This is a genomic window from Pseudomonas sp. NFACC08-1 (genome assembly GCF_900106735.1).
In the GTDB taxonomy this organism is placed as follows: Bacteria; Pseudomonadota; Gammaproteobacteria; order Pseudomonadales; family Pseudomonadaceae; genus Aquipseudomonas; species Aquipseudomonas fluorescens_Q.
Map to the genome: position 1 here is coordinate 115,343 of NZ_FNNL01000002.1, position 57,671 is coordinate 173,013.

Sequence of the window (57,671 nt, forward strand, 5' to 3'; positions counted from 1 at the left end):
TTACGTGGGCATTCAGTTACAAGTATCAAGCATTGCTGTTGCGTCAGATTGTAAGCGGTACCAGGGCTTGTTCGACAGTCATCGTCGCTCTTGAAAACACGTCGCTTCTGCAGACCTTGGCTAACTGGCCGGGAAACGTCCAAGTTACTCTCGGCCCCAGGCAGTAACACATTGATTTCTGCGGAGTAACACCGGGGGCGAAAGTTTGCGCGAGACGCTAATGATCTTCGCCAAATTGACACTTTTCCGGTGAGTTGCTTCGGTCTGCGTCAGGTTTTGTTGTAGTGCGAAATGGAGAAACAAACCCTCGCCATCGATACTCGCCTCGGTGCATTTGCCATTGCTGATACCCGGCAATGCCCGATGAGTACCATCCATTGAAGTCTTCGAGCTGTATCGAGCGTGCTCGACTTTGATCGGTCTCATGCGTGGCACTCCGCCACGCGTCAATGAAGTTGGGCTTTGGTGCTCAGAATAACGGTGTTGAGGAAAAGCAATGTCTAGCGAACTGCATAGAGCTGCATATTCAGTACTGCTTCCAGCGTTCGGTGATTTGAGCCTGGACGACAATGTTCGGCGTCATCTGAGCCGAGGTGGTGTGTCTATTTTGCTGGGGGAAACCCGGGATGAGTATGTCGGTCGAGACATGAGCCCGGCACGAAAGAGCACCGAGTCCCAGGCTGATTTTGTCAATATCGCTCGAGAAGCGACGACATTGGCCGGTGCACCGGTGCTGATCGCAGTGGATCAGGAGCTCGGCGGTATCGAACGTCTCCACCAATTGGTCCCGACAGTCGCATCCAGGGAACAGCTCAAGGATCTGGGTACACAGGACATCGAACAGCGCTGCTTCGAGATGGCCTGCGTGGCGCGCGGCCTGGGCGTTAATCTGTTCCTGGCACCGATCGTCGATGTCGTCACCGGCGCCAACCCATGGCTGCACAACCGACATCTGGGCGCCGACCCCGTTGAAGTGAGCCGGGTGTCCTGCGCCTTTATCCGCGGGGTGCAGCGCGCGGGCGTCATCGCTACCGCCAAACACTTTCCCGGTCACTACGTCACCGAGGCTGATCCGGCCATCGCTGAAGCCACTGTGCCCGGGCCACTGGAATTGCTTCACGACAACCTTGATGTATTCAAGGATGTCATCGCCACCGGCGTGCTAGCGGTGATGCCAGGGCCTGCCGTTTTTCCGGCGATAGACCCTGATCATTGCGCATCGACCTCATCCAAGGTCATCGGAGTTTTGCGTGACACCCTCGGATTCGATGGCTTGATCATTTCAGATGACCTGGATGCGGTGTCCATCCTCAGGAGCAACTCGATCACGGACACCGCTGTGGCTTCGCTGGCGGCCGGCGCGCACCTGTTACTCGTGTCCAGTGAGTCGGGCCTCGATGCTATTGCTGAAGCCATTGTGGCGGCTGTCCACGACGGAGTGCTCGACCGCCAGGTTCTGCTCGACGCGGCCTCGAAGGTTCGTGAGCTGGCTGCGGCCCATAACACCCCTACAACTCAACGCGGGGTTGACCATGAGCTCGATTGAAAGCAAGGCCTACAGCGTCCTGTTTCCGGTCCTGCTCGATCTGGAAATGAACGACGACGTGCGCAAATTCCTGGGCAGCGGCGGGCGCAGCCTGCTGTTTGGCGAGACCGCGCAGGAATATGTCAGCGGAAAAATGAGCGCGAGCCGCCTGGCCTCGGAGACGCTGGAAAAATGGCAAGGGTTTACCGATGCGGCAATCGAGTTGGGTGGGCCGCTACTGTTGGCGGCAGATGCTGATATTTCTGCCGTCCACCGTCTACAGGGCATCGCGCCTGCGCTTCCCGAACCCGAACGGGCCAGGGCCATGGATGTGGCTGAGCTTGAAGAGGCCTGTTTCCACGTTGCAACGGCAGTCCGAAAGGCCGGTGTGAATTTGCTGCTGTCGCCGACCGCCGACGTGCTGGCTGGCACCAATGTGTGGCTACAGGGGCGAACGCTCTCCGATGACGTAGGCCGGGCCGCGGCCATGGTGGGCGCCTATGTGCGTGGTGTGCGGCGTGCCGGGATGGCCAGCACACTGAAGCACTTCCCCGGACATCCCGTGTTGCTGTGCCAACCGTCGATCGAGGAGGCGGTGGTGACCGAGTCGCTGGACCAGCTGCGCGGCTATTGGCCTGCGTTTCAAGCCGGGGTGAACGCAGGCGCGGACGCGGTGATGATGGGGCCGGCCATTTTCACGGCCTGCGAACCACCCGCTGCGGCCTCCGTTTCGCCTGGGTTGATCGGCCTGCTGCGACATGAGTTGGGGTTCAACGGGTTGGTCATGACCATCGATCTGGACCATCGCTCCACGATCGGCAACTCATCCCTGGGCGAGGTCACGGTGGCGGCGCTGAATGCCGGGGCGGATCTGTTGTTGCTTTCCGCGAAGGCGGTGCCCGAGATTCCGCAGATCGTTGGCGCGATTGTAGCTGCTGTAGCTGCGGGCACCTTGGCGCAGGAACGCCTGGATGCCGCTGCGCTGGCCGTCTCAGCATTGGCCAATCGCCTGGCAAGTTTTGGTTCGTAACGCCTGGAGCTCCCATGAATACTCAAAAAAACATCTTGGCCTTGCACTCCACAGTCGCAAAACACTCGACGTTGGCGATGGACATCGACATTGCGACAACGGTGGGTTTCGATGCATTGGAGATCTATGGCGGCAAACTGGAAGCGTATTTAGCGGCTGGTTATTCCGAGCTGGAACTCAAAGCGTTGCTCAAGGGTATGCCTGTCACAGGGATCGGTTACCTGAGGGACATCGAACGCCAGGGCGCCGAGCGCGATGATCTGCTGAAGGAAGCGGAACGGCTTTTCCAGTTGGCCAACTGGGTCGGAGCCAAAGGCGTTCAAGTGCTCACCGGGCCTATCAATGTCCAGGCGGTGATCGATTACCAGCAGCATGGCAGGAGCACTCACTACACCGGCCTATTGGGTTTGGACGAGGCCGAACAGTGTGCGTTGACCGCCAGAAATCTTGCAGTACTGGCTGATCTGGCCAAGCAGTATGGCGTGCTTCTTTATCTCGAAGCGTTGTCCTGGACGCCACTGAATACGCTGGACCATCAACTGCGGCTGATTGATCTCACCGAACGCGACAACGTCAAAATGGTGATCGATTACTGGCATTGCTTTACGTCCGACGTTAAGCCGCAAGACATCGCGCGTTTGAACAAAGACCTCATTTATGGCGTGCACGTATGCGACTCGCTGCCGTTCGAAGGGAGGATCCCCAACGAAGAAGTACTGCGGGATGTGCCGACGGGCAGCGGCATATTGAATCTGCTTGAGTGGACGTCCGCAGTGAGGGCTACCGGTTACGAAGGATGGTGGAGCTGTGAGCTGTTCTGCAAAAAACAGCAGCAGCAAAACAGTTATGAGGTCGCGAAAGATTTGAAGACGCTTCTGACCCGACTCGTTGGGCTGTAATGCGCTGCTCATTCGAATCCAAAACTCCTCTTTTTCAATGTGCACCCTCTTAAAGGTCTTAAGTCGTCATGGTGGATTTCATCGTAATCGGAGGTGGTTCGACAGGCTGCACAGTGGCATCGCGACTCAGTGAAGATGCCTGTGCGTCAGTGGTTCTTTTCGAAGAAGGGCCACGCGACCGCAACCCCTACATTCATATTCCCGGGGCCTACTACAAAACCGCGCAAGGTCCGCTGCTCAAGCGGTACGCGTGGGAGCCCACCGAAGAGCAACGCCGTGTCGAAACACCGACCATGGTCCAAGCCAGCGTGTTGGGAGGCGGGAGTTCGGTCAATGCGATGATTTACATACGCGGCGTCCCCGCCGATTACGACGGCTGGGTCGAGCAGGGGGCCGCAGGATGGTCTTATGAAGACGTATTGCCGTACTTCAAAAAAGCCGAGGATAACGAACGCTTTTGTAACGACGTCCATGGTGTCGGCGGACCACTGGGTGTTTCCGACCCCATCAACATCCACCCGCTGACCAAAGTGTGGCTGCGCGCTTGCCAGCAATACGGGCTGCCGTACAACGAGGATTTCAACTCCGGCAAACCAGAGGGCTGTGGACTTTATCAAATCACCGCCAAAAACGGTTTTCGAAGCAGTGCGGCAGTGGCCTATCTGGCCCCTGCCAAGTCACGCAAAAACCTGCAGGTGAAGACCGGTTGTCGCGTCATCCGGATTCTGACCGAGGGCAACAAAGCCATTGGCGTTGAATACATCGAGAATGACGTGAGCCACACCCTGCACGCCGAAAAAGAGATCGTGTTATCGGCTGGCGCCATCAACTCGCCCCGATTATTGATGTTGTCAGGTATCGGTCCTGCCGCGCAGCTTGGCAAACATGGCATCAAGGTCGTCAAAGATTTGCCCGGCGTGGGTCAGAACCTTCAGGACCATATCGAAGTGTCGCTCGTCTATGAACTGACAGGACCCCACAGCTACGACAAGTACAAAAAGTGGCATTGGAAAATGATGGCGGGCTTGCAGTACGCCCTGTTCAGGCAAGGCCCAGCGGCCTCCAACTTGATTGAAGGCGGCGCTTTCTGGTGGGCAGACAAAGCGGCAATCAACCCAGACATCCAATACTTCATGGTCGTCGGCGCGGGCATCGAAGAGGGGGTGGATTCTGTTCCAGGGGGCAATGGTTGTACCTTGAACCTGGGCCAGATCCGTCCCAGGTCCAGAGGGTACGTCGAACTGTTTTCAGCGGATCCACTGGCGCCCCCACGCATCGTGCCCAACTATTTTTCTGACCCCTATGACATTGACAGCCTGGTTGATGGTTGCCTGGTGGGTGAAGAGATCATGTCCCAAGCCGCTTTCAAGCCCTACCTTGCAAGGCGTCATGTTCCGGACGAGGCTGTGAAGTCTCGAGAAGCGATGAAGAAATTCTGCCAGGAAGAGGCCCATGCAGCGCTGCATCCTTCCGGGACCTGCCGCATGGGGGTGGATGAACAATCCGTTGTCGCTCCAGATCTCAAGGTGCATGGCATTGAAGGGCTGCGGGTAGCGGATGCGTCAATCATGCCCACATTGATCTCAGGGAACCCTAATTCGGTGTGCATCATGATTGGCGAAAGAGCGGCCGACATGATCAGGAACGGCCAATAGGTCGATACTCAATAGGACACTTCATCGAGGCGCGGCCGTGATAAGTGCATACTGTCATGGCCGTGCCTTTTTGGTTCATGCGTAGTTGCCGATCAACCACAACGTGCAACAAGTACTTAACGCCAATAGCAAAATTCCGCTGAGCATTTTTGCTTTGAGTCCAAGTGAAGGCTTCGTTTCAATGGGCTTGGCCCTGGGATCAAAAGGCTTCAAGCGGAGTCTCGTTAGCTGGCCTGTCGCATAAAACACGCTGTGCATGGCATGTACCCCTTGTGAGTCGTTTCTGCTCAAGTGGAGGCGGACCAGTGCCTCTTTTGGGATGGGAGCAATCTGCATGCCATCGTTGGAGCGGGCTCGTCGGAGTGGGGACATCCGCTACGCTGATCGGAGCTGAGCTTCGATCGCAGTCTTATCGATGACCGACCAGACCTCGCGGATCCTGCCGTCCTCGAACGCGTAGAAGACGTTTTCGGCGAAGGAGATGCGTGTCCCATTCACCGCCAGGCCCAGGAATTCCCCAATCGGCGTGCAATTGAACGCCAGGCGAGCCGCCAATTTAGGTGGGTCGATCACCAGAAATTCAATGGCGAAGCGCAAGTCGGGAATGGCCCGATAATCCGCTTCCAGCATGCTTCGATAGCCGTGCAACCCTAATGGTTTCGCGTTGTGAACCACATCCGGGTGCACAAGATGGCCCAGGTTTTCCCAGTCCTGTGCATTCAGGCAGGCGATGTAGTCGCTATAAAAATCGGCAAGGTTCGGGCTCATGGGGCTGATTCTCCTCATCATGTCTGTTCTTGCTTTTGCGATCCTAGGTCCTGTTGTCATGTCTCATCAAGGCAGTGAGCAGAACAGAAAGTCACCGGCGCAGGCATTGACAATGGTCATCACGTCGCTGAAGAGGCGCCGGTCGAGTTGGCTTGCGCACTGGAGGAGCCCCAAGGCGCACTGATTGTTCACCAATCGTGTTCCATGCCATCGCCTGAAGGCTATTGATGGGCTTTTCATTGAGAATATCCTTCGTGCATCCGTGACCCGGCACAACAGAGCGCATCGTAATGAACAGCCCTCGTACTCTCTACCAGAAACACATCGATAGTCACACCGTCGCTACTCTGGACGATCAGGGGCATGTATTGCTCTACATCGACCGCCAGGTGGCCAACGAATACACCAGTCCCCAAGCTTTCAGCGGGCTTCGCGAAGCGAAGCGGGGTGTCTGGCGTCCTCGCGCGACGCTGGCGGTCGTCGACCATGTCAACCCGACCAGTGCGAACCGTATTGCGGCCATGCCCGATGCCGATGGGGCCTTGCAGGTCTCGTACTTCGAAGAGAACTGCCGGGACTTCGGTATCGAGCTTTTGGATTTGCTGGACAAGCGTCAGGGGATCGAACATGTGGTCGCGCCGGAGCAGGGTTTCATCCTGCCGGGTATGGTGGTGGCCGCGGGCGACAGTCACACCACGACCTACGGGGCCCTGGGGGCGCTTGGTTTTGGTATTGGTACCTCCGAAATCGAGCATCTCCTGGCGACCCAGACGCTGGTCTACAAGCGTCTGAAAACCATGCGTGTCACGGTCACTGGCAAACTGGGCATGGGTGTTACCGCAAAGGACATCATCATGGCCTTGATCGAAAAGATCGGCGCGTCGGGAGCGACCGGCTACGCCATTGAATTCGCCGGTCCTGTCATCAACGCGTTGAGCGTTGAGGCGCGGATGACCATCTGCAACATGGCTGTGGAGGCCGGCGCACGGGGTGCATTCATGGCGCCCGATGAAAAAGTGTTTGCCTACGTCAAATCCAAACCCCGAGCCCCCCAAGGCGAATATTGGAAAGTTGCTGAAAGAAAGTGGCGCGAGCTGTTCACCGACGAAGGCGCGGTGTTCGACCGCGAAATCCTGTTGGATGTGGATGCTCTGGAACCTATGGTGACCTGGGGAACCAGCCCGGACCAGGCATCGTTTGTTGGTGGCAGTGTTCCAGATCCGACGTCCGTCGACGATCCGATCTTGCGCCAAAGCATGCAGCGCGCCTTGACCTACATGGGGCTGGAAGCCGGCATGGCGTTGAGCGACGTGCAGATCAGCCATGCCTTCATTGGTTCCTGCACCAACGCGCGCATCGAAGATTTGCGTGATGTCGCACGGGTGGTGAAAGGCAGGAAAGTCGCCTCGACGGTGCGGGCGATGATCGTCCCCGGATCAACGTTGGTGCGTGCCCAGGCGGAGGAGGAAGGCCTGGCCAGGATCTTCCTCGATGCCGGTTTTGAATGGCGCCAATCCGGATGCTCAATGTGCCTGGCCATGAACGATGACGTACTCGCCCCGGGTGATCGTTGCGCATCCAGCACCAATCGAAATTTTGAAGGTCGTCAGGGGGCGGGCGCACGGACCCACCTCATGAGCCCGGCGATGGTTGCCGCTGCGGCCATCCGTGGCCGCCTGACGGACGTACGCCTGTTGGCCGAGGAGGCTTGAACCATGGAACCTTTTGAGATCGTGACTGGGAAAGCCGCGCCATTGCTCGCGCCTAACATCGATACCGACCTCATCATGCCCAAGCAGTTTCTTAAGGGGATCGATCGGAGCGGTCTGGATAGAGGGGTGTTCTTCGACCTGCGTTTCCTTGAGTCTGGCGAGCCAAATCCCGACTTCATCCTCAATCAACCGGCATGGAGCGGGGCCAGTTTCCTGGTGACAGGGTCGAACTTTGGTTGTGGTTCCAGCCGTGAGCACGCGGTATGGGGACTCAAGCAATGGGGGATTCGTGCACTGATCGGAACCAGCTTTGCCGGCATTTTCTACGACAACTGTCAGCGCAACGGCGTGCTCGTCATACAGCTTTGCGAAGCGCAGCTACAGAGGTTGGTTCGCGTCGTGAACAATGGGGCCACCGCGACGATTAGCGTCGATCTGCCGAATCAGCGGATTTGGCTAAGTGAGGGTTCGATCATCGAGTTCACCCTCGACGCGCTGCGCAAGCAATCGTTGTTATCGGGGCTGGACGCTATCGGCGCCACCTTGCAGCGAGCCGCGCAGATTCGTGATTTTGAAGCGCGACACTACTCAGAAACCCCGTGGTTGAACTGAGTCCACAGAAGCGCTTGCCGACCGCGGCCATCGAGCGCTCAAGCGAGGGAGAGCATTTTGAAATGCGCCTCGAAGAACTCGATGCAGGCCCTTAGCTTGGCTGACTGGCTGACCCGCGTCGGGTAGATGGCCCAGACATCGGCGCTCTGGGCATAGTCAGGCAGCACGTGGACCAGATGTCCGCTTTCAAGCAGGGGCTTCACGTCCCACAAGGAGCGCAGGATGATGCCTACGCCACTCAGCGCCCAACGCAACACAATCTCGCCGTTGTTCGATGAAAGCGGACCACTGACGCGGATCGACTCTTCAATGCCGTCTTTCGTCAGATTCCAGATGCCAAACGCGTTGTTACGCTCCTTGAGCACCAGGCAATCATGCCGGGCCAGATCATCCAGGGACGTCGGGACGCCATGCTTTTCCAGGTACCCAGGGGTTGCACAGAGCACCCTGCGGTTACTCACGAGTTTCTTTCCCAAAAGGTGTTGGGGGAGGTCGTAGCCCACCCTGATTTCGAGATCGAAGCCTTCATTGACGATATCGACCATGCGATCAAACACGTCCAGGCGAATCTCCAGTCGAGGGTACCGCTGCGAAAGCGCGGCGACCGCGGGCGCGACATGGTTGCGGCCAAAACCGAAAGAGCTGCAAATATGCAGGCTTCCCTGCAATTGCTGGCGGGCGTCGGTCAGCTCGCTGATGAAGTCATCCATATCCCCCAGCAGTCGAGTCGCGAAGACGCGGACACGTTCGCCGTCGTCGGTCAATGCGACACGTCGGGTTGTGCGGTGCAACAGCTTCGCGCCCAACGCGGCCTCAAGGACGGAGATTCGCTTGCTGACATACGCTGGCGAAAATCCCAGCGCCTCGGCGGCATTACCAAAGCCGTTTTTGCGGATGACGGTGAGGAACACGCGCAGGTCCTCAGGCAGCAAGGATTGTTCTCGATGGGTAGGTTTGCGTCTCATGGCCTGGATTATTCCAATCATGTTATCGGAGTCAGTTTGCAATGATGCGCTAAAAGTTCATGCAACCCGTTGCCTGTAAATGCTTATCGAGCATATTCCGGAGACAAGCTTTTAGCACGCCCGCCTGGAAATGAAAATTAACGCCGGAGCCTTGGCACGATATTGATTGGATATGGCCTGGAATGGCCGATTTGTAGTGTCATTGGTTAAAGATATATGGATAAATTCTGTCCACTTGTCAGCGTAATTTGAGTCTTTATGATTGGCGCACTGAGTACTCTAGAAGAGGTTGTCATGGCGCAGTTATTTGAAGGTTGCGTAAAAGTGATCGTGCCCTGTGGTTCATTAGGGGCGGGTGTTCGAGAAGACGAAATCGCTTATGGGTTGGCGGCGGGTGCGCAAGTAATCGCCACGGATGCAGGTTCAACGGACAGCGGCGCGGCCTATCTTGCACTGGGCAAATCCAAGAACAACCGAGGCGCGGTAAAACGTGACCTGACGATATTGATGAAAGCGCAGTCACGATCCGGTGTGCCGATCATTGTGGGTACCGCAGGACAGGCGGGCGGTAATCTCAATCTGGAGTGGACGCGCGATATTGCCTTGGAAATCGCAAAAGAATTAGGGGTGACACCGAAGATTGCACTCATCTATTGCGAGCAAGACAAGGGCACCATCAAGAAGCTGAACGCAGAAGGTCGTATCACGCCGCTCCCGCCTCATGGCAAGCTGGAAGACGCGACGGTGGACAGTTGTGAACACATTGTCGCGGCTCTGGGAGTGGAACCCTTTATCGCCGCCCTGGACGGCGGTGCTGATATCATATTGGCCGGCCGGGCGACCGATACCGCCGTCATTGCCTGTTATCCCATCTGGAAAGGCGCACCGTGGGGCCCGTCCTGGCATGCCGGCAAGACGGGCGAATGCGGCGTGCAATGCGCCGTAAATCCCACGCTAGGATCGGGAATCTTGCTGAGTGTTGATGCGAACGGCTTCGAAGTCGAGCCGTTGAGCCAGGACAACCAGTGCACGCCCCATAGCGTCTCGGCCCATATGCTCTACGAAAACAGTGATCCATTCCGGTTGGTAGAGCCCGGCGGCATCCTGGATGTTGCCCAGGCGCGATATGCCGACTTGAATGGACGAGCCGTGCGGGTAGAGGGTTCGCGCTGGGAAACAATGCCCTACACGATGAAGTTGGAAGGGGCCTCCGCCGGTTTATATCAAACGATCATGTTGGTGGGCATTCAGGACCCGGATGTACTCAATGATATCGATGGGTTTCACGATCGTTTGCTGGAAGCGCTTTACGCAAGAACCCGCCAGTCTATTCCTGCCGAAGAGTTGGGCGAGTTTCATATTTCCCTGCGTATGTATGGGTGGAATGGCGTCACCGGTGTAACGCCGCCTGCTGGAACATTACCGCCGCCTGAAATAGGTATGTTGTTTGTAGCGACTGCCGCCACTCAGGACATGGCCAATACAATTGCTCACGCCTGTAATCCCTACTTCTTTCATTATCCCAGTGTCATGGGCAAGGAATTACCTTCGTACGGATTCGCATTTACACCTGCGGATATACCCAGAGGACAGATTTATGAGTTCAAATTGAATCACGTGGTGCAACTTGAGAATCCCATGGAGTTGGTCCGTCTTGAATGGATTGAGCTGTCGGACAGGTCGATAGCGATGAAGGAGCTTGCACAATGACTAAGTTGCGTGATGTTTGCCGGCATGTTCGATCCAAACAAGCGGGGCCGTTCTGGATTACGTTCGATGTGTTTTTCAACGGGCGCGAGAATTTCGAGCGTTATTGTGATTGTGCGGCATTGTCCCCGGCGCAATTTGCCAGGCTCTACGGCACCGACCCCGAACGGGTCAAGTGCATTACGGTGCCGAACCTGGAAATGGTCAAGATTTCCTATCCCCGTGCGACGCCACAAGGCGGCATGGTCGAGCGTGACATGCACGCCGGCCAGCAATACGTCCGCTTGCTTGATGTAGTCATCGACTGAGACGGTGGGCGCCACGTCGCGCCTTGACCTGTTCGCCTCATGGACGAGGACTGACCCACCTGTTCAACCCGAGGTAGTTATGACGGACTCGACCGTTGCGATGCGGCTTGCACGCTATGCCCACGCATTCAGAAAACAGCACTTGCCTGAAGCGATCATCCACCTCGTACGCCAGCGCTTCATCGACAGCCTGGCGTGCGTGCTGGGTGCCTATGAGGCTGATCCGGTAAAGGCCGCCGTGCGTTATGCCGCCGCCAATACCGCGAAATCATCCAGCGTATTTGGTACCAACCTGCAAACAACGCCGGAAATCGCGGCCTTCACCAATGGCCTGATGGTTCGTTTCCTGGACTATAACGACGGCTATATGGGCCTGGAGCCGGGTCATCCCAGTGACAACATTCCAGCTTGCCTCGCCGTGGCGCAAGCCGAAAACGCAACCGGCGTCGAACTGATTTCGGCCATCGTCCTGGCCTATGAAATCCAGATGCGTCTGCAGGATGCGGCAAGCTTGAACAAGCGTGGCTGGGACCACGTCAATTACATCAACGTCGCGATGGCAGCTGCGGCCTCCAACCTGATGAAACTGAACGTGGCGCAGACGGAGCAAGCGATCAACATCGCCGTGAGTGGTCACTTGGCCATGCGTCAGGTGCGCAGTGGGGCGTTGTCCGACTGGAAGGGCTGCTCTGCCGCCAACGCGGCGCGTAATGCCATCTTCGCCGCCCAGTTGGCGCGCCATGGCATGACAGGGCCATCGCCGGTCTTTGAAGGTGAGATGGGCTTCTTCAAGCTGGTTTCGGGACCGTTCGAACTGGATACGAATCATTTTGGTACACCCGCCACAGGTGATTACGCCATACGACGCTCCCTGACCAAGACGTTCCCCACCAATGGCGAGTTGCACACTGCTGTCTGGGCGGCGCTGGACATCCGCAAGCGGATCGAGGGGGTACAGGATATCGCCGCCATTACGATCGAAACGTCCGAATTCAACCGTCGGGTGCTGGCCGATAGCCCCGAGAAATGGTTGCCGAGCACCAGGGAAACAGCAGATCACAGCCTGCCTTATAACGTGGTCCGGGCTTTGCTCGATGGCGATATCACGGTGGGCTCCTATCGCCCTGAGAAGATTGCCGACCCTGCGGCGATTGCCTTGATGAACAAGGTCAGTGTCGTCGAGGACCCGGCGTTGACCGCTCTGTTCCCACGGCACCTGGCCAATCGTGTCAGCGTGACCTTGGTTTCCGGCGAGCGCATCGTGAGCGAGAGGATCACCGGGCCCGGGTCAGTCGAAACGCCGATGACCGATCACGATTTCGAACGTAAATTCCGGCGCATGGCGATGCCGCATATCGACGCATCGGCACAGGCCGAAGTGTTGGAGTTCGTGGCTGGCCTTGAAAGGCAAACCGAGTTCCAGCCGCTGTTTTCGGCGATGGCTGTCTCGTAGCCGGTCTGTCGCTTCAAAGCGTACCCGCCAAAGGCGCGACCGAGCGGGGGCTTAACGGCGGGCAGTCTCGGTGGCCCTAGGCAAAGTCCCTACATAATGGGCGCGAGCGCGGGAATCATGGTGCTGGTTGTATTGCTCGCTGGCATGGGCTATCCAACCGATCATGCGACCGACGCCCGCCAATGAGATTTCCTGTCCATGCAGCCCCAACTTTTGGCCGATGAAGCTCACCAGAAGGATGAATTCCGGTGGGTATGCTACGAGTTCCGAGGCCACCGAAAATGCTTTCTGCAGTTTTGCGAAGTCGCTGTCGCCCTCGAACGTCGCCGTCAACGCCGCCATGAGATTGCTGGCTCGCGGGTCGTTGATGGCATGGACGTGGGGGCCGAAGCCGACAATGTGTCCGTCTTGGCTGTAGCGCTGCAAGATAGGTCGCGCAGGGTCAGCGGCCGAGCAGATTTCCTCGATCATCCGGCTGGCGGCTTCATTTCTGCCATAGGCGATTTTGTGACCCCGGGCTGCGGCAAGTCCGGCAATGACCGCGTAGTAGGGGGTGGCCCCGGTCGTGGCGGCGACACGGACGCTGTGGGTGGTGTGATCCAACTCGTGGTCGATACTGAGGATCAGCAGGCGCCGGATCAGGTCGGCGTACTCCGGTGGAGCGCCGCAGGCCTGGGCGATGAACTCGTGCAAGGGTTGCGCACTCGGCTCGGTCGCTCCCACCACCAAGGCGGCAAACCATCTCACGACATCTGCGCCCGTGCGCGCGTAGCTGTCCGTGGAAAGGTCGAAGGCCTTGGGATTTTCTCTTTGCACCAGTGGGAAAAGCGCGATGGCTTTTTCCGGAGCGGACATGTGTTCGTAGATCTTCAGCAGCTTGATGCTGTCTCTCGGTACACGGGGCAGCGACGCGCCGAACGCCGACGGCACTTGCCAGATCAATTCGGCGACTTCTTCAACCGTTGCGCGGTCAGCAAGCTCGACGACGTCATGGCCCCGATAAAATAGGCCATCATCGGTGATCAGCGTAATCGCGCTATCCGACGGTGACGAGCGCCTGGACACCTGCTTCTCTCCCGCCGGGCGCTTGACCAGGCGCTGGATGTCTTCGGCCCAATAGCGGCGCTTGGGCGAACCCGGGATCTTGAGGGAACGGATATTTTTGCGGCTGACGTAGGCATACAGCGTCGGCAGGCTGATCCCGAGCATGGCTGCCGCCTCTTCTGCCGAAAGATAGAGGTCTTCTTGTTCTGGCATGGTGGGTCCGGTCAGGTTGATTGAAAGACGTACATGTTTATTAGATATAGCGTCATTTCGTCAATGTCTGCAAGAGGGCGGTTTTCGTTCAACCCTGTCCTGCGTCGTTTCTCCAAAATAGTACGATTGACGGCGGATATTGACGAAAAAAATCAAGATTTACAGGCTTTCACCCCCTATATAGATTTCGGGTGAGCAGAAGTTGTTCACATTGATTTTCGATGACTCGATAACAATAAAAACGAGAAGGTGAAACGCATGGCTTGGTTAGGTTTCGCAATGGTCGCCACGTTTATGGCATTGATCATAAGCAAGCGACTTTCTGCAGTGACGGCACTCATCCTCATTCCGGTTGCTTTCGGGCTGGCCAGTGGGGTGGGGCCGGAGCTGGGTGGGATGGTGATGAGCGGCGTCAAGCAAGTGGCGCCCACGGCACTGATGTTGATGTTTGCAATCCTGTATTTCGCGATCATGTTCGACGCTGGACTCTTTGAGCCCGCCGTGCGGCGGATTTTGCGGTATGTCGGCAATGATCCGCTTCGAGTTGTGCTGGGCACGGCCTTGTTGGCTGCCGTTATTTCGTTCGATGGGGACGGCGCGACGACGGTCTTGATTGTCACCACCGCTTTCCTGCCGCTGTACCTGCGTCTGGGGATGAATCCGCTCATCCTGGCGTTGATGCTCCTTTTGACCAATACCGTGGTGAACCTGATTCCCTGGGGGGGGCCAGTCGCCCGCGCCGCCAGTGCCCTTCACCTTGATGTGGCGCCAATGTTCCTGGGATTGGTACCGGCCATGTTCGCGGGTCTTGCCTACGCATTCGCCGTGGCGTTCTGGATCGGCCACAAGGAGCGGCGCCGCTTGGGTTGGACGCCCGGCACCCAGGACGTTGCCCCGCGGGAGGTCGCCTTGCCGACCGTGCAATCCGACACACAGCGGCCGAAGCTTTTCTGGGTAAATCTGGCGCTCACCGCAGGGCTCATGTACGCCATGGCGACTGGGTTGGCACCTCTGCCGATGTTGATGATGGTGGGGTTTTCCCTGGCCTTGCTGATCAACTACCCGCGTTTGTCGGAACAGAAGGCGCGGGTCGCGGCCCATTCTGAAAGTGTCCTGATGGTCATCGCCCTGATCTTCGCTTCAGGTGCGTTTACCGGGATCTTGTCAGGCACCGGAATGATCGATGGCATGTCGGCGAAAATCGTCCAACTGATTCCCGACGGCGGCGGACAGTACTTCGGCATCATTACCGCACTGGTCGCCTTGCCGCTGAATTTCCTGTTGTCCAACGACGCGTTTTTCTTCGGGATCTTGCCAGTACTGGGAGCGGCAGGTGCCGAGTACGGTATCGACCCGATGCACATAGGCCGCGCGGCGGTACTGGGGCAACCTGTCCATGCACTCAGTCCGTTGGTAGCCGCGGTTTATCTCATCAGCGGGATCATCAAGCGCGACATGGGGGACATGCAACGCTACTGCCTGCTCTGGGCCATCGGCAGCAGTCTTGTGCTGATTGTGACAGCTGTTATTACACGGGCAATTATCTGATCCATTAGTTCGCTGCGCCGAGTTTGAATGACGCCCAGTCGCGTCTGCTCACGTCAAAATAAAAATAATAGATGAGGTGGTCGATGAAATCGATTAACGCCGTCGCTATGACGTTGCTGTCGACATTGTTTGTGTCTGAAGTTTGTCTTTCGGCAACGATCAGTAATCCGGACAGGTTCCAGCATGAAGGGAAGTTGAACGCCTATCTTCGATCCATGTATATCAATACACGAATATCCAACGACTTGATCGAGGATCGGTTTGGTGGTTTTCCGGATGGTGCCGAATTGGGCGGGACAGGGGTTGGCGCGATCCTGGACTATAACTCCAGCTATTGGGCCGGCGTTGCAGGGTTTGATGCCTCTTTGTATGGCGTGGCGATGATTGATTCGAAAGATAATGGACGGGATTTGTTTGATGATACCGATGGCACTAACGGTGGCTTCGCCAAAGTTGGCCAGAGCTATTTAAAGTTGCGTTACGAGGGCGACGGCTGGAATACCGATTCGCAAATAGGCCGGGGTCGGTTCGATGCAGGGACGCTGGTCACGCTCGACACTCGGATCGTTCCAGGCTCTTATCAAGGAGGCCGCGCCCACCTGAATTTTACCGAGATGGGCATTGGTCCGCTGCCCGGTACGTTGGGGTTTGAAACCGCCTACATCAACCGCACGTCTCCTCGCGACCGGGAGCACTTCGAACACCTGTTGAGCCAGTCGGGCGAGGAAATAAAAGACCTGTACACCTATGGCGTCAAATACGATTTGAAGGCCATCGAGCTGGAGTACGACCATGGTGTGTCGCGGGACTTCAATGAAAACACCCGTTATGGACTGACGCTGAAAGCACCTCTTGGCGATAAAGCCGGCATTGTATTCGATACTCAATACTATGAGTTTCAAAAAGCCGGGCGCATCTGGGAGCGAGATTGGCAGGCCGGCGAGGCCGCTTATGATGATGACGCGACGTGGCTGAATATGAACTTGGGTTTGTTGCTCGATAAACTTCGCCTGGGCCTTTCATATTCCGAGACAAAAGCCGAGCTGAGCAATGGGCAACTCGGCTATGCCTATTTTGATCACGCTGACAATGTCGACGGCAAGATGGACGCCTGGACACGTTCCGGTAACGACTTCAATAATCACGGTGAACGTACCTGGCAAATAGGCGCTGAATATGACTTGAGCGGGCATACGTTGTTAGGGACTTCGCTGGATGGCTTTAAAGTCATGACCATTTACAAACAAGGCAAATTCGACGCCACCGATCCTTTCAACGGCCGGCGTACTGACGTACACGAACGACAGAATGAATATCGTCTCTATTATCGCTTCGACGAAAAGGATTACGCCGGACTTTCAGTGGGTTTGATTTATATCGATTACCGAATCGACCAGGACTTTGTTGCCCTTGTGTCCGCTCAACCCGACAACGTGGTGAGCGGTTCGGAAGCTCGGGTGTATGTGGACTACGCATTTTGATTGCCGGGCACAGTTATCGGGAGGCCAGTGATGTCTAAACCTCGCCATACCATAGTGGTTACACAGCGCTTCTTCGATTCAGAAACCGTGCACTTCCTGCAGAGCCATGGCTGTGATGTTGTTGTCGCGCAACTGGCTCAGGGGCAAGGGGATGGTGACCTGAGCGAACGCCAGTTGATCGATCTCCTGGAAGACGCCGATGGCTGGATCGTTGGGCACGCGAACGTCACATCGAGCCTGTTGGGAGCGCTCCCGCGCCTGCAAGTCATTGCCCGTCGTGGCGTGGGCTACGAGCGGGTCGATACAGCCGCGGTAGAGGCGGCGGGGAAGGTGGCGACCATCGCCGTCGGCGGCAACGACGCCAGCGTCGCTGACCACACCGTCGCGTTGATGCTCGCCGTGTGTCGTCAGCTCAAGCGATGCCAGTCGGGGTTGTCTGCCAGTGACTGGTCGATTCCCCTTGGGGGCGATTTGTACCGCAAGACCGTCGGCATCGTCGGCTTGGGCCGTATTGGTCGAGGCGTGCTGCAGCGCTTGTCCGGGTTTGAAGTCACGCCGCTGATCCACACCCCTCATTCGGACGGCGCACAGGCCGACGGAATCCCCCGACGTTGCTTTGTCGACCTGGAAACGCTGCTCGAGGAAAGCGATTTTATCTCCCTGCATGCGCCGCTCAACCCGCATACCCACGGCCTGATCGATAGCCGTGCGCTGAAACGGATGAAACCGTCCGCGATGCTGATCAATACCGCGAGGGGTGGGCTGGTACGTGATGCGGACCTGCTATGGGCTCTGCGGGAAAACCGGTTGGCCGGGGCAGGGCTCGACGTCTTCGAAAGCGAGTCGGATCCGCTGCTTTCGGCCGTGACCGAACAACTCATCCAGCTCCCCAACGTGATCGTGACGCCTCATGTTGGCGCTTCCACGGTCGAGGGGCTCAATCGTACGAATCTGATTGCCGCGCAATGTGCGGTGGCCGTCCTGGAGGGGGGTAATCCGCCGAGCCATTGCGTCATCGCTGACGGACGTCGTTCTACAGGCTTGAAGGAGAATCCATGAATATTTCGATCAAAGTACTGACGCCCACGGGCGCCATTGGCACCGGTTTTCCACGGGCGGCGTTTGATCAGGCGTTGCTGGAACGACCGGACGTGATTGCAATGGACGCGGGGTCCACCGACTCCGGTCCGCATTACCTGGGCACCGGCACGACCAAAGCTTCGGCCACGATACTGCGGGCCGAGTTGCGCGTGTTCATGCAGGCGCGGGCAGCGCTGGGCATCCCGCTGATCATCGGCAGCTGCGGCACCTGTGGTTCCGACGCAGGGGTCGATCTGATGCGGGGCCTGTGCGAGGAAATCGCCGCCGAACTCGGTCAGGTCGTACGCATCGCGAGCCTCTACAGCGAGCAACCGGCAAGCGTCGTGAAACAAGCGCTGGTGCAGGGGCGCATCAGGCCCTTGCAACTGGATCATATCGACGATGCACTGGTCGAGCGCTGCTCGCGTATTGTCGCGCTGATGGGCGTGGAGCCCTTCATTCGTGCGCTTGAAGCCGGTGCGGATATCGTCTTGGCAGGACGCTCCACGGACACGGCGGTGATGGCTTCGCTGCCCATCCTGCGCGGGGCCCATCAGGGCGCGGCGTGGCATGCCGGAAAGATTCTGGAGTGCGGCGCATCATGCACGACGACGCCCGCCAACGCAGTGGTGATGGCAACGATCGACGACACAGGATTCACCATCAAGGCCATCGGCGAGGGCGCACGGCTCACGCCACGATCGGTCATGGCCCACATGCTGTATGAAAACAGCAACCCTTATGTACTCGTCGAGCCCGGTGGCGTACTGCACGTGGAAGGGGCGGTCTACACCGCGTTGGACGAACAGACCGTGCGAGTCGAGGGCTCGGTCTGGAAGCCCAGCGAAGACTACACCGTCAAGTTGGAAGGGGCAGCACCGTGCGGCTTCCAATCGGTGGTCATGAGCATTGTCCGTGATCCGGAATACGTCGAGCGCTTTGATGAGTGGCTTGCCTACCTGGATTCGGTCATGCGTCAGCGAATTGAAAAACACCTGGGCATCGGCGCCGATGACTATGACTTGCAGTTCCGCGCCATCGGCAAGAACTCAGCCTTGGGAGCGCTTGAGTCACGGACGGGGACACCTGTGGAGATCGGCGTCATGGCGATCGCCACGTCGGCGACCGCTGAGCGCACCCAAGATATGGTCGCGTTGCTCAACCCTTACCTGCTGCACTTTCCGTTGCCCGGCGACAAAGACCTGCCCACCCATGCGTTCCCTTTCTCACCGGCCTCGATGGATCGGGGCGTGGTGCATGATTTCGTGCTCAGTCACGTGATGGTCGTGGCGGACCCGTTGGCACCTTTCCGGTTTGCGTTCAAAACAGTCGAGGGCGCGTGAGATGAATACTCTGCAAGCATTGGGTTATGAAATCCGTTCCAAGAACGCCGGGCCGTTCTCCCTGACTATCGATGTGTTCTGCAAAGACTCGGTCACCTTCGCGCAACTGGCCGTGGAGCCAAAGCTGCAAGAACCGGCTATCGCAGAGCTTTTCCGCAGGCCCACGGAGTCGATCAGCGTTTTCCCCATCGAGGCGTTGAACGTGATCAAGATAAGCTTGCCGCGACCGGTGGTGCAGGGCGCTTTGCAAGATCGGGACATGCACGGGGCTCAATGGGCGTTCATCCTCTTGGACGCGCTTGAAGCCGATGAGGACGATCGGCCATGAGTCGCGTTGAAAGCTTGTCGGCGGACTCACCTGCAGTTCACCCTGAGCTGGTGGCCGTAGCCACGACGCTGGGTGAACAAGGGTTACTGCCGGTTGTTCACGGAGACCTGCGAAGTGTCCGGGCGCAACTGGAACAGATCAATGCCTGGGCAGCACAGTGTAGCGTGCCGCTGTCTTATGAGCGCACCTTGGGGTTTGCCGTCGATGGCCGAACGGTGCCCTGCAAGCTCTATTGGCCGGAGGGCGATGAGACACCTTGCTTGATGTTCTACTGTCATGGCGGAGGGTTTCGCCACGGTTCGCTCGCTGGCTGGGACGCGCCGCTGCGCCAGCTGGTGCGTGACAGTGGCTTGGCGGTGTTGTCCATCGACTATGCGTTGTCACCGGAATATCGCTTTCCGACGGCGTTTAACGAAGTGGTGTCGATCGTAAGCCGGGTCATCAAGCTCGGGGCTATCACGGATTGCCCCGTACGGGGTTATGCCTTGGGTGGCGACTCGGCAGGCGCCAACCTGGCCCTGGGAGCTGCGATTGCGCTACGCGATGCGGGATTCGATGGGCTGCGGCAGTTGTTGCTGTTCTACGGCAGCTACTCGCGCGACATGAGCTCCGATTCATGGCAACGGCTGGGTGGATACGGGGGGCAGAATCTGTCGATTGAGACCATGAGCGCCTACTGGGCCAGCTACCTGCCCAATGACGAGGAGGATTGGCGGGTGCAGCCGATTATCGCTGATTTGGCCGGGCTGCCACCGATGCAATTGGTGGTTGGCGAACTGGATCCGTTGCTGGATGAAAATCGTGAGCTGGCTCAACGCTTGGAAAGCGCGGGCGTGGCGACACACCTGCAAGTGCTCGCGAACATGCCCCACGGATTTGTCCGATTCAATGAAGTGGCACCGGTTGTGCGCGATGTCATTGCTGCGCAGGGCGGTGCTTTGCGCAAGGCACTTTGCGCTCAGGCGAACCGCCCATGAGCCTGTTCCGTATCATGGGCTTTGCACGAATCTGTGTCGGCCCGTTCATCCTCATGGCGGCCAACGCCCTGGCGGCTGGCACGCTTCCCGTTGGGCCTGAGGCTGGAGACAGGGCGCCGTCGGCGTTTTACCGCTGGCCTGAGGCAATGCCCGAGCTGCCCGGTGTGCTGCTGCGAAGCGAGGCGTTTCCGGTGCAGCCGCAGATGGCCGCGGCCGGGCAGGCTTTGCGCTTGCTCTACAGCTCTGTCGACGAGCGCTGGCGTTCCGGGCTCGTTCCGGTCAGCGGGGCGTTGTACCTGCCGGTTGGAAATCCACCCCCGCACGGCTGGCCGCTGTTGGCCTGGGCCCACGGGACGCTGGGGATTGCCGATGCCTGCGCACCGTCCTGGACCGGCTTGCGAGACCGTGATGCGTCGTACATCAATCGCTGGCTGACCCGTGGCTTTGCTGTTGTCGCCACTGATTATCAAGGCTTGGGAGGGCCAGGCCCGCATCCCTATACCTTCTGGCAGGCCGAGGGGCGCTCTGTCCTGGACTCGATTCGCGCCGCCCGTTCGATCAGGCCAGGCCTGATTGGCAATCACACGATCCTGGCCGGGCAATCCCAGGGTGGAGGGGCTGCGTTGGGCGCGGCGATTCTTGCCGGTGGCTACGCGCCGGAGGTGACTATCCAGGGCGCGGTGCTCACGGCTCCGAACAGCACGTTTCCCCATGGCCCCATGGCGCTGGCGCCGCGCCAGTCCAATATGGTGTTCCTGGCACTGGCGTCCGGTGGCTTGCGCGAGGACGGCCCACGGATAGAAGACATCCTGACAGCCAAAGGTCTTGAACTACTGAGTGTTGCCCGGCAGGGCTGTACCCGTGACATTGCGCTCAAATCCAAAGCGTTGCAGATCGGTTCGTTTGCCGAGCTTTTGACCATCACCCCCGATGCGTTGAACGCTATACGTATCCCAACGACCGACATGCCCCAGGCATCGATCGCCTTTCCGTTATTCATTGCCACCGGCCTGGCTGATCAAACGATCACGCCCGTGCGCCAATATGCGGTCGCTGCGGCGTTGTGTGCTGCTGGCAATCTAGTTACTTGGCGGGCTTATGAAGGCCTGGGGCATGACGGGGTGATGCATGGTTCATTGGACGATGTATTTGCCTTCGCCGCGGACCAGATCCACGGACTGGGTTCTGGCTCGAATTGCTCCGCCTTGACAACGCCCGGTCCGCCGGGTGAACGGGATGCGGGAGCGCCATTCAACGACGACTGACATGCGCCTGTGGGAGCCTGCTCGCCAGGGCTGTTGCGTCCAGGCGACCAGGGCAGTCCGATGCAATGATTACTTTCGCCGCTGAGCCAGGAGCTGAAGGTCCGTGGGCCGAAGCGGCCCGTAACGCTGATTGACCTCGACCGGCTCGATCACAACATCAATTTGGTCATGCAATCGGTCAAAGCGTGCCGGTAGACACTTGTGCCTGGTGGAGACGTTCCTGCCCACGGGGGGCGTCGGTCACTATGACGACGGCCCCCTGTCGGGCCTTCTATGAGCGGACGGCCGATCCCGTTTCTCCCTCAACGGCCACTTGTTACCGGGAATCCTTTCACGCTAAAACTTTTGCAATAAAGCGTCGTAGATCCTCCAGCATCAAACTCGGCTGCTCCCAGGCAGCAAAGTGGCCACCACTCGGCATTTCAGTCCAATGCACGATGTTGAAGGTTTTCTCGGCAAATGACCGCGGCGGCGGTATGAATACAGGATCGCGAAAGGCTGCGAAGCCGGTCGGCACCTGAATCCGGGTTCCTGCGGGAAATTTGCCGGAGCGTTCCAAGCGCTTGCCGTGGTACATCCAGGTCGCCGTGACGAACGACGATGTCGCCACATAGAGCATGATGTTGGTCAGCAACTGCTCTTCATTAAACGTACTCCAGATATCGGGATCACTGTCGGCATTGCGCGGCAAGTCGGCCCACCGTCCAAATTTCTCCAATATCCACGCCGCGGCACCCACCGGACTATCGGCCATGGCCACGCCTAGTGTCTGGGGACGGGTTTCCTGCTCATGGTTGTAGCCCGTTTCCCAGTCCAGGAGCACGTCGCGCTTGGCAACAAACTCCAGTTCTTCCGGTGTGTTTGCCGGGGTGCCTTCGGCGAGCAAGTCGGCCATGTTGAGGTGAATACCATACAACGACTCAGCAAAATCGTGAGCCAGCCAGCCGGCGATACCCGAACCCCAGTCTGCGCCCTGAACGATGTAACGCGATTGTTCAAACAACCGCTCCATCAAGGTCTTCATCAGTTGAGCCGCTCGGCGTGGTCCGATGACCCCGGTGATGGGCGTCGAAAATGCAAATCCCGGTAACGAGGGCACGATTACATCGTGCCCATCTGCACTCAACGGTTGGAGCAGATGTTCGAATTCGATAAACGATCCAGGCCACCCATGCAGTAGCAGGACAGGGGGCTTGGAACCGTCGCCTCGAACATGGAGGAAATGAATGCATTCACCTTCAATATGCGTGGTGAAATGCGGAAGCTGATTAAGCAGTCGCTCTACCTTGCGCCAGTCGTAGACTTGCTCCCAATAACGAGTGAGTCGCTTGAGGTCATCGATTCCCACCCCAGACTTCCAACCGCCGGTATCAGGCATTTGGCTCCAGTCATAGGCACTGACCTTCGTCCTGATGGCATTCAGGCGTTCTTGTGAAATGTGGATCGTGTAAGGCGCAACCATGGGTCTATCCTCCCGAGCCTCATGTGTGGCTACTTTTTAACGATGGGCCGTTCGCGTGAATTTCACATTGCCCTGTTATACGCAATGCTAGACTTCTCACGCACCGCCGATAAGCCCAACAGTCAGCGAAATACCTATGCGCCCTGCGCAAAAGTGAGAGTCCATGGACATCATTGGCGACCTTGAAGTCTTCACGCTTGTAGCCGACACACGCAGCTTTTCGGCCGCTGGTCGATCGCTCAACCTGGCCCCCTCGTCTGTGTCGCGCGTCGTTGATCGCCTTGAGGCACGCCTCAATGTCCGGCTGCTACTGCGAACCACTCGAGCGCTGACTCTTACGGCCGAGGGAGCGACCTACCTGTCTTCGGCACGACGAATTCTTGCTGACCTTAAAGAGACCGAACAACTGATCGCTGATCGAAGCTCGCCGCGTGGGCGCCTGCGGATCAGCGCATCGATCTTGTATGGCAAAACATTCCTGCTGCCGCTGCTAAAGGAGTTTACTCATCGGTATCCGGACATTCTGGTCGATATAAATTTGACGGACACTGTCGTCGACATCAGCGCAGGCCAGGCCGATGTCGCCTTGCGGCTCGGCCCTCTGGCTGATGCTCCCTTGGTTGCACGAAGACTGTGGAAAACCCGCAAGGTGATCGTCGCGTCACGCGATTATTTGGCTGCGCGGGGAACCCCTCAGGTACCTGAAGACCTGCATGATCACGATTGCATCGACTTCAACTTCAAGCGCGCCGCTCCAGGCTGGCCTTTTATCAAAGATGGCAATGAATACGCCCTTAAGATCAAAGGCAGCATAGAAACCAACAATGGCGATACTCAGGGCCAACTGGCGCTTGAGGGCCTGGGCATAGCCCGCGTGTGTGCCGAGACCGTTCAGCAGGCTATTGAGGCGGGGCAATTGGTGCCACTTCTGGAGGCGTTCAATCCAGGTGATGGCGAGGAGGTACACGTAGTGTTCATGGGCGGCCCGCACCTGCCGGCCCGCGTGCGCTGCTTCGTTGACTACCTAGTGAAGTCCCTTGGCGAAGGGCTTTTGCGGGTGTAGTGAATCAGTTAAGAAGCCTACTCGGGCAGTCTCCTTTCTCGCTTTCGCCGCAACGCAAAAGCCCGATTAAGTCGGAGCTTTCTAATTTCTAATAGAGGCAAACCCTCGCTCGCGCGTCTCGAGTCAAGCTGCATGGGCAAACATTTCTGACGCTATGAACATTGATGTTCTAGGTTCGGCAAATGTATTTCGCTGGTATACGGAAGCCTAGACAAGCTGTCGGCGAAACCGCACCCTTGGCAATCGGTCTCTTTACTGTTGAAACGTCCCAGTAACAAGTCCATAACCGAGTCTTTTCCTGCTCCGACAAGAAAACAAAACCCTTAGATTTCAAGGAGTCGGACGCCAGATACGAGTCTCGTTTCCCGCTCCAAGATTCAAAAAAAAGCCACTCAGATGAGTGGCTTTTTTTTGCCTGAAATTTGATGTTCTTGCGGTGAGGTGTAGTTAGTGGCCTCTTGGAAATGGCTGGGACAGTGGTCTTTTAGCTTTTTCGGATAGGGCTCTTACCCTTGAGTTCCTTTTCCCTTCCAGTCCTTACCCGCCGTTTTTCCGCGTGTCCCTTTGTGTGGCAATCGGAATATCGATCTATCCTAGTGCCGTTTTGTTGGGTGCGTATGCTGGTACGAAAAAGGAAAGTGTCGGTACACTGCGGTGCGAATTTTAGATCGGGTCTCGCCATGAACCTCACAGATGCCACGCTCGTACTGCTGCTCGCGGCACGTATTCATGGAACAGACGAAGCCGTCAGGGCTTCGGCGAAGAGCGTGGTCAAGAAGTTACCGCGCAGCAAACGTGATCTGATCTACAAGGTGATTGACAGCCGGAGCCCGCTCCATCTCGTGGGTTTTCTGGCAGAGAATCTCGATGATTGATGGATGTTCAGCGATAAAATTCTTTCTGGTTTAACTGACCCTTTTGCGCAGCCTATTGCCGGTCAGCTTGGTGAGGTGAGAGCGAGTGTCTAGAGAGCACGCAAATGGTGATATTCATCATGGATGGCCGGTTTTTATTGCGAAGGGGGTCTCCATTTGGCAATAATCTCGCCCCCGTATTCTTCTGTCAGCCCTCCATCCCTCTCATTCGGGGGCTGCGTTTTGGAGAAGTGGGTAACCCGGCCTTCGTGCCGGGTTTTTTGTTTATTGGGAGCGGGGCTTTTTCTTCTCAATCGACTTCGAGCGACGATCAGAGGTAAGCGTCTGCCTAACAGCTCTTGCTTCCTGATCAGCCTCTCTGAATAGAATGGGTCCACCTCGTAGAGACTCCGCGCCGCCCGGATGATCACTGGGCGTGTGGCCGGTCTCAGGCCGCTCGAAACATTCTCGGCAGTTATGCGGCGAGCTCGATATAGCTAGACTCCCCACCCCCGGTCGCCCCCGACAACCAACCCCATACAAAGGTAAGAGTGGTACGCCCCTCGTGATCAGCACCTACCGTGCCACGAGACCAGCCAGCAAGAATTTCGCCTTCTGTAGTTAGGCAATGAAACAGAAGCTCAATGGTATCGGGCCCCGTCACGCGCCCAACCTGATGACCGATGCGAATCCGGCCACCTTGGTATGTACTCGAAATGGACTCTCCCTCGATGTGGTAGTGAAACACTGTGCCCGCACCGGATACCCCGTGGGAGTTGTCCGCTACGGTAAATCGGCGATTATTCAAACGCTCACTGATTTGGGAAAAGGGGACTTCCATATTAACTCACGTCCTTAGTTGAGATTTTCATTTCCAGCCTTCGGCGATCCTAGGCCTTTTTGTCGCGCCTCATCAAGGCAGTGCCTTGGCTATCAGGGGAGCGCGAGTCCCAGCGATACGGGCAGATGGGTTCACTGGCCGTTTACTTTCCTCCCAAGCGAGTCTTTTGAATCTACCAAATGATAAGGCTCAGAGTTACAGAAGATATGCTAGGATTAGATAACCTAAATAACCCTGTAGGGTGATTTCCATGAGCGTCGTTTTAGACCAATCGGGCGTTTCCACTTTGGTCGGCACGCCCAAAGAGGTACGGGCCCGCCTGAGCCGCTCGCATGCGGATCGAGTGCTGGTCGTGTCTTTCGATCACATCAAACCCAACGTTTTCGAAGCATTGGCTGAGAATTTCGCAAATGTGGCGTCCTCGATGTACGAGGTTTTGCAGGAGCGCCAAGACTTGAATTCCCTGGAGCGATTGGCCGAAGTCTTTGTTACGCGTAAGCCGCCTTCGCCCCGTTTGCTCAAGGAGGCGGCGATGCTGGTCCAAGCTCGCAAGGCGGTCTTGGAGAGTGGCGACTGGCTAACCGCAGCCGACATCGCACAAGTGGCGCAGTTAAGTACCCGAAACCCCAGCGCCCAGCCCAACAAGTGGAAAAAGCAAGGTCAGATCTTCGCTATCAATCATGGTGGGGTCGACTATTTCCCCGGTTACGGTCTGGACCCGGATGCAAGCTACCGGCCGTCGAAGGCGCTGGCCAAAGTCATTGAGGTTTTCGAGGGGCACAAGGACAGCTGGGGTATGGCTTACTGGTTCCGTTCAGACAACAGTTTTTTGGGCGGCAAAAAGCCCCAAGACCTATTGGCATCGGCGCCTGACCGAGTGATCGACGCGGCACTGGATGAGATTCAAGGCATCGCCCATGGCTAAGCGCAGTGCTAAGGGCAGTGAACGTGAGGCTCCGCCGTCGGATGATTCGGCGGCATCCGCGACTCCGGCGCCTGAGGCTACGCTGCACGTCACGTTCACTGAAATGGCTAAAGGCGAGGTGCTCCATCGCGTGCACCACGACAAATACCAGCCAGATCAATTCAATCCAGGCGTGCAGGGCAATGCACGCTTCAGCCCGATCCAGAATGATCAAGGGCAGGCGATTCCAACGTTATATGGTGGTACGACAATAGAGTGTGCCTTGATGGAGACCGTCTTTAACGATGTTCCCCATACGCCAGGCTTCAAGAGTTTCGATAAAGGAAAGCTAGCTGGACAGGTGCACTCCGCTGTCCAGATCGATCAACCGTTGCAATTGGTCGATCTGTCCAGCGTTCCCCTGCGCAAATTGGGCATCACCCGTAGGCAGTTGATCGACACTGAGAAGGATCAGTACCCGGCGACGCGCAAATGGGCCGAAGCGATCCATCGCCAATGCCCGGATGCGCAAGGCTTGTATTGGGTATCCAGGCAAGACGATTCTGCACGAGCTGTGGTTCTTTTTGGTGACCGTATTCCCGGAGGTTCGCTTCGTCCACAGGGTGTTTCGCGCAGCCTGGTAGACGATCCTATTGTCTACGACGCAGTGCTCGATCTGGCAGATCGGATTGGTGTCGCCGTCATTGCAGGGAAAAACTGAACGAATGCTCGAACAGTGTCCCGTGATTCGTTTCTCTGAGATCGAAGCGGCCGTGCCTACGGCCCCTGGTCTTTATGAGATCGTCACTGACCAGGGCGAGATTCTAAAGGTGGGCATCAGCGTTAATCTTCGTAAAAGGCTTATACAGCACCGACAGTCGAGGCAGTCTCGCTTGAAGCTCAAGGATGGAGGTGAATGGAGTAACCCCTCTGACGTTGTAAGCAAGCAGTCGATCCTCGCCAAGCATCTTTTCTTCTCAGGGCAGGTCTCGGGTTATGACTTGCAGACCGAGGCTGGCCGGCAATGCTATCTGGAAGAGAAGTGTCATATTCTCATAACGCCTACCACGACCCGGGACGAGGCACGGGCAATTGAAAGGGTGAAAGAAAAAAGCGGCGCCTATCGATTCGGAGGCAAAGTCAGGCTTTCATGCTGAGACGCTCCAGTACAAGAAGAGTGGGTACACTGCGGTGCATCATTTTTGGGTCTAGCAATGAACCTTACTGACGCTACGCTCGTGCTGCTCCTGGCAGCGCGTATCCATGGAACAGACGAGGCCGTCAGGGCTTCAGCGAAGAGCGTGGTCAAGAAGTTGCCGCGCAGCAAACGCGACCTGATCTACAAGGTAATCGACAGCCGAAGTCCTCTTGATCTGGTTGGATTTCTGGCAGAGAACCTGGATAACTGAAAATCAACCGTCTGTGGCGCGTGCAGCTTTCGAGATAGCTCTCGGAAGCGAGCCGTAAAGTTATTCACGAAAAGCGTGGGTATATCTGTGGATAAAGCTCTACGCGCCCCGGAGTAGCTTGATTTCCACGGTGTGATTACTAACTGATCAGCAGTGTTCCAGCTGGTTGATGGCGTGCGATTTCGACATCGCTAGAATGTCCTTCAGGGGCATGCGGCCTCATTGTTGCCTTGTTGCCTTGTTGCCTTGTTGCCTTGTTGCCGGTTGGCAGATAGGCCCATTTTCATCGAGCCATGAAGCCCTGAATCGGTGAGTTTTAACTAGTGAAGGCTGCCCACCTTCTCAGGCCGATACTGTTGCTTAAGGATTCTCCGATCAAGTCAGCACAGCTCATCTGACCTGTACTGACTTGATCGGAGAATCCTTAGGCGAGTGGTTGTATCTGAGTTCAGAGCGCTGAAAATCTGACTTTTTCAACAGAGTTGACTCAAAGCGGACATCGGAGCACCAAGGGTGTTATATCCGCACAGAGGGTGTTGCCAGCTACAAACAGAAAAATCTAGTTGAGAAATTCGCTAGGCTATCCGACAACCTCTGAGAGCGCGGCGTATCTAAATACCGCGCTCAGTAATGAATACTGGAAATAAATATTTATCGAAGGGAAATAGGGTAATTTATGATAATGCGATTTTCATCAAATTCATTGGTATTAAAATCCCTCCGAACGCTTGCGTTCCGCCATCGAATATTAAGATTTTTCAGCGTGCCGGACTGCACCACGTAAATTAATTCCGATTCTCGAACCCATTCTTTTCCGTCCACTACCAATCCGCTACGTACATTATCTCCGCTGATATATCGATTCATCAGAGTCAGCCCCGGAATCCCTAACACAGCAAAGTCGAAATTGTGTCGCACCTGCCATGAGCGCTCTTGTGCGTTATCAAAACTACCGTTGAAGGTATCATTGGCCACGGTTCCGCCATTGGTTCCATTCACACGCAGCCATGGACTGTCGCCGGTTAGTTTCTGAAGGCCCAGGTAGAAAGTGTTGCCACCGTACTTGGCAGATAGCAGAGCGAAAGCGGTCTTGTTGTCTAGACTGCCGGCCAGTGCTTTTCCGTCTTCCTTGCCGTTAAAAAAACCTACGTTCGCCCCAAGTATCCAGTCGCCTGCCGGCTGGCTATGAGTGAGGTTGACGAACTGCTGGTGGTAGATGTCACTCAGCTCTGCGTACCACAAGCCTATCTGCGTACGCTTGTCATTAAAACTATATTCGGCTCCGCCGAAGTTAAAACGATCCGAAGTGGACGCGGGTTTACTGTTTATGTACATATCTTCCATGCTTGCGTCGTTGCGCGGGCTGTTACCTCGGAACTGGCCACCGTAAAGTGTGAGGCCGGCCATCTCCCTGGAGGTCACTTGGCCGCCGCGAAAGGTTTGCGGCAAGGATCGGCCATCATCAGAGCGTAGTATCGGCAGCAAGGGCATCCACTCACCTACCTTCACTTCAGTTTGTGATACTTTCGCTTTCAGCGCGCCCCCCAGGCGGCCAAAGTCATCTGCTGGACGGCCGTCGTCATGGATCGGCAAAAGTTGAGTGCCTCCGGTGCCCTTGCCACCGTCAAGCTTCTGAGAATAAAGCCCCAATAAATCAACCCCAAATCCAACCGGACCTGGCGTATACCCAGAGCGGGCATCAAGGATGAAGCTCTGAGTCCATTCCTCTGCCTTGTTCTGTGGATTGGCTTTGCTAGGGTAGGAAGGATTGGTAAAGTTTCGATTAATGTATGCGTTTCGCAAATTGATAGTTGCGGAAGAACTCTCCAAAAAACCGACGTTCTCAGCGGCTTGACCATCGAACGGGGAGCCCACGCAAACCAGCAAGACTGAGCGGTTCAGAAATCGACGTGCGAAGACGCCAAGCATACTTATAGAGTGTCGCATTCTATGTTCTCACAATGATTGTTATTGTTCTTGCGATATTGAGTGCGTATAAATTCAAGCTTTATTGTTTTTTTCGGTATTTCTGTGTTTGATTGCCGGTGTATGTATGTTGGTCTGAATCTATCCCTCGTGTTCTCGAAGATTTTTAGAGGACCCCACGCATGCGCAGGCATGAGCTGTCTCTAACGGGAGGCCGTTTGCAAAAAAATCTCCGAATCAATCTTTCATAACATCATGATAAGCAAAATCAGCGATCCAGGCGGAGGACGTGATGAGGTCTTTTCCGCAATTTCGATTACCCCTCAACTAAAGTTGGACCTTCAATTCGGCGATGAGCAGAGCAGAATAAAAAATCTGCTTATGTCCCGTTGAAATGGGTGCTAAAGCCATCAATAGAATGAGCTTCTGCATTATTCGTTATTGATCCCGGGGAATACATATTCATGCCCTTATGCTGCAGGCCATCGGGGCTGGCGCCATTAAATATAACGACCTGCATCAACCTATGAATAAAGGCTTCTTGTTTTGGATTCTAACGGGTGCCCCAATCAAAACCGTATTCCTATGCTAAGGCCTTCATTGGAATTCAATCGGCTTGAGAACGAGTCATTTGCTTCTGCCTCTTAACCGCAATGACGATCAAAACCGCTGCTGCTCCCATCCAGAACACGCCAAGCCAACCGGTAGCCACGTAGCTCCCAGTTGCCTGCCGCAGTATGCCATTTATCGTGGGACTGATGACCGAGCCTAGAATCCCGCAACTCGTCATTACGCCTATTCCCAAGGGCCTAGCCAAGCGCGAAAGCATAGTCGGGGGAACTGTCCAAAGTAACGCCATTGCCGAAAAACCACCCGCTGTCGCAGCAATTAAGCCAACCAACTGGAGCCCAGGGTTACCCGTTTGGGTGCTGGCGAACCACCCCAGTGCTGAGAGGGTTGCGGCAAACGCGAAATGACCTGCGCGCTCTTGTTTGCGATCAGAAGATGCACAAAGTAGTGGCATCATAATGATTGCTGCTAATCCTGGAAACGCAGCCGCAAGTCCGACATTCAAAACACTGGAGCCATTGTAAATATCCTTGATAATTAAGGGCGACCAAGTTCCTAGAGTGCTCAAACTTGCGACCATAAAAAGGTTGGCAACGCAAACTGTGACGAAAGGGAAGTTAACAAATGATTTAAATGAGACCTTACTTTTTTCCACTTGCCCGGTAACTTTCTCAGACGCCAGCTCGGCTACAAGAGCGTCGCTTTGAGACTGTGTAAGCCAGCGTGCCTTCTTAGGTCCGTCCGGCAAATATTTGAGAACAATAAGTCCAAGGACAACGGTTGGAAGAGCTTCAATGATGAACATCCACTGCCAACCATGCATTCCCAGATATCCGTCCATCGAAGCCAGTATCAATCCTGACAGAGGTGAACCTAGCATGATTGCAGCTGGCTGAGCGGTCATAAATAGCGCATTTGCCCGGCCCCGCTTGGATGCTGGAATCCAGAAAGTAAGGTAAAGCAGGACTCCTGGTAAGAAACCCGCCTCGGCGATACCCAGTACCACCCGCGCAATATAGAGTCCCCAAGGGCCTGTCGCAAGACAGGTGGCCATGGACGCCACACCCCACGAGATCATGATTCGGGCAATCCAACGCCGAGCCCCAAAGCGAACAAGCAATAGATTACTTGGAACTTCGAAGAAAAAATACGCTGCGTAAAACAGCGTGCCAGCCAGCCCAAATTGCGTGAGCGTTACGCCCAGGTCGCTATTCATTGTAATGGCGGCAAAACCGAAATTTATTCGATCGATGTAGGCCATTACATAACAGGCAAAGAGCAACGGCAGGAGGTGTCGAAAGGCTTTTTTTACCGCTTCGTCTAGGTCGGCACGATTTACTGCAGGCGCAAGATGTTCTTGTGCATAAGTTGCACTGTCCATTGTGTAGTCTCCGCTTGTGATTTCTTGTTTTTGTCGAATTAACAGCACGAGGCTCTGACGAAAATGCTGGCATGGAATGGTCACTGCCATTCCAGCCTGCCTCTACCGGATAATTTGCGGTCAATACACGCTCAATTTACCGCCTTCAATGATCTGATTCAGACATCATTTTTAAGCCCTCCGCCCGACCATTGCGGATCGGTGCGCTGAATGAAATGGGTTTCTGAGATTCTTTCCCACAAAATTGGGGGATTGAATCAAATTCCGATTAATGCAGTTTTCATGTTCTGTAAAATGACACAGTCAGTAACCTTGTGACCTGTCAATTTCGCCTGTCAAAGGCTCGCCGGTTGTCAAGCGTCTTAGGTTGTCTATGAATTGCTCTACAGCAGACATCACCGAAGGCTGGGCCGCAATATGAGGAGTAACCAACACTTCCTCGCGCCGCCAAAACGCGCTAGTCGGATGTAAAGGTTCGGTTTCAAACACATCGAGGGCGGCGCCGCTTAGGTGACCGTCGTCGATCAATTTCAACAGGTCAGACTCAACTACAATGCCTCCACGCGCTACGTTGATCACATAGCTTTCCTTCGGCAGCTTCGACAACAGTGAGTGATCAATCAGGCCTGCGGTCTCTGTCGTGAATGGAAGTAGACATACCAGGTAATCACACTGTTCAAGAAACGGCTGGATGTTACGTTTGCCAGTGAATACCGGCACGTTCACTGCGCGCGTATCAGAGCGTGTCCATCCAATTACTCTGAAACCCAACTCTCCGACCACTCTAGCTACCACAGCGCCAATGCTACCCAAGCCCATGATGCCGACCGTCACCTTACTGGCGTCAGGCACTGGGATCCTTCTCCACTCGCCGGCCAAGTGCTGGGTTTGCAGTTTGGACAATGACCGAAATCGAGCCAAGATCTGCAGAGCCACATATTGCGCCATGCTTAGCCCTAGACCTGGGTCCATCACGCGTGTAACTCGAACATTCTCCGGAAGATCCTGCGCCGCAAGTATGCCATCTGCACCAGCCCCAACAGAGGCCGCCAGGCGCAGGTTCGGCAAGCGCGGCGCGATACCAGATGGCAACTTAAATGAGAACAATGCGGTTACGTCTGGATCAGGTTCCGTGCCCAGCTCAGTGATAATCTGCAGCATGGGCGCCCGAGCTCTTAATTCTTCGTATCGACTTTTGACGAAGTCCGAAGTGAGCAGCATCAAAACCTTTTGATTTCCCGCTTCAAAGGAAGTCATACAAGGTTTCTGTTGAAGCTGAATTCGGGGTTATGACGCCTAACTTGGCGTACGAGGAGTTTCCATCGCAGATCTACGACATCTGGGCGCTGCAAAAATGCCTTGGCCTGCCGTGCTTCCTCCGGCGGAAGCTGCTTTGCTGTGCCAACAGCCATGGCTTGCAATTGCACGCGGGCTGCAAACTCAAGGACGGTGGCTGCGATGGTGGTTTCTGGTATGGAATCCCCAACCACCACAGAGCCATGGTTCCGCAGCAGAATGGCCCGATTGCTGCCCAGATGCGTAGCAATGCTTGCGCCTTCTTTTTTGTCCAGCACGATACCGTCGAATTCGTCGAATAGTACGATATCCTCGTAGAACAAGGCACCGCTCTGCGTGACAGGTTCAAGATTGCTACCTACAACGCCCAGCGCCAGGGCAGCCTCGGAATGTGTATGCAGAATGCAGCAGACCTCTGGTCGAGCCTCATAGATTTCGGTGTGAATGTTCAGCGTCGGATTGCAGGGTAGGGTTCCCGTGACAGTCCGCAGATCGAAATCTGATTCAATGAGGTCGTCCGCCGTAGCCTCTTCAAAACCGAAGCCGTAGGGAATGCTCCAAAAGGTTTTCGCACCAGGCAAGCGGGCGGTCAGATGACCCGAGATCCCGCTTCCTTGCCCGTCCATTGCGAGGATTTGAAAGGCATGCACCAGATCATGAATTAATTCCGGCAAATTATTATTGTTCATTTATTAACTCCCTAAATGGAATCAGCTCTCAACTGGGGTACTTGATTCATTCGTTACATCGACAGCAGTGGCGTCGTAGCTAAACAGCCACTCATAACGCTGTCTTACGCTTTCTTCGTTCCACTCAGCAGAGACATAACGGCTCGCCTCGGCAGCATCGGCCAAAAGCGAATTGTGAAACCGCTCGCCATTGGCTGCCGATCCGCGAACAATGCGCGAGGTACGCTCCAGTCGCAGCGCCTGATATCGCAACAGACCTGTCGCTGGATCATTGCGATGCGCCGCGAGACAACGAGCTAGTACTACGCCGTCCTCCAACGCCATAACGGCACCTTGGGCCAAGAAAGGGAGCGTCGGATGACATGCATCCCCAAGAAGAGTTGCGCGACCCAAGGTCCAGTTTTCCATTGGCTGGCGACTTAGCAGCGCCCATTTGTAAGGTTGATCAATACCTTTTATGAGACGCTGGACATCGTCGTGCCAGTTTCTGAAGTCGTTTAAGCATTCCTCAACACTACCTTTCTCAGTCCATGACTCAACTTGCCAGTCACTGCGCTCGATGATGCCTACAAAGTTTACGAGCTTACCTTCGCGCAGAGGGTAATGTATGACGTGAGCACCGGGCCCGACCCAATTAGTACCCAGATTGGCATTCAAATGTGGCGGCAGATTTTCGCGCGGTACTAGGCCACGCCAGGCTACACAACCGGTGAACTGCGCACTGCTTTCGCCAAACATTGCACGTCGGATACGAGAATGGACACCATCGGCGCCAATGAGGATGTCGCCACGGATGGTCTCGCCATTTTCGACCTCGACGTTGACGCCCTCTGCGCCTTGGGTGAAACCGATAACTTTGGTGCCTAGCCGAATCGCGTCCGGCTGGCGTTGACGCACATGACGAACCATCAGTGCATGCAAGTCTGGCCTGTACATCAGGTAGTAAGGAAAGCCGTATTTCTCTACCGATTCAGCACCCAGGTCAAAAAGCTTCCAGGTCTGGCCAGTATTCCAGAGCCTGATTTGCTTGCCTTCCGCCTGGGTGGCCAACTGCTTTACTTCTTCGCCCAGGCCGATATCGGCAAGGCAGCGGGACCCGTTGGCACTGACTTGGAATCCAGCTCCAACTTCACCAAGTTCGCGAGCTTGCTCCAGGACTGTGACGCGAATGCCGCGTCGCTGCAGTGCGAGTGCACAGCATAAGCCTCCTATGCCGGCACCAGCGATTACCACGTGCAGAGGTTGAGCGGTCATGAGCTCTATCCTTTCTTATTGTTCGGCCCGATTGGCCTCCCTAGAATTGAGCCTCACCTGCATCTATATTTGAAGTTAAACTATCAAATCAATTAATAAGCGCTGCTAATGAACGTTAATACCCGCCAGCTCCAAGCCTTTCTCGCTATCGCCCGATTGGGCAGTTTCACTCGTGCGGCTGAAGAGATCTTCGTAACTCAAGCGGGCCTGAGTCTCATGCTCAAAGATTTCGAGGCGCAAGTTGGCGCTCGTTTGTTTGATCGCACCACTCGTTCAGTGAGTCTTACCCCGGCCGGGCAGGCATTGCTTCCGACGGTCCGAGGTATGTTGGCGGACTGGGAGAGCGCCATGTTCAACATCGACCAATTCTCTGCGGTGGCCGGGCAACGGTTGGAGTTGGCAGCGACACCATTGATTGCGTCCAGTGTGCTCCCGGATTGGTTACACGAATTCAGGCGAGTCCAGCCTAGCGTCCAGGTCAATGTCTGCGATCTCGATCGACGACAGATTCTGCAAGGCATCGAGTCCGGCGAGATCGATTTGGGACTGGGGGCTTTTTTTAAACCTGCTGCAGGTATCGAGCGGCGTTTACTAGCTACTTTTCAGATGGTACGCATCTGTTCCAGGGCGGGTTATGAGACGACTTCCCGTCAGCGCGGACGGCGCTCGGGTCTGGGGCAACAAGCGAGATGGGCTGATTTTTCGGGCGAGCGCTTGCTGACATTACCCGCCGATAACCCGATCCAAAAGCTGGTTAATGATCAATTAAGCGGTGTTCACGCCGCGCCCGTTCTAGGGGGAGGCCTGCAAAATATCCAGACCATCATCGGAATGGTTGAAGCTGGCCACGGTGTGGCAGCGTTGCCGGGGTTTGTCGTCTCGGCATGCGAGCGTTACAACGTCATGATTGAACCTTTGATCGACCCAGTCGTTCCGATTGAATATTTTGCTGTGACTAAAAAGGGTCGGCAAAAGACTGAATTAGCCACGCACACCATGGACAGTATCGAGACATATTTTCAGAGGTTGAGCCAGATCAGCGTCCATTGAAAATAGACGTCTATCGCCGATGGCGACACCTGTGCGCAGTTGACCCTCCATCAACACTGAAGACACCGTAAGGTAAATTGGTCAGCGGAAAATCGCCGTGACTATTTGCAGAAGATACCCAACTGTTCATTTTCTGCTCGCTCATTCAAGAATTTGGTGTGTGTACTTTGAGATCAAGCCTTGCCAACATGCATCGTAATTGCTCTGTAAGGCGGGGTTGTTCAGGGCAAATTTCGTAGGTCGCAGAACCTGCGAGGTTTCAAACATAAAGGCCATGGTGCCGCTGAGTTTCTGAGGCTGGAGAGAAGCAGTGATCGCCTGTTCACAGGTATGCGCATCCGGGCCATGGGCACTCATGCAAGCGTGGAGCGAAGCGCCACCTGGACTGAAGCCATCCGCTTTTGCGTCGTACTCGCCTTCGATCAACCCCATGTATTCATTCATGAGGTTGCGGTGGAACCAAGGTGGACGGAACGTATTTTCAGCTACCAACCAACGCGGCGGGAAGATCACAAAATCCAGATTTGCAAGGCCCGGCACGCTGGTGGGTGAAGTCAATACGGTGAAGATGGAAGGATCAGGATGGTCGTAACTGATTGATCCGATCGCATTGAAATGTCTTAAGTCGTATTTGTAGGGAACATTGTTGCCATGCCAGGCGACAACGTCGAACGGAGAGTGATCGAGCTCTGTTTCCCAGAAACTGCCTTGAAACTTCTGTACCAATCGAGTCAGCCCTTCACGTTGTTCGAACCACGCTTCAGGCGTGAGAAAGTCACGGGCATTGGCCAAACCGTTGCTGCCAATTGGGCCGAGATCTGGAAGACGCAGCGGCGCAGCATGATTTTCCGCGACATAACCCTGGGCTTCTGGATCAAGGAGCTCAACTTTCAATTTCAGCCCTCGAGGAAGCACTGCGATTTCTAAGGGGCTGAGTTCAATCCGACCTAACTCCGTTACCAACATGAGACGACCGCTCTGGGGAACGATCAGCATCTCCCCATCGGCGTTGTAGAAAACACGTTCCATAGAACGGTTCGCAACATAGTGATAAACCGTCACTCCGCTCGGATGGACAAGGCTCGAATTGGCAACCATGGCGCGCAAACCGTCCAGGAAGTCGGTCGGTGCAGTCGGCACAGCAAGAGGGTCCCAACGCATCCGGTTTGGATTCGCAGGAGCCAGCTCCGGCTCGGGGATTGGAGAAAGCATGGGCTTGAACGATGGATGTGCAGCAGATGGTCGAATTCTATACATCCATGTCCTCCGGCTTTCGTGCCTTGGCATCGTGAAGGCAGTACCGGAGAAGAGTTCAGCGTAAAGCCCGTGCGGCACGCGCTGCGGAGAGTTCTGGCCTTCCGGCAGTGCTCCTTTCACTGCCTCACTGGAGAAATGGTTACCGAATCCTGACTGGTAGGTGAGCTGGTGTGATGGCTGGTTCATTTTTACCTCCTGCAAACTCAAAAGTTATGCTTAGCGTAAAACGATTACACATAGCGTAATTACGGGGTTGCGTGCGGTCAAGATATTGCCGTTCAAATCTGCGCAGACAGACCTAACGAAACCACCGTAGAGAAACCGAGAGCCTGAAGAAATCCCTAGAGGCGGTTGGTCTCCGTTTTCCTCATTCGACGAGAGAAGGCCGTGACGAGACCGCCAAGCAGGGCAAAATGATTAATTTCGCATCGGGGGAATTTCGGTAGGACAATGGCTGGCGGAGCAAGCTGCACGGGCGCTGTTCAGAGAGATCTTCAGGGTGGTCATCCAGCGCATAGGGAAATTCTGGTGGCTGGATTAACTGCAACCAATCCGGGGCAGCTTCGGCGGCGGCGGTGATGACATGTCATGTCTTTGGGTTGGAGACGCTGATGTAGTTTCTGCGGCAACTGTTTCGGTTGTCGAATCAGCCAGCGTTGAGGATGTCAGAAACTTTTACTCGGTCGGCGTGTGTATGGGCGGTGTGAGATTGTTTGCCGTCCGATCTGGCTGTGGGTCGAACCAAATTGCGTAGCCCGAAGCACCCTCCTGTTTGGCCCTTGATACCCTCCAAAAACAAGTCCAGAATTAAGTCTTTCCCTGCTTCGGCAAGAAAAGAAACCCCTTAAATTTCAATGAGTCGGACACCAGATGCGAGTCTCGTTTCCCGCTCCAATTATTGTTCTACAGGCTTCTATTGAAGTTTGCAGAAACTGAAAAAAGAGGCTTCGGCCTCTTTTTTTCGTTCCAGTAAGTTCTTCTCGGAAGCAGACTTCGCGTAGACGCTCTTCGGCACCGACTGTGCTTTGGGCTGTCGCTTCATCGTTCCGTGCGGCTTTCGTGCGCTCGTGCAGGCGCCATGCCGACAGTACCAAGCTTGCTACCGGACGACCGGCGTCCTACGCATGGGCATCGCCCAGGGTTTCGGCGGCCAGTTGTGAGCGAGGCAGTCCGTTTTCGGGCAGTCGGCGGAGCACGCGGTCAACTGCTCTCAGCAACTGGCGTTGTCGACTGGCTCACCGCAATCGCGAGCAAGCTTTGCTCCCACGGGTTTGAGGCTTAATTGATCGGCATTAGGCTTCGGCCTCTTTTTTTCGTTCCAGTAAGTTCCACTCGAAAACACTACCATCCAAGTTTTCTTAATGCATTTTGTAATACATTAATCCAGCGCTCGGTAGATCAATTTTTCATCGGACTCGCCTCTCGGGAAATCGTACAAATCTCCTCTATTCAAACGAGGCGGATATTGTACGTGGCCACTTGCTGAAAACTTACGCCATTTCGAGAATCTTGGGATGAAGCGTTAACGAACAAGTCTGTTCTTTTGCTAGTGAGCGTTTTTCCGTTGCAAGATCGTCCTATAGCAGACGTATCACATCGATCGTCAACCCCGTTAGTTTTTATGCTCTTGCAATAGACATCTGTGAGAAACGCTCAGTTAAAGGAGAGGCGTAACGCATTCTCCATGCTGGCCAGCTTGATTTGAGTTTCCTCATACTCATCTTCCGGTCGAGACCCATCGACGATCCCACACCCCGCAAACAAGTGACAATGCTCAGGCGTAATCAGTGCCGAACGCAGGGCCACCAGAAAATCTCCATTGCCTCTTGAGTCTAGCCAGCCCACCGGCGCCGCGTACCAGCCCCGATCAAAGCCTTCGTGATGCCGAATGAAGCTCATTGCTGTCGCGCCTGGCAAACCTCCGACCGCTGGGGTGGGGTGTAAGGCCTGGATGCCGTCCAGCAAGGTGTACCGCTCTTTGAGCTGCGCCCTGATCGGGGTGCTCAGATGCTGCACCGTGGCCAGCTTCAGGAGTTCGGGTTGGGGGGCAGCGTGCAGTTGGCTGACGATGCTGCTCAATCCCTGCTGGATGGTCTGCACCACCAATTGGTGTTCGTGCAACTCCTTGAGGTCCGCTAATAAGGCTGAGCCCACGTCCTGATCCTCCTTGGGAGTCACGGCGCGGCGAGCGCTACCCGCGAGGGCATGGGTGCTTAGATTGCCTTGCTGGCAACTGAGCAGCCGTTCCGGGGTTGCACCCATGAAACAGCTGTCTCCACGGTGGAGGGCGAAGAGGTGGGCTTGGCTGCGTCGCTCGTGCAGTCGGCGCATGACGGCACCGCTGTCAAGGGTGGCGTCCAGCTGATATTCGATGTGGCGGGCGAGCACCACTTTGCTCAGGTCGCCGCTGTCGATGGCCTGCAAGGCGTTGGCGACTTTGGCCTGCCACTGCGGCGCTGGTAATGCGTTGCGTTCGATAACCTGGGGGGGCGATGCCGGGGCGTGTGGGGAGGCGAATAGCTCTGCGTACGCCGCCAGACTGGCATGCGCCAGCACGGCTGGATCGCTGTCGGGTTCTACCACGCACTGGCATCGCAGCCAGCGGCCATCGTTGTCTTCGCTGAGAAGCCAATGGGCAAGGTGAAAACTGGCATCGGCAAACGGTGCCCAATGTTGCGCGCAAGGCTGCTGCGCGTCGAAACGCATGCCCCCCAGCAGCAGGGGTAGAAGGGGGCCGTCGAGCACCGCGTCGGCGCACAGCGCGAGCCATTGACGGTTCACGTCGGCCAATCGCTGGGCCCCCGCCGCTTCGATCTGCCAGGCGCAGCCCAGGCCGAACAGCGTTAGGGCTGGCGAATGAGCGCACCAGAAGAAGCCCTGCCGGTGCGTTTCGTAGAGCACCAGGGGATCCAGAGTTGGCGCGGGGTGTGAGCTCACGGCGACGACGGGGCGCTGATACTTCAGCGCGCACTGGTGAGCAGCTTCAAACGCGTTTAACAAGGCGGCTTTGTTCATACGGCCGTGCTCTTTTTCTGCAGCCAGAACGCCGTCTGTTCCGCGATGTACCAGTGGATGATCTGATTGAACAGGCCCTCGATGAATTCGCCGTCCAGACCGGCTTCCTGTGCCCATTGCCGGCGCTGCGGCAACATCGCCGCGACGCGGTCCGGTGCGGCGATACTGGCCTGGTCGGGCTTGAACGACGAGGCCGCCTTGACGTATTGCATGCGCAGCCCCAGGGCATCGATGATCTGCCGGTCGAGGGTGTCGATGGCGTGACGAATGTCCGGCAGGCCGGTGCAGTGTTTCGGGGTTTTCATACCGAGTCTCCTTGAAGATAGGCAGCGCGTTGCAGCAGGTGATGGATAACGGGGCGCGGCTGTTGCTTGAGGTAAAAATGGTCGCCGTCGAATAGGCGGATATCCGGGGTGTGCTTGCTCAGGTCCGCCCACGCCCGGGCCTGGTCCAGGCTGACGTCGGTGTCGGCCCGGGCCAGCAATACGTCGATTGGCGCCGTCAGCCGATCAAGCCGCGCCGGTCGCCAGGTCTCGATGGCCTGGTAGTCGCTGCGCAGGGTTGGCAGGAACAGTGCGCGCAGTTGCGGGTTGTCCCACAAGCCTGTGGCCTCGGCGTCCTGGCGCAGAATGTCGGCAATCAGCGCGGCGTCGTCCTGGCGGTGCAGGTCGCTGCACGGTTGCCGGTGCGGTGGCGGGTGGGCCGAGACAAACACATGTTCGGTGCCGAAACCTGCCGCCTCCAGACGCACACCGACGGCGTAGGCCAGCGCCGCGCCCATGCTGTGGCCAAACAGCCACAGCGGGCGGATGGGCAGGCTCAACAGGGCTTGGCTGATGTGCTCGGCCAGAGTGGCCAGGCACGCAATACGCGTCTCGTTGAACCGTTCTTCACGTCCGGGATACTGCACGGCCAGCAAGTCGATATCTCCCGGCAGGTGCGCCAGCCACGGGCGGAAGAAGCTCGCACTGCCGCCGGCGTGCGGCAGGCACACCAGGCGGGCGCGGGGGTGGTCGCCCTCACGCAATACACGCAACCACGCGGACAATTCGCCGTTCATAAGGCCTGCACCTGTTCCGCCAGCGCCTTGCGGTTGACCTTGCCCAGCCGTGTCAACGGGAACTCGCGCAGCACCTGCAAGCGATCCGGCAATTTGTAGGCGGCCAATCCTCGCTCGCGCAGCCAGGCGTTGATCGGTCCCAGCTCGACGTGTTCCGCGTGGGCCAGCACACAGGCGCAACTGCGCTCGCCCAGCAGCTCATCGGCCAAGGCCACCAGCGCGACATCGCGAATCAACGGATGGCCCAGCAGCAGATTCTCGATCTCTTCCACCGGGATTTTCTCGCCGCCGCGGTTGATCACATCCTTGGTCCGCCCCTCGACAATCAAATGGCCTTCGGGCAAGCGTCGCACCAGGTCGCCGCTGCGGTAGAAACCATCGGCAGTGAAAGCGCGCAGATTCTGCTCGTCGGCGTTGTAGTAGCCACGGATGGTGTAGGGGCCGCGCACCAGCAGTTCGCCCACGGCACCTGGCGCGACAGGAACGTCATCGGCGTCGACAATGCGAATCTCGTCATCGGCGGTCAGTGGCAGGCCCTGGGTTTCGAAGATGCGCGCTTGCGGGTCATCCAGCGGCGTAAAGCACAGTAGCCCTTCAGCCATGCCATAGACCTGTTGCAGCCCACAACCCAGGGCCGGGCCGATACGCGCGGCGATCTCGGCCTTGAGCCGCGCTCCCCCGACCTGCAGCCATTGCAGGCTGCTCAGGTCATGGTCGGACCATTGCGCCATTTCCAGCCACAGCAGCACCAGCGGCGGGATCAAGGCGGTATGGGTGATGCGTTCGCCCTCGATCAGTTCGAAGGTGGTTTCCGGGCTGGGCTCCGGCGCCAGCACGAGCGTAGCGCCGACACTGAACACTCCCAATGCGCCGGGTGAGGCCAAGGGAAAGTTGTGCGCCACCGGCAACGCCGCCAGGTAGCGGGTATGGCTGTTGAAGCCGCACGCGCGGGCCGCCAGGCGGGCATTACAGGCGTAGTCGTCATGGGTGCGTGGGATCAGCTTGGGCAGGCCGGTGGTGCCGCCGGACAGCAGCAGCACGGCGACTTCCCGTGAGTCCGGCGCGGGCAGCGCGCGAGGCTGAGCGACGCAGTCGCCCAGAGCAACGAATTCCTCGGCCGTCCCGACCACCCAGACCTGTTGCAGGCTCGGCGCCTGTTCACGCAGGGCGCGCGCCAGCGGTCGATAATCGAAGCCCAGGTGCCGATCGACGATCACGTAGGCCACGGCCTGGCTCAGGTCGGCCAGGTGGCGCAGTTCATGTTCGCGATGGGCCGGCAGGGCGAACACCGGAATCACACCCAGGCGCAGCAGGGCGAAGGTCAGGCTGAAAAACTCGGCGATGTTCGGCAGTTGCACCAGCACCCGCTGGCCGGCGCGCAGGCCCCGATCGGCGAGGCCGGCGGCCAGGCGGTCGGCCTGCAGGTCGAGTTCGGCGTAACTCCAACGCCGCTGACCGTCCACCAGCGCCTCTTTGTGCGGCGTGCGCTGCGCCTGCTCGCGCAACAACTGGCCCAGGGGGACGCCCTGCCAGTAGCCGTATTCGCGATAACGGCGGATAAAGTCGTCGGGCCAGTCGGTGCATCCATCAAGCATGGCAATCTCCTTGAGCGGTTGGGCACCCCAGCAAACGGGCGCCGTGCAGAGTCAGCGGGTGCGCCAGGCCAGCGATCTGCACAGCCTGTACGCCGGTGTAATCAGCCGCCTGGATACGCAGCAAAGGGTCGTCACCGGTCAGCAGGCTGAGGGCGGTGTGGTCGGCGGGGTTCACGCCCAGGTGGATCGCCGCGAGGCCCGTTGCACCGTTGGGGTGAATCATTCGGGGCGGATGCTGGGCCGGCTCATAGGGCGTGACGAGGAAGGGCAGGCGGTCATGGCGCGGGTAGACGAAACGAAAGCGCGTCTGGCTGCCATCCGCGCAGGTACGCCGCCAGTTCACCGGGCGGCCCATGGCCACGCCGCAGCCCGCAAGCCCCTTGAGGCGCGGCGCCAGGGCCGGGGTCTCGCACAGCAGCGCCAGGTCGCAGAAACCTTCTCCGTGGGCAGCCCAGCGCAACATCCGTCGTCCAGCGCCACGGCCGGCCAGGCAGTCGATGGGCCACTTGAACAGCCAGGCGTGACGCGGTGTGGTGAGCAATTCAATGATCGGCCCGTGGCTGAACCAGATATGCGCGTGTTGGGCGCGAGCCTCGGCGGTGGCGTAGGTCACTTCGAAACCGGCGGCGCGGAAATTCGCCACGGCCTGGTGCAAGTCGCGCACCCAAAGCAACACATGGCTGCAAGTGGAGGAGGATCGGGCAGTGTTCAAAACGGCAGCGCTCCCAACAGTTGGGCGGTGTCGTCACCGCGAGGCGGTTGCACGGCGCCGGCAAGGGCCTGGAGTTCGGCCAGCGGTAGCGCGCGGGGCACGGGCGGCTCAATCAAGACGGGCATGCCGATCAGGTTGTTCATTTCGCGCCACGCCATGGCCACTTCGGTGGCCCAGACGCCACTGCGCAGACGCCGCGACGGTTCATCGATGTCGCGGCATAACTCGTCCAGGGCGATGCTGACCGCGTCGGGCCAGACCTGATTGAACACCTGCTGGTAGCTCTTGGGCACCTGCGGATCGAGCATCACCATCGTCGGTCCGGCGAGCCGTTCGCTGCCCGGCCCGGTCATGATCAGGCGGTCGGTGCTGTCCCTTGAGGCGTGCAGGCGCGGGTTCCACAGCACCGGGCCGTGGGTGTCGGCCAGGCTCAGCACCCCGGCTTCACAGCCGACTTCGAGGCGATGAAGCAAGAACGAGTGGTTGTCGGGGTCCTTGGGGTGCACTTGGTTCTGCACCCGCAAGCTGATGGGTACGCCATTGAAACGGGCATCGAGCCGCGTGAAGGGTTGCCCCGCGAACGCAGGGGCGGGTGCCGCGAACGTCCAAGGCCGCAGACCACCGGCCAAGCGCCCGAGAATATCCAGCAGGGGATAGGCCACCTGGCTGTTGCAGGCAGCCTCGATGTACGCCAACCCCTGGTGATCGTGCAGGTAAGCGGCCACTGCGAGAAAACGCCGGATCGCCAGGATATTCGGGTACAGCGTATTCACCGCATAGGCGGCTTGGCCCTGGCGTGCGGCCTGCATGCACACGGCGATTTCGCGGTGGTGCACCGGGTGCTCCTGCAATACGTGGATGCCACGGTGCAGAAGTTGTTGGGCCAAGTCACCGCCGACGCCCCCGGTTGCGCCGGAGCGCACCACCACGCAGGCGATATCGACGTCATCCGGCACCTGTTCGACGGTCTCGTACAGCGCCACTCCATAATGCTCGGCGCAGGCCCGTGAGTAGGCATTGCCACGCGACAGGATGCCCACGAGCTGGTAGCGGTCATGGGCGCGGGCCAGGGCCTGCAGGTAGATGCGACCGAATGCGGTGCCGGCCACGATCACGCGTTTACGCACAGGAATGCTGTTCATGGCCAGGTCTCCGGGAGGCGAGCCCACAGGGCCAGCGTGTGGTCGTCGGGCAACTGGTCGGGCAGTTCGAGGGACAGGGCGGGTTCCTCGAGGTGCGCGGCCAATGCCGCGCGGCTCAGCCGCTGGGCAGGTACCTGGGCGACGAAGACGCGATGGCCCAGCCGCGCCAGTGGGTGCCCGGTGGCGGGCAGGCTGCGGTTGCCCTGGAACCCGGCCCTGGCCAGCGCGGTTTGCCACTGCGCGAGGTTGAGGAAGGTGGCGCTGCTGTACTGACGTTCATCATCGGCCTGGTTGAGCATGAAGGCCTGTGATGCCATCACCCAGAACTCCTCCTGCGTGGGTTCGCTGAACACCAGCCAGCCGCCCGGCTTGAGCAAGGCGAACAGGGTCGCCAGGGAGCGCTCGGTGTCGCGCGCGGCATTGAGCACGCCACCGGCGATGATCAGGTCCCAGCTCTGGCTGCGATAACCCTGGGCCAGGGCGGGGCGGTCGATGTCGAACACGCCGTGGCGAACCCATGGCCAGGCGTGCAGACGCTTGGCGGCCTGCTCGCAGAAATAGCGCGACACGTCGGTGCATAGGTAGTCCACCGAAGCATTTACCAGGGCGGGCAATACTGCGTGGGTGGTAGCGCCGGTACCGGCACCGACTTCCAGCACGCGCAACGGTACGCCGGCCGGTTGGTGCGCGGCCCAGACTCCCACCCAATGGGCTACGGCGCGATGCTGGTACTGCGCCGCCAGGCTTTCGCGGTACAACGCCGCCGCGCGTTCGGTGCGCCCCTGCGGAAATAGCAGGTGCACGGCCGCACAGTCGCCGCGCATCAGCGCCGGCAATTGGCGCGCATTCTCTCGAGCATATTCGAGGGTGCCGCTGCCTCCGGTGTTGCGCGTCCAGTCCAGGGTCAGTTGCGTCCAGATACCCTCGAGGGCTTCGTCGCCCCAGGTGCTGGCGTCAAGAGTGGGATGTAATCGGGTGCTTTCGCGGCGCAACAGGCCTTGCCCTTGCAACACATCCAGCCAGCGTGCGATCAGCGCGCGGTGACCCGGCGCGATGCCGCCATGTGCCAGCGCTCGGGCGACATCGTTCAGCGGTGCGGGCAGCAGGCCGCAATGGTCCAGGCCGTTGAGCATCGACAATAACGCGGCGTGGCCCAACCGATCGTTGAGTCGTGCCGCTTCGACGAGTCGTTCGGTGGAAAACTGCTGATTGAGGGCGGCTTCAGTTTCATCGAGGTGATCCTCGACCCATGCTGCCTCGCAAGGGTGAGGCACGGCGAACAGGGTCTGGCCGTGCAGCGCGACGCTGTTCACGTCGGGATGCCCAAGGGCACGCTCGCGCCAGCGCTGCTGCTCGAGCTTGACGCTGACCAGGTCGCGCCAGTCGCCAAGGGTCTCCGTAAACCCCTGGACGCGGCAATTGAGCTGTGCCGCCGCGCGTTCGGCGAGTTGCCAGTCGCCCGGTTGCGCCGTGACGAACAGCAGCTGTTCCAGGTGGCTCAGATCGGTCAACGGCAGCGCGGGGAAGTCCAGCAGCCGTTCCAGCTGTTCGGCATTCATGACCGCCACGGCGGGGCGCTGGCGTTCGATGATCGCCAACAGGCGTGCCGGGGAGCGCTGGTGAGTACCCAGGTCGGTCAAGGCAGGCAAATGCCATGGAAACGTGCCGACGGGCAGAGCAGTCAGCAGAATGTCAACGTGCAGCGTCATCAAGAAGCTCCTACGGCGTGAAACAAACGTTGCCCGGCGGCCGCCAGCGGGTCGGTTGCGGCGGGCCATACTTCGAGCAACTGGAAACCTTGGGCCTGCAAGGCCTGGCGCCATGCATCGGGCGTGATGAAGACCTCATCGGTATCGCGCAACGTCGCACCGGCGGGCGGTGATAGCAACAGGTGCATGAAGGTCAACATGGCCGGGTTGTCCGCAATGGACTCACTGAACAACAGGCTCCCGCCGTCTCGCAGGCAAGCACGAATCTGCCCGAGGCTGCGGGGCAGATCGCGGGCGTTGTGCAGCGTATTGCCAGCGACCACCAGGTCCTGGCTGCGCGCCGCGATGCCTTGTCCGGCGAAGTCTTTATCAAGGTCGAGCAAGCCGAAGTGCATCCCCGGCTCCAGGCGAAACTGGCGCTGGGCCGCGCTGGTGAAAAGCGCACTGATGTCGGTAAAGCGATAGTCCTTTTCGCGTTCCTGCAACGCTGCAAGCACGGCGCGAGTGGTGCAGGCGGCACCGCCCCCCAGCTCCAGCACCCGCAACTCATTGCCGTGGACCGCGGTTTCGCCCGCCCGTGTCGCGAGGGCCTGATTGATCGCCGCGGTGAAGTGGTTGTGCTGGTAAACCCCGAGCACCGCGACGGGGTCACCCGATTGCAACAGCAACGGTGCCAGGGTGAGTTGATCGCGCAACAGGTCAGGCAAGCATTCGATGACCTGGCGGTGCAGGGTGGCCATGTTGGGCGGGAAGCCCAGTTCCGCGTACAGCTCGGACAGGTTTTCGACGGCGGCCTTGGGGGGCGTGTCCTGCCAGGCGAGGTGTTCAGCGTCTTCGCCCAGCGCCCCGGCGCGGGTCAGCGCCGCCAGCCAGCGCCGTACGATCCAGGCATGGCGGGGCGCTGTACCTAACGCTTGGTTGATCTGCCCGGCGCTGCGCCAGGCCTGCAATGGCAAGGCCCGGGTGTCCAGCAACACCTGGGCCATCACCCCCAGGCTCAGGTGTTCGAGTTCGTTCAGAGCGTTGTTCATAGGCAACCTTCTTCGACGCTGTGCAGGTGATCGAGTGGGCCGTGCAGCAGGTTCAGGGCACGGATCGCCGAGGTGCGTTGCAAGCGTTCAAGGCTGACGGCGGGCGGCAATACCTGGGCGGCGTAATGGCAGCCGGTGCTGATTTCACCGTGCGCCACGCTGACCACCGTGGCCGCCGCCATTGCACCGGTCAGCGCCGCATTGCCTGCACCGCTGAGCACCAGGCTGCAGGTGCGCGCCTGGCCGTTCCACAGCCCGTCGAGCTGCAGCAACAACGTGACGAAGGGGGCCTGGCCGCTGAGGTCCAGCAGGCTGGCCTCGCACAACCGCCGAACCGCTTCGGCGCGCGGCAGGCTATGGGCCAGGTCCAGCGCCTTGAGCACATGCCCATCGGTGATCACGTTGAACCATTGGCCGACATCCAGGCGCAGGTCCATCGCCAGGCGTTCGCCTTCCTGGTTCAAATAGGGCAACACGTGAACCTGGCCGGGGAAACACGGCAGCAGCACGTCGCGGCTGCGGCGTAGCGCTCGGCTGCATCGGCCGTTGCGCCAGGCCGCCAAGGGTTCGTTGGTGCCATCCACCGCGCCTTGCAGGAAATCATCGGCGGCCACGGCGGTGAAGTGGTCACGCAAGCCGAAATAGCTGGTCAGTTCGAGGACTTGGGTGAAGGCTTGCTCGGCCAGCCAGCGCGGCAACAAACCGGTGAGCCCCGGTTGCAGACCGGCACCGAGGACGGCGCAACGGTTGCGCCATTGATGTGGGGCACGTGTCATCTCGCCGGCCGCATCCACGTAATGCGCATCGGCTTGCAGCGCCGCCCGTGCGGCACGGTCCGCCAGCCGCCAAGAGGGGCCGGCGCAGTTGAGCAGCACGTCGCAGCCGCGGGCGAACCCGGTCAGGGCAGGGGCATCATTGAAATCCACCGCCGTCCATTGCAACCGGGCGTCGGGCCATTGCTGCTGCAGCGATGCCAGGCAGCGCGCACCGTTGCCTGGATCGCGCCCGCCCAGGCGAAGCTCGTTCACGCCCAGGCTCAACAGCGCCCGAGCGCTGGCCAGACCGACATCGCCACTGGCGCCCAGCACACCGATCAGCATGGCTGGGCCTGCGCATTCAGGCGCCAGCCACCGGCGCGCTGGCGATCACGCCAGAACCCGGCGTAACGTCCGTCGAGGGCCAGCAGTTGCGGGTGAGTGCCGGCTTCCACGAGGCGGCCCTGGTCCAGCACCAGAATCTGGTCGGCGGCCATGATGGTCGGCAGGCGATGGGCGATGACCATTACCGTCGAGCTTTGCTTCAGGCTACGAATCGCCGCCTGTACAAAGGCTTCGTTGTGCGGATCCAGTGCGGCCGTGGCTTCATCCAGCAGCACGATCGGGGCGCGCTTGAGCAGCGCCCTGGCCAGGGACACCCGCTGGCGCTCGCCGCCGGACAGCGCCGCGCCGCCTTCGCCCACTGGGGTGAGCCAGCCTTGGGGCAGGCGCGCGACAATTTCATCGACGCCGGCGAGGCTCGCTGCCTCAGCCACCTGTTGCGCACTGGCGTCCGGCTTGCCGACGCGGATATTGGCTTCGAGGCTATCGTCGAACAGGTAGACGTCCTGCATCACCAGCGACAGTTGCGCCATCAAGGCCTCATTGGACAGTTCGCGCACATCGACGCCGCCGACCTTGACGTGGCCCTCGGTCACATCGAAAAAACGCATGAGCAGACGCGTGACGGTGGTCTTGCCTGAACCCGAGGCGCCGACAATCGCCGTCATTGAATGGGTCGGTGCGTGGAATGTCAGGTCGCGCAGCACTGTCGGGCCACTGGCGTAGGCGAAACTGACGTGTTCGAAGGCAAAGCTGCCGGGTTCGCTCAACGGCTGACTGACCTGTGGTTGCGGCAATGGCGGCTCGCGCAGGATGCTGACCAGTTGTTCCAGGTCGTTGCCGGCCATGCGCAACAGCCCGCTGCGTGCCGCCGCCTCGGCCAGTGGCCCGACAAAACGCGCCGCGAGGGCGAGCAGGGCAACCAATTGAATGGCGTCGATGTCGCCTCGGGCAGCGAGGGCGATACCCACGCCCACCAGCAGCGCGAAGGCCAATTGCACGGCCAGGCCGCCGGCCAGCAATTTCGGAAAGGTCTGGGACACCATGGAACCGCCGGCCTGCTTCTGCGCCAGGTTGGCCGCCTGCAACGGCGCGTATCCCTCCTGGGTCCGGCCAAAGGCCCGCAGCACTTGCTGGTAGCGAGCGAACTCCACCACTCGGTTACCGGCGAGGGACGCGGCGGCTTCGACCCGGGCATCGTTGTGGCCGATGGCATCGGCTGACCATCGATGGGTGAAGTAGATCAGCGGTGCGCACAGCACAGCGGTCAGGCCCAGGCGCCAGTCGAAGATGAACAGGGTCAGTGCGACCGTGGCCGGCACTACCACCCCGCAAACCACCGGCCCCAGGTAATGCGCAAACAAGCCGGTGACCATCAACGTGCCGCTGGTGGCGCTGCGCGACAGGCGCCCGACTTTCTCCGAGTTGAACCAGCCCAGGGGCAGGTTGGCCAGATGTTGGCCGAGGCGATCATGCAAAGTGGTCAGCACGACCAGTGCGAGCGCAAAGCCTTTCATCGCCTGCTGGTAATGGGCGATGCAGGTCAGCGCGGCCATCGCCGCGAGGCCGGTCAGCCACGCCATCGCCGTGGACAGGTCACCGGCAAACAATGCGTGCAGGATCGGCACCAGCAGTGCTACGGCCAGGCCTTGCAGCACGGCGCTGGTCACCAGCCACGCGAGGTATCGATAGAGGCGCGCGGCATGCGCCGGCCCCAGTAAAGTGACAAGACTGCGGATCACAGGGACATCTCCAGCTCGGGGGCTGAGCGCTTGGCGCCGGCGCGCCACAGGCGGGCATAGGCGCCGTTGGCCTGAAGCAGGGAATCGTGACGACCGCTTTCCAGCACGCGACCCTGGTCGAGGACGACGATCTGGTCCACCCCGCTGATACTGGACAGGCGGTGGGCGATCACCAGCACCGTGCGACCCCGGGTCAGGGCCGACAGTGCGTCCTGGATCAGCGCTTCGGATTCGGGGTCGGCGTGGGAAGTAGCCTCGTCGAGGATCAGCACCGGCGTGTCGGCCAACAAGGTGCGGGCGATGGACAGGCGCTGCGCTTCACCGCCGGAGAAAATCGCATCCTCGCCGATCACCGATTGATAGCCACGGGGCAGGGCCTGGATGCGCGAGTGGATCTGCGCCGAGCGGGCCGCCATCTCCATCTTTGCAGCGCTGGCATCGGGGCGGCCCAGGCGCAGGTTTTCGGCCACGGTCCCGTGCACCAGTTGCGCGTCCTGCAAGACGAAACCGACCTGCTTGTACAGTTGGCGCGGATCGATCTCTCGTACATCGACACCGCCGACCCGTACGCCGCCGGCGTTGACGTCGTGAAAGCGCGGTACCAGTTTGGCCAGGGTCGATTTGCCCGCGCCGGAGGCTCCGACCAGGGCGGTTACGCTGCCGGCCGGGCAGTGCAGATCGACGCCGTTGAGGATCGGGTGCCCGGCATCGTAGCCGAACTGTACCTGTTCAAAAGTGATGTCGCTGCCCTGGGGCTGCTTGCTGACGTTCGGCGCGGGCAGCTCTTGAACCGTGAGCAGCGCTTCGATGCGGTCGGCAGCGGCCAGGGCGGTGCGTTGCGCGGTCAGGCTCTGATTGATCACCAACAGTGACTGCGGAATCACCACCGCCACCAGGGTCTCGGCAAACAATTGCAGCGGCGTGATCCAGCCTTCGGCCAGCAACAGGCTGCCCACCCCCAGGCTTGCCAGCAGAATCACCGGGACGCTCAAGGCCATCGAGGAAAGCGCTTCCAGACGCAGCAGCGGCTTGACCCAACCGGCGTATTGTTCGCTGAACTGGTTGACCGCCCGTTGATAGCTGCGATGGGCCTGGCCTACCTGGCCGAATGCCTTGACCACGGCAATGCCGTGGACAAACTCGACGATCGCGGCGCTGACCCGGCTCATGCTCTTGTCCAGCAACTGCATCTTCGCGCCGAAGCCACGCATCATCAGGGCATAGGCCAGTGCATACACCGGCAAGGTCAGCACCGCCAGTAATGCCAGGCGCCAGTTCAGCGTGGCCAGCCATACCAGCCCCGCCAGGGGCGTGACGATTGCCGCGGTGAGTTCCACCGCATGGTGGGCGACCAGGTGATGGAGGTCTTCCAGATCGTCCTGGACCACTTTGCGCACCGCGCCCGAAGTGGTGTCGGTGTACCAGCCCAAGGGCACCCGCCCCAGCTTGTGCACCATGGCTTCGCGCAGGCTGGTTTGCAGGCGATGGTCCGCCAGGTGGGTCAACCACAGCGCCACCCCGTTGGCCATCCAACCCAGGCTCAGGGCGATCACCACCAGCGCGGCCCAGCGCCACAAGGCCTGACTGTCGACGCTGCCGGCCAGCAGCAACCGACCCAGTTCGGTCAGCCCGATGAAGGGCACCAGGTTGACCAGCGCGCCGACCGCGGCAAACGCCACGCCGATGCGGATCAGGCGGTTGACCGGACGTTTGAGGGTATCCAGAGCGCTCTTCATGAGTTCTTCCGTAGGGCTTCCAGCAAGTGTGCGGTGACGGTGTGGACGTAAGGCGGTTCGATCACGCTGAAATGGTTGCCTGGCACATCGATCAATTCGAACTGCCCCAGGCACGCGTCTTCCCAGAACGGCGCCGCCAAGTGGCCAACGCCGCCGGTGATACCGAACGATTGCTGCTCCAGGCAGCGCAGGTAGGTCATGTTGCCGAGGAACGGCGGCGGGTCGAACCGTGCCGCGCGCATGCTGTGACGACACACGCGAAACAACGTCGGCACCAGCTCCGGACCGATGGGCACCCCGGCCTGGCCCGACGCCAGGCGCGCATACTCGGCCAGGCGTTCTTCCTGGCTGCGCGCCGATTGTTGCTGCACCGCCAGCGCGAGGGCCTCCAGGCCCGAGTCGCCGCTTAACGAAGCCATGGCCCCGGCTGGTACGCGGCGATTGTCACGGGCCATCAACAGATCGATGGCGCGGTACACGTCATAGTCTTCAATGTGCGCGCCGAATACGGTCTTGACCGGGTCCAGGTTCAGGTTGGGTACGAAGATCGCCTCGTAGGCCAGCTCTTCGTCGGTGTCGATGAACATCGGAATACTGTCGATCAGACTCAAGTCCACCACGTCCATGCCGCGTTCGAGCAGGCGCCGGGCAACCTCGGTGGCAAGCAGCCCGCCGAGGCAGTAACCGATCAACTGGAAGCGCTGGTGACCGTCGGCTATCAAGCGTTCGGCGTAGTCTTGGGCCACGCTTTCGATCAGGTGCTTGGGCTCCAGCGCCAGGTAGCGTTCAGTGTCGGCCACGGCAAAGCCGATCACCGGCCCGGCCTGTTGTTCGGCAAGGGCGCGGCCCAGGTGTTGGAAGTAGTCCAGGGTGCCGAGGGCGGCGTGGAACATCACCCGCACCGGGCCGACCTCGCCACCGCCAAACGGCACCACCAACGCGTTGCTGCTTGATGAACGCTGGGCTTCGCCGCTAGCAGCAGTGGGGGCAGGTGCGCTTTCGCCGTGGTTGAGCAGGCGCGCCAGGGCGGCGACATTCGGCTCGTTGAGCATCTGCCGCAGCAGTGTGTCGTAACTCAAGCCCTGGGCCTGGGGCAGTTGTTCACGCAGTTGTCCGGCGACCCGGGCGAGGATCAGTGAGTCCGCGCCTTTTTCATAGAAACTGTCGTTGACGCCAATCTGCGTCAAGCCCAAGGCCTCGGCCCATAACCGGCAAAGCTCGGCTGTGAGAGGATCACTCGGCGTCGCCTGGTCATTGGATGCCTGGGCATCGACTGCGGGACGCAAGCCGGCCAGAGTCTTGCGGTCGATCTTGCCGTTGGCAGTCAATGGCAAGTGGTCAAGCACTTGCAGGTGCGCCGGCAGCATGTAATCGGGCAAGCGCTGTGCCAGGGCGCGGCGCAGGCTGTCGACACCCAGGCGCCGATACCCGGCCTTGAAACGGGCGGCGAACACCTGCATGCCGAGGGTGGCCAGCGGATGATCGGCCTGGGGCAGGGCGGGCAGGCATTCTCCACCGAACGCCTGGATCCGCGCCTGCCAGGTTTCGGCGTCGCGCAAACCGCTGCGACCCAGGTCGTGGTCGCCGTTGACCGGGGTCATCATGAAGCCCTGGGTCAGCAGGATCGGCGGCCATTCGCCGGTGGGTTCGCTGAACACCAACCAGCCACCGGGGCTGAGCAATTCGGTGATCCGGGCGAGGGCTTGGTCGACGTCCTTGATGCTGTTGAGCATGCCCGCGCAGAGCACGACATCGGCGCTGTTGCTGACCAGCCCTTGGGGCCGGATGTCCTGGTCGATGTCGAGCACGCCGTAACGCACCCAGGCGTGCTCGGCAAAACGTTGTTTGGCCGCCGGCAGGAAAAAGGCGGTCATGTCGGTGAACAGGTAATCGACATCCAGGCCATCGAGCAGGCCGATCACGGGCGCGCTGGTGGCCCCGGTACCGGCACCGATTTCCAGGATGCGCAGCGGACCGTCGCCGTCATGGTGGGTGGCGAGGCGATTGATCAGTGCCGCGATGCTGTGATTGTTGTAGCGCGAGATGGCGTCCCCGCCGTACAGCTGCAACGCCAGGTCCTGTTGGCCCTGGGGGAACAGCAAGTCGAATGGATTGACCTCGCCCTTGAGCAGTTGCGGCAATTGCCAGACATGGTTGAGCTGGTAGTCGAACAGCGCCTGGCTGCACAGCCCCGAGGCGACCGCCTGTTCCACCCGCCCCCAGGCCAGTGCCGGCTCTGGCACGGGTTGCGCCAGTCGATAGCGGGACTGTTCCAGTTGTAGCAGGCCCGCCTCGCACAGCGAGCCCAGCCAGCGCCGCACCAACCAGTGATGGCGCGGCTGTGCCTGCAAGGCGTTGAGAATGGCCGGCGCATCGGGTTCGGCCAGCTCGGCGCTGAACAAGCTGGCCTTGAGCATCACCTCCAGCATCGAGCTCAGCGCCGCAACCTTGAGGTCCGACTGATAATCACGAACGCCTTGTGCATCGAAGGTGCCGACCTGGCTGTCGGCAAAACGATTGATCGTCGTGAGCAACGACGCGTCCGGCAGTGGTTCTGGCGCTGTCCGCGCAGCGGTGACGAAGGCCATCAGGCTGCGCTCGCCGGATGCTTCACCGCTGACCAGGCTGATGGCGCTGTCCACGCCGGGCGTGGCGAGCAAGGCCGCGTCGATCTCGCCCAGTTCAACGCGGTGCCCGCGAATCTTCACTTGGCCGTCTTCACGACCGAGGAACTCCAGTTCGCCACCCGGCAGGTAGCGTCCACGGTCGCCCGTGCGATACAGGCGCTGACCGTCAACGGGATGGGCGAAGAACCGCGCCTCGCTCAGCGCCTGATCGCCGAGGTAACCCTGGGCCAGGCCGACACCGGTGATATACAGGTCACCGGGCACCCAGGTCGGGGCGTCGCGCCATTGGCTGTCGAGCACGCGAAAGCCCTGGTTGGCCAAGGGCAGGCCATAAGGAATGCTGCGCCACGCCGGGTCAATCGCGCCGATCGGGTGCAGGTTGGACCAGATCGATGCTTCGGTCGCGCCACCGAGGCCGACCAGGGCCAGGTCGGGCAGCAGCTGTTGGAGTTGCGGCGGCAGGTTCAGCGGGATCCAGTCACCGGACAACAACGCCAGGCGCAGGCTGTCCAGCGGCCGCGGTTCGGCATGCAAGTAATGAGCGAGCATGTGTAATTGCGCAGGCACCGAGTTCCATAACGTTACCTGGTGGCGCTGTATCAGCTCGGCCCAGTGCGACGGGTCGGCGCCACGGGCCGGGTCGGGCAGCACCAGTGCGCCACCGACGGCGAGGGGGCCGAAGAGATCGTACACCGACAGGTCGAAACTCAACTGTGCCAACCCCAGCACGCGATCACTGGCGCTGAGCTGAAAGCGCCGATTGATGTCCTGCACGGTATTGAGAGCGGCGCGATGGCTGATCATCACGCCTTTGGGATCGCCCGTGGAGCCGGAAGTGAAGATCACGTAGGCGAGGTCATCGGGGCTGCCGTCGACCGCTTTGAAGTCGGCTGGAGCCGGCGCCAGTTGATCCACCAGATGCCAGTGCAGACCATCGGGCAGCGGCGTGTTGGGCAGCGCGTGAGACTGGCCGAGCACGTGGCGCACCTGGGCGCTGCGTAGCACGCGGTCGCGGCGGGCGGGCGGGGCGTTGCTGTCGAGCGGCAGGTAGGCGGCTCCGGCAAGCAATACACCGTAGGCCGCCACGACCTGGTCGAGGCCTTTGGGCATAAGGATTGCCACTGGTTCTTCGGCGGCGCAACCGGCCTGGCGCAAGGTGGCGGCGACGGCCAGGGCGCGTTCGACGAGTGCGGCGTAGGTCAGGCTGCCGTTGGCGTCGATCACCGCCAGAGCCTGCGGATGTGCAGCGGCCATGGCCAGCAGGCCGTCGTGTAAACGACCGGTAGGCAGCGGCGCGGCGGTGGCATTCGCCGCCAGGCGCTCGCGCTGTTGCCAGGCCGGCAGGGGCACGTGCATCGGTTGCTCCCAGGCGATCGGGTCCAGGGCCAATTGTTGCAGTTGGGCCAGGAATGCCTGCTGCATGTCATCGATCAACCCATCGGGGAACACGCCTTGGCGCACGTCCCAATGGATGTGCAAACCGTGATGGTCATCCATCACTTGGCAGTCGAGGGTGACCTGCGGGGTCTGGGTAATGCCGTGGCCCACCCGACGCTGGCTGGCCGCCAGTGGTTCGATCGCCAGGCCGATGGCGCTGGTGAACACCACCGGCATGACCGCGGCTTCACGGCCACGACGGCGGCCGATTTCGCGCATCACTTCAATACCGGAAAACAATCGGTGCTCCAGGTCCGCAAACAGCTGGCTGCCCAATTGGCGGGCCTGCTGGCTGAAATCCTGGCCTTGGGGATCGTTGACCTGCAGCAGGCTCACGGAGGTGAAGTCGCCCACCAGCCGATCCACCTGCGGATGCAACGGCAAGCGGTTGAGCAGCGTCAGGTTGAGGCTGAAGGCGGGGCGCTGGCTCCAGCGTTGCAGGGTGCCTACATAGGCGGCGAGCACCGCAATGGAGGGCGTCAGGCCGCGTTCGCTGGCGACTTTTTTCAGGGCGTTCCAGTGTGGCTGGTCGAGCTGCGCGCAGTGCCGTTGGAAGCGCGGCATGGCCGTGTCGTCGCCACTCAGGGGCGCGGGCAGTTGCGGTGCGGCGGGCAAGTCGTCGACGCGCGCCAGCCAATATTCGCGGTCGCGTTGATGGCGGCTGCCTTCGAGCAGGCCACGCTCGGCCAGCAGATAGTCGCGGAAGGTGATGTCCAGGGGCGGCAGGGCGGCTTGGGGATCGTCCAGCAATTGCTCCAACTCATTGAACAGCAACTGGGCGCTGGCCCAGTCGGCAATCAACGAGTCCATGGAAAAATGCAGGGTGTCGCCACTCTCGCTGCGGCTCATGCGCAACTCGAACAGCGGCCATTGATCAGTGGGGTAGAGCTTCTGCTCCA

At 58.8% G+C, this 57,671-nt stretch carries 47 protein-coding genes and 1 pseudogene (1 of these 48 cut by a window edge); 24 read left to right on the forward strand and 24 right to left on the reverse strand.

Annotation, left to right across the window (positions count from 1 at the left end; translation table 11 throughout):
* The first annotated feature begins 553 nt into the window (after window positions 1–553).
* From BLU76_RS04335 to BLU76_RS04350, 4 genes are all read left to right on the forward strand, one after another.
* The gene (locus BLU76_RS04335) at window positions 554–1,546 is read left to right on the forward strand and encodes a glycoside hydrolase family 3 N-terminal domain-containing protein (RefSeq protein ID WP_256572633.1); all 993 of its coding nucleotides are present in this window, start codon (window positions 554–556) and stop codon (window positions 1,544–1,546) included.
* Window positions 1,533–2,555: a glycoside hydrolase family 3 N-terminal domain-containing protein gene (locus BLU76_RS04340; protein WP_092147959.1), complete on the forward strand. Its 1,023-nt coding sequence runs from the start codon at window positions 1,533–1,535 to the stop codon at window positions 2,553–2,555. The genes BLU76_RS04335 and BLU76_RS04340 overlap by 14 nt, the downstream gene beginning before the upstream one ends.
* A gap of 14 nt (window positions 2,556–2,569) precedes the next feature.
* Window positions 2,570–3,454, forward strand: coding sequence for a sugar phosphate isomerase/epimerase family protein (locus BLU76_RS04345; RefSeq protein WP_092147956.1), 885 nt, complete (start codon window positions 2,570–2,572; stop codon window positions 3,452–3,454).
* 68 nt (window positions 3,455–3,522) lie between these two features.
* Entirely contained in the window at window positions 3,523–5,109 is a 1,587-nt protein-coding gene (locus BLU76_RS04350) for a GMC family oxidoreductase (RefSeq protein WP_092147953.1), read from the forward strand.
* A 375-nt stretch (window positions 5,110–5,484) separates the two neighbouring features.
* On the opposite strand, the gene BLU76_RS04355 is transcribed toward BLU76_RS04350, so the two are convergent.
* Window positions 5,485–5,877 (reverse strand): ester cyclase, encoded by a 393-nt coding sequence (locus BLU76_RS04355; protein WP_092147950.1) that lies wholly within the window; start codon window positions 5,875–5,877, stop codon window positions 5,485–5,487.
* Window positions 5,878–6,167: 290 nt separating this feature from the next.
* Here BLU76_RS04355 and leuC point away from each other — a divergent pair, with 290 nt between their 5' ends.
* Window positions 6,168–7,589 carry a 3-isopropylmalate dehydratase large subunit gene (gene leuC, locus BLU76_RS04365; protein ID WP_092147944.1) on the forward strand — a complete coding sequence of 474 codons (1,422 nt, stop codon included), beginning with the start codon at window positions 6,168–6,170 and terminating at the stop codon, window positions 7,587–7,589.
* Window positions 7,590–7,592: 3 nt separating this feature from the next.
* Window positions 7,593–8,201: a 3-isopropylmalate dehydratase small subunit gene (leuD, locus tag BLU76_RS04370; RefSeq protein ID WP_092147941.1), complete on the forward strand. Its 609-nt coding sequence runs from the start codon at window positions 7,593–7,595 to the stop codon at window positions 8,199–8,201.
* Window positions 8,202–8,239: 38 nt separating this feature from the next.
* On the opposite strand, the gene BLU76_RS04375 is transcribed toward leuD, so the two are convergent.
* Window positions 8,240–9,166 (reverse strand): LysR substrate-binding domain-containing protein, encoded by a 927-nt coding sequence (locus BLU76_RS04375; protein ID WP_092147938.1) that lies wholly within the window; start codon window positions 9,164–9,166, stop codon window positions 8,240–8,242.
* A 294-nt stretch (window positions 9,167–9,460) separates the two neighbouring features.
* Between BLU76_RS04375 and BLU76_RS04380 the strand changes: the two genes are divergently transcribed.
* The 3 genes from BLU76_RS04380 to BLU76_RS04390 are packed head-to-tail and all read left to right on the forward strand — an operon-like array spanning window position 9,461 to window position 12,634.
* Window positions 9,461–10,876, forward strand: a complete 1,416-nt coding sequence (locus BLU76_RS04380) for an acyclic terpene utilization AtuA family protein (RefSeq protein WP_092148176.1) — start codon at window positions 9,461–9,463, stop codon at window positions 10,874–10,876.
* Window positions 10,873–11,181 (forward strand): DUF4387 domain-containing protein, encoded by a 309-nt coding sequence (locus BLU76_RS04385; protein ID WP_092147935.1) that lies wholly within the window; start codon window positions 10,873–10,875, stop codon window positions 11,179–11,181. The genes BLU76_RS04380 and BLU76_RS04385 overlap by 4 nt, the downstream gene beginning before the upstream one ends.
* Window positions 11,182–11,185: 4 nt before the next feature.
* Window positions 11,186–12,634: an MmgE/PrpD family protein gene (locus tag BLU76_RS04390; RefSeq protein WP_170867272.1), complete on the forward strand. Its 1,449-nt coding sequence runs from the start codon at window positions 11,186–11,188 to the stop codon at window positions 12,632–12,634.
* Between the two features lie 51 nt (window positions 12,635–12,685).
* On the opposite strand, the gene BLU76_RS04395 is transcribed toward BLU76_RS04390, so the two are convergent.
* On the reverse strand, window positions 12,686–13,891 hold the full coding sequence (locus tag BLU76_RS04395; protein ID WP_092147932.1) for a citrate synthase: 1,206 nt from the start codon (window positions 13,889–13,891) through the stop codon (window positions 12,686–12,688).
* Window positions 13,892–14,149: 258 nt separating this feature from the next.
* Between BLU76_RS04395 and BLU76_RS04400 the strand changes: the two genes are divergently transcribed.
* The 8 genes and pseudogenes from BLU76_RS04400 to BLU76_RS31780 all read left to right on the forward strand — a co-directional run.
* Entirely contained in the window at window positions 14,150–15,439 is a 1,290-nt protein-coding gene (locus BLU76_RS04400; protein WP_092147929.1) for a CitMHS family transporter, read from the forward strand.
* 83 nt (window positions 15,440–15,522) lie between these two features.
* Window positions 15,523–16,920 carry an OprD family outer membrane porin gene (locus BLU76_RS04405; protein ID WP_092147927.1) on the forward strand — a complete coding sequence of 466 codons (1,398 nt, stop codon included), beginning with the start codon at window positions 15,523–15,525 and terminating at the stop codon, window positions 16,918–16,920.
* 30 nt (window positions 16,921–16,950) lie between these two features.
* Window positions 16,951–17,979 (forward strand): phosphoglycerate dehydrogenase, encoded by a 1,029-nt coding sequence (locus tag BLU76_RS04410; RefSeq protein WP_092147924.1) that lies wholly within the window; start codon window positions 16,951–16,953, stop codon window positions 17,977–17,979.
* Window positions 17,976–19,343 (forward strand): acyclic terpene utilization AtuA family protein, encoded by a 1,368-nt coding sequence (locus tag BLU76_RS04415; RefSeq protein ID WP_092147921.1) that lies wholly within the window; start codon window positions 17,976–17,978, stop codon window positions 19,341–19,343. Before BLU76_RS04410 ends, BLU76_RS04415 begins: the two co-directional genes overlap by 4 nt.
* Before the next feature lies 1 nt (window position 19,344).
* Window positions 19,345–19,671, forward strand: a complete 327-nt coding sequence (locus BLU76_RS04420) for a DUF4387 family protein (protein ID WP_092147918.1) — start codon at window positions 19,345–19,347, stop codon at window positions 19,669–19,671.
* Window positions 19,668–20,648, forward strand: coding sequence for an alpha/beta hydrolase fold domain-containing protein (locus BLU76_RS04425; RefSeq protein WP_092147915.1), 981 nt, complete (start codon window positions 19,668–19,670; stop codon window positions 20,646–20,648). The genes BLU76_RS04420 and BLU76_RS04425 overlap by 4 nt, the downstream gene beginning before the upstream one ends.
* Entirely contained in the window at window positions 20,645–21,913 is a 1,269-nt protein-coding gene (locus BLU76_RS04430) for a lipase family protein (protein ID WP_092147912.1), read from the forward strand. The genes BLU76_RS04425 and BLU76_RS04430 overlap by 4 nt, the downstream gene beginning before the upstream one ends.
* A gap of 60 nt (window positions 21,914–21,973) precedes the next feature.
* Window positions 21,974–22,160: pseudogene (locus BLU76_RS31780) on the forward strand (DSD1 family PLP-dependent enzyme); the annotation flags it as partial.
* 84 nt (window positions 22,161–22,244) lie between these two features.
* On the opposite strand, the gene BLU76_RS04435 reads toward BLU76_RS31780, so the two are convergent.
* Complete coding sequence (locus BLU76_RS04435; RefSeq protein WP_092147909.1) at window positions 22,245–23,375, reverse strand: epoxide hydrolase family protein; 1,131 nt, start codon at window positions 23,373–23,375, stop codon at window positions 22,245–22,247.
* A 163-nt stretch (window positions 23,376–23,538) separates the two neighbouring features.
* Between BLU76_RS04435 and BLU76_RS04440 the strand changes: the two genes are divergently transcribed.
* Window positions 23,539–24,438 (forward strand): LysR family transcriptional regulator, encoded by a 900-nt coding sequence (locus tag BLU76_RS04440; protein WP_106215908.1) that lies wholly within the window; start codon window positions 23,539–23,541, stop codon window positions 24,436–24,438.
* Between the two features lie 680 nt (window positions 24,439–25,118).
* A complete protein-coding gene (locus tag BLU76_RS04445; protein ID WP_063325127.1) occupies window positions 25,119–25,313 on the forward strand; it encodes a DUF7740 domain-containing protein in 195 nt (64 codons plus the stop codon).
* A gap of 454 nt (window positions 25,314–25,767) precedes the next feature.
* Here BLU76_RS04445 and BLU76_RS31785 read toward each other — a convergent pair whose 3' ends face one another.
* Complete coding sequence (locus tag BLU76_RS31785; RefSeq protein WP_063321957.1) at window positions 25,768–26,133, reverse strand: avidin-fold protein; 366 nt, start codon at window positions 26,131–26,133, stop codon at window positions 25,768–25,770.
* Between the two features lie 250 nt (window positions 26,134–26,383).
* Between BLU76_RS31785 and BLU76_RS04455 the strand changes: the two genes are divergently transcribed.
* The 4 genes from BLU76_RS04455 to BLU76_RS04470 are packed head-to-tail and all read left to right on the forward strand — an operon-like array spanning window position 26,384 to window position 28,446.
* The gene (locus BLU76_RS04455) at window positions 26,384–27,058 is read left to right on the forward strand and encodes a hypothetical protein (protein ID WP_092151135.1); all 675 of its coding nucleotides are present in this window, start codon (window positions 26,384–26,386) and stop codon (window positions 27,056–27,058) included.
* A complete protein-coding gene (locus BLU76_RS04460; protein WP_092151138.1) occupies window positions 27,051–27,758 on the forward strand; it encodes an RES family NAD+ phosphorylase in 708 nt (235 codons plus the stop codon). Before BLU76_RS04455 ends, BLU76_RS04460 begins: the two co-directional genes overlap by 8 nt.
* Before the next feature lie 4 nt (window positions 27,759–27,762).
* Window positions 27,763–28,194 carry a GIY-YIG nuclease family protein gene (locus BLU76_RS04465; RefSeq protein ID WP_092151141.1) on the forward strand — a complete coding sequence of 144 codons (432 nt, stop codon included), beginning with the start codon at window positions 27,763–27,765 and terminating at the stop codon, window positions 28,192–28,194.
* Window positions 28,195–28,251: 57 nt separating this feature from the next.
* Entirely contained in the window at window positions 28,252–28,446 is a 195-nt protein-coding gene (locus tag BLU76_RS04470) for a DUF7740 domain-containing protein (RefSeq protein WP_047703585.1), read from the forward strand.
* Window positions 28,447–29,097: 651 nt separating this feature from the next.
* On the opposite strand, the gene BLU76_RS04475 is transcribed toward BLU76_RS04470, so the two are convergent.
* The 5 genes from BLU76_RS04475 to BLU76_RS04495 form a co-directional block, all read right to left on the reverse strand.
* Complete coding sequence (locus BLU76_RS04475) at window positions 29,098–30,375, reverse strand: OprD family porin (protein ID WP_092151144.1); 1,278 nt, start codon at window positions 30,373–30,375, stop codon at window positions 29,098–29,100.
* Window positions 30,376–30,979: 604 nt separating this feature from the next.
* A complete protein-coding gene (locus BLU76_RS04480) occupies window positions 30,980–32,413 on the reverse strand; it encodes an MFS transporter (protein ID WP_092151147.1) in 1,434 nt (477 codons plus the stop codon).
* Window positions 32,414–32,626: 213 nt separating this feature from the next.
* Window positions 32,627–33,580 carry a 2-hydroxyacid dehydrogenase gene (locus BLU76_RS04485; RefSeq protein WP_218190053.1) on the reverse strand — a complete coding sequence of 318 codons (954 nt, stop codon included), beginning with the start codon at window positions 33,578–33,580 and terminating at the stop codon, window positions 32,627–32,629.
* Window positions 33,577–34,308, reverse strand: a complete 732-nt coding sequence (locus BLU76_RS04490) for a class II aldolase/adducin family protein (RefSeq protein ID WP_092151150.1) — start codon at window positions 34,306–34,308, stop codon at window positions 33,577–33,579. The genes BLU76_RS04485 and BLU76_RS04490 overlap by 4 nt, the downstream gene beginning before the upstream one ends.
* A 21-nt stretch (window positions 34,309–34,329) precedes the next feature.
* A complete protein-coding gene (locus BLU76_RS04495) occupies window positions 34,330–35,562 on the reverse strand; it encodes an FAD-dependent oxidoreductase (protein WP_092151153.1) in 1,233 nt (410 codons plus the stop codon).
* Between the two features lie 108 nt (window positions 35,563–35,670).
* On the opposite strand from BLU76_RS04495, the gene BLU76_RS04500 reads away from it, so the two are divergent.
* On the forward strand, window positions 35,671–36,612 hold the full coding sequence (locus BLU76_RS04500; protein ID WP_092151156.1) for a LysR family transcriptional regulator: 942 nt from the start codon (window positions 35,671–35,673) through the stop codon (window positions 36,610–36,612).
* Between the two features lie 141 nt (window positions 36,613–36,753).
* On the opposite strand, the gene hmgA is transcribed toward BLU76_RS04500, so the two are convergent.
* The 14 genes from hmgA to BLU76_RS04565 form a co-directional block, all read right to left on the reverse strand.
* On the reverse strand, window positions 36,754–38,055 hold the full coding sequence (gene hmgA / locus BLU76_RS04505) for a homogentisate 1,2-dioxygenase (RefSeq protein ID WP_092151159.1): 1,302 nt from the start codon (window positions 38,053–38,055) through the stop codon (window positions 36,754–36,756).
* 932 nt (window positions 38,056–38,987) lie between these two features.
* On the reverse strand, window positions 38,988–39,086 hold the full coding sequence (locus tag BLU76_RS32150) for a TIGR02679 domain-containing protein (protein WP_106215926.1): 99 nt from the start codon (window positions 39,084–39,086) through the stop codon (window positions 38,988–38,990).
* Window positions 39,087–39,522: 436 nt separating this feature from the next.
* A complete protein-coding gene (locus tag BLU76_RS04510; protein ID WP_092150949.1) occupies window positions 39,523–40,884 on the reverse strand; it encodes an isochorismate synthase in 1,362 nt (453 codons plus the stop codon).
* A complete protein-coding gene (locus tag BLU76_RS04515) occupies window positions 40,881–41,189 on the reverse strand; it encodes an isochorismate lyase (RefSeq protein WP_092150946.1) in 309 nt (102 codons plus the stop codon). Before BLU76_RS04515 ends, BLU76_RS04510 begins: the two co-directional genes overlap by 4 nt.
* Window positions 41,186–41,944 carry a thioesterase II family protein gene (locus BLU76_RS04520; RefSeq protein WP_092150943.1) on the reverse strand — a complete coding sequence of 253 codons (759 nt, stop codon included), beginning with the start codon at window positions 41,942–41,944 and terminating at the stop codon, window positions 41,186–41,188. The genes BLU76_RS04515 and BLU76_RS04520 overlap by 4 nt, the downstream gene beginning before the upstream one ends.
* Window positions 41,941–43,539: a (2,3-dihydroxybenzoyl)adenylate synthase gene (locus tag BLU76_RS04525; protein ID WP_092150940.1), complete on the reverse strand. Its 1,599-nt coding sequence runs from the start codon at window positions 43,537–43,539 to the stop codon at window positions 41,941–41,943. Before BLU76_RS04525 ends, BLU76_RS04520 begins: the two co-directional genes overlap by 4 nt.
* A complete protein-coding gene (locus BLU76_RS04530) occupies window positions 43,532–44,251 on the reverse strand; it encodes a VOC family protein (protein WP_092150937.1) in 720 nt (239 codons plus the stop codon). The genes BLU76_RS04525 and BLU76_RS04530 overlap by 8 nt, the downstream gene beginning before the upstream one ends.
* A complete protein-coding gene (locus BLU76_RS04535; protein ID WP_092221600.1) occupies window positions 44,248–45,393 on the reverse strand; it encodes a Gfo/Idh/MocA family oxidoreductase in 1,146 nt (381 codons plus the stop codon). Before BLU76_RS04535 ends, BLU76_RS04530 begins: the two co-directional genes overlap by 4 nt.
* Window positions 45,390–47,102 (reverse strand): methyltransferase, encoded by a 1,713-nt coding sequence (locus tag BLU76_RS04540; RefSeq protein WP_256572634.1) that lies wholly within the window; start codon window positions 47,100–47,102, stop codon window positions 45,390–45,392. Before BLU76_RS04540 ends, BLU76_RS04535 begins: the two co-directional genes overlap by 4 nt.
* Window positions 47,102–48,133 carry a class I SAM-dependent methyltransferase gene (locus BLU76_RS04545; protein WP_092150931.1) on the reverse strand — a complete coding sequence of 344 codons (1,032 nt, stop codon included), beginning with the start codon at window positions 48,131–48,133 and terminating at the stop codon, window positions 47,102–47,104. The genes BLU76_RS04540 and BLU76_RS04545 overlap by 1 nt, the downstream gene beginning before the upstream one ends.
* The gene (locus BLU76_RS04550) at window positions 48,130–49,233 is read right to left on the reverse strand and encodes a saccharopine dehydrogenase NADP-binding domain-containing protein (protein ID WP_092150928.1); all 1,104 of its coding nucleotides are present in this window, start codon (window positions 49,231–49,233) and stop codon (window positions 48,130–48,132) included. The genes BLU76_RS04545 and BLU76_RS04550 overlap by 4 nt, the downstream gene beginning before the upstream one ends.
* Window positions 49,227–50,972: an ABC transporter ATP-binding protein gene (locus BLU76_RS04555; protein WP_092150926.1), complete on the reverse strand. Its 1,746-nt coding sequence runs from the start codon at window positions 50,970–50,972 to the stop codon at window positions 49,227–49,229. The genes BLU76_RS04550 and BLU76_RS04555 overlap by 7 nt, the downstream gene beginning before the upstream one ends.
* The gene (locus BLU76_RS04560) at window positions 50,969–52,708 is read right to left on the reverse strand and encodes an ABC transporter ATP-binding protein (RefSeq protein WP_092150923.1); all 1,740 of its coding nucleotides are present in this window, start codon (window positions 52,706–52,708) and stop codon (window positions 50,969–50,971) included. Before BLU76_RS04560 ends, BLU76_RS04555 begins: the two co-directional genes overlap by 4 nt.
* Window positions 52,705–57,671: the 3' portion of a non-ribosomal peptide synthetase gene (locus BLU76_RS04565; RefSeq protein ID WP_092221602.1), read on the reverse strand. It continues 508 nt past the right edge of the window; only the last 4,967 of its 5,475 coding nucleotides appear in the window; the start codon falls outside the window, past its right edge; its stop codon occupies window positions 52,705–52,707. Before BLU76_RS04565 ends, BLU76_RS04560 begins: the two co-directional genes overlap by 4 nt.

What these genes read in the sequence shown, in the direction of transcription:
- BLU76_RS04340 (WP_092147959.1), top strand. Translation starts at nt 1,533, where the DNA reads ATGAGCTCGATTGAAAGCAAGGCCTACAGCGTCCTGTTTCCGGTCCTG.
- BLU76_RS04345 (WP_092147956.1), top strand. Translation starts at nt 2,570, where the DNA reads ATGAATACTCAAAAAAACATCTTGGCCTTGCACTCCACAGTCGCAAAA.
- BLU76_RS04350 (WP_092147953.1), top strand. Translation starts at nt 3,523, where the DNA reads ATGGTGGATTTCATCGTAATCGGAGGTGGTTCGACAGGCTGCACAGTG.
- BLU76_RS04355 (WP_092147950.1), bottom strand. Translation starts at nt 5,877, where the DNA reads ATGAGCCCGAACCTTGCCGATTTTTATAGCGACTACATCGCCTGCCTG.
- leuC (WP_092147944.1), top strand. Translation starts at nt 6,168, where the DNA reads ATGAACAGCCCTCGTACTCTCTACCAGAAACACATCGATAGTCACACC.
- leuD (WP_092147941.1), top strand. Translation starts at nt 7,593, where the DNA reads ATGGAACCTTTTGAGATCGTGACTGGGAAAGCCGCGCCATTGCTCGCG.
- BLU76_RS04375 (WP_092147938.1), bottom strand. Translation starts at nt 9,166, where the DNA reads ATGAGACGCAAACCTACCCATCGAGAACAATCCTTGCTGCCTGAGGAC.
- BLU76_RS04380 (WP_092148176.1), top strand. Translation starts at nt 9,461, where the DNA reads ATGGCGCAGTTATTTGAAGGTTGCGTAAAAGTGATCGTGCCCTGTGGT.
- BLU76_RS04385 (WP_092147935.1), top strand. Translation starts at nt 10,873, where the DNA reads ATGACTAAGTTGCGTGATGTTTGCCGGCATGTTCGATCCAAACAAGCG.
- BLU76_RS04395 (WP_092147932.1), bottom strand. Translation starts at nt 13,891, where the DNA reads ATGCCAGAACAAGAAGACCTCTATCTTTCGGCAGAAGAGGCGGCAGCC.
- BLU76_RS04400 (WP_092147929.1), top strand. Translation starts at nt 14,150, where the DNA reads ATGGCTTGGTTAGGTTTCGCAATGGTCGCCACGTTTATGGCATTGATC.
- BLU76_RS04405 (WP_092147927.1), top strand. Translation starts at nt 15,523, where the DNA reads ATGAAATCGATTAACGCCGTCGCTATGACGTTGCTGTCGACATTGTTT.
- BLU76_RS04410 (WP_092147924.1), top strand. Translation starts at nt 16,951, where the DNA reads ATGTCTAAACCTCGCCATACCATAGTGGTTACACAGCGCTTCTTCGAT.
- BLU76_RS04415 (WP_092147921.1), top strand. Translation starts at nt 17,976, where the DNA reads ATGAATATTTCGATCAAAGTACTGACGCCCACGGGCGCCATTGGCACC.
- BLU76_RS04420 (WP_092147918.1), top strand. Translation starts at nt 19,345, where the DNA reads ATGAATACTCTGCAAGCATTGGGTTATGAAATCCGTTCCAAGAACGCC.
- BLU76_RS04425 (WP_092147915.1), top strand. Translation starts at nt 19,668, where the DNA reads ATGAGTCGCGTTGAAAGCTTGTCGGCGGACTCACCTGCAGTTCACCCT.
- BLU76_RS04430 (WP_092147912.1), top strand. Translation starts at nt 20,645, where the DNA reads ATGAGCCTGTTCCGTATCATGGGCTTTGCACGAATCTGTGTCGGCCCG.
- BLU76_RS04435 (WP_092147909.1), bottom strand. Translation starts at nt 23,375, where the DNA reads ATGGTTGCGCCTTACACGATCCACATTTCACAAGAACGCCTGAATGCC.
- BLU76_RS04440 (WP_106215908.1), top strand. Translation starts at nt 23,539, where the DNA reads ATGGACATCATTGGCGACCTTGAAGTCTTCACGCTTGTAGCCGACACA.
- BLU76_RS04445 (WP_063325127.1), top strand. Translation starts at nt 25,119, where the DNA reads ATGAACCTCACAGATGCCACGCTCGTACTGCTGCTCGCGGCACGTATT.
- BLU76_RS31785 (WP_063321957.1), bottom strand. Translation starts at nt 26,133, where the DNA reads ATGGAAGTCCCCTTTTCCCAAATCAGTGAGCGTTTGAATAATCGCCGA.
- BLU76_RS04455 (WP_092151135.1), top strand. Translation starts at nt 26,384, where the DNA reads ATGAGCGTCGTTTTAGACCAATCGGGCGTTTCCACTTTGGTCGGCACG.
- BLU76_RS04460 (WP_092151138.1), top strand. Translation starts at nt 27,051, where the DNA reads ATGGCTAAGCGCAGTGCTAAGGGCAGTGAACGTGAGGCTCCGCCGTCG.
- BLU76_RS04465 (WP_092151141.1), top strand. Translation starts at nt 27,763, where the DNA reads ATGCTCGAACAGTGTCCCGTGATTCGTTTCTCTGAGATCGAAGCGGCC.
- BLU76_RS04470 (WP_047703585.1), top strand. Translation starts at nt 28,252, where the DNA reads ATGAACCTTACTGACGCTACGCTCGTGCTGCTCCTGGCAGCGCGTATC.
- BLU76_RS04475 (WP_092151144.1), bottom strand. Translation starts at nt 30,375, where the DNA reads ATGCTTGGCGTCTTCGCACGTCGATTTCTGAACCGCTCAGTCTTGCTG.
- BLU76_RS04480 (WP_092151147.1), bottom strand. Translation starts at nt 32,413, where the DNA reads ATGGCAGTGACCATTCCATGCCAGCATTTTCGTCAGAGCCTCGTGCTG.
- BLU76_RS04485 (WP_218190053.1), bottom strand. Translation starts at nt 33,580, where the DNA reads ATGACTTCCTTTGAAGCGGGAAATCAAAAGGTTTTGATGCTGCTCACT.
- BLU76_RS04490 (WP_092151150.1), bottom strand. Translation starts at nt 34,308, where the DNA reads ATGAACAATAATAATTTGCCGGAATTAATTCATGATCTGGTGCATGCC.
- BLU76_RS04495 (WP_092151153.1), bottom strand. Translation starts at nt 35,562, where the DNA reads ATGACCGCTCAACCTCTGCACGTGGTAATCGCTGGTGCCGGCATAGGA.
- BLU76_RS04500 (WP_092151156.1), top strand. Translation starts at nt 35,671, where the DNA reads ATGAACGTTAATACCCGCCAGCTCCAAGCCTTTCTCGCTATCGCCCGA.
- hmgA (WP_092151159.1), bottom strand. Translation starts at nt 38,055, where the DNA reads ATGAACCAGCCATCACACCAGCTCACCTACCAGTCAGGATTCGGTAAC.
- BLU76_RS04510 (WP_092150949.1), bottom strand. Translation starts at nt 40,884, where the DNA reads ATGAACAAAGCCGCCTTGTTAAACGCGTTTGAAGCTGCTCACCAGTGC.
- BLU76_RS04515 (WP_092150946.1), bottom strand. Translation starts at nt 41,189, where the DNA reads ATGAAAACCCCGAAACACTGCACCGGCCTGCCGGACATTCGTCACGCC.
- BLU76_RS04520 (WP_092150943.1), bottom strand. Translation starts at nt 41,944, where the DNA reads ATGAACGGCGAATTGTCCGCGTGGTTGCGTGTATTGCGTGAGGGCGAC.
- BLU76_RS04525 (WP_092150940.1), bottom strand. Translation starts at nt 43,539, where the DNA reads ATGCTTGATGGATGCACCGACTGGCCCGACGACTTTATCCGCCGTTAT.
- BLU76_RS04535 (WP_092221600.1), bottom strand. Translation starts at nt 45,393, where the DNA reads ATGAACAGCATTCCTGTGCGTAAACGCGTGATCGTGGCCGGCACCGCA.
- BLU76_RS04540 (WP_256572634.1), bottom strand. Translation starts at nt 47,102, where the DNA reads ATGACGCTGCACGTTGACATTCTGCTGACTGCTCTGCCCGTCGGCACG.
- BLU76_RS04545 (WP_092150931.1), bottom strand. Translation starts at nt 48,133, where the DNA reads ATGAACAACGCTCTGAACGAACTCGAACACCTGAGCCTGGGGGTGATG.
- BLU76_RS04550 (WP_092150928.1), bottom strand. Translation starts at nt 49,233, where the DNA reads ATGCTGATCGGTGTGCTGGGCGCCAGTGGCGATGTCGGTCTGGCCAGC.
- BLU76_RS04560 (WP_092150923.1), bottom strand. Translation starts at nt 52,708, where the DNA reads ATGAAGAGCGCTCTGGATACCCTCAAACGTCCGGTCAACCGCCTGATC.